The following is a 57154-nucleotide window of genomic DNA, read 5'->3' on the forward strand; positions in this document are numbered from 1 at the left end:
AAGTCAAACGGACAATCGCAGGGGTATCTACGAACGTTGGCCTCTGGCGCGACGTGGACAGCCGAGGATGGCGCCTCGACATCGACCTGCTGGCGGAGCTGGCCGACTCGGACATGCAGGATCTGCTGGCTGCGGTCCGGGCGCAGGTTGAAGCGGCGGGCGTACAGGTCGCCTCGATCGCGAGTCGCCGATAGGCGTCAAAGTCGACGCAGACGATTCGGGTGTGCGCCCGGGATTGGTGACGAATCAGATGGGCCGCAGGCTGACCTACTACGTGGTTTACCGGAATGACGAGAGGATCGGGGGTCCGGCTGGACTCTTCGTAATGGACGTAGGCGCAGGCAACGCCATCCTCTGGGACCACCGCAGCGGACGCTGGGCCTTCGATCCAGATCTGGTCGTGTGCTTTGTCGACGACTATCGAAACGCCGACCGCTTCGAACTGTTGATCGGGCGACGGCCGAGAGGGTGGCTGAGACCGTCAGTGGGGGCACCGGGCTGCCCGATGAGGACGGCATCCGAGCCATGTTCACGCCTGGTGCCAGCGCCGGTGGCCCGCAGCCATCCGGTCGGCAGTGATTGCGCGTGCAAGCGAGAGAGCAGGCGCTCATTCGTGGGATTCGGCAACGGACATTCGTCATGGACGACGTGGCCGGGCTGGCGGTCGACAGCGGCGCGTACGGGGTTGGCCGGTGGGTCGAGGAGGCCCGCGAGGAGTTGAGGTTGGCCTGAGCGTGGAAGCGATCGGTGGGGGTGGAGCCCTGGCTGGGCCGAATAAGATCGACGCATGGCGAAATCCGGTACGCAGAGCGTCAGGTCCACCGTCTGGGCCTGGCCGGTCGGCATCCTGATCGGTCTGGCGGTCGGCATTCCCGTGTTCGGTGCGAAGGGTGGCGTGGCCTTCGGTGTCGCCCTCGGCATTGCCTTCGCGCTCGGCCTGGGTGCGATCAGGGGTCGGGCCGACGGTGACCCCGCTCGGGGTGGCCCGGACGGTAGGGCCGCCGGGGATGGTGCCGACGCCCCGGGCCGAGGGTGATCGACTCGGGTTCATTGAAGTCGGGGCATCCAGGGACGTGGGACAGCCCGACTTCCGTGAAGCCGAGTGGATCATCGCCAGCGCCGGACGCGGCGGCCACGGGGACGACCGGGCCGGGCAGTGTTGCCGAGGCGGTGGCCGTACAGGAGGAGTTGCGGCCGCTGGTGGACCTGGTCGGGCCGGGGCCGAGCGCGCCCGCGACGGTGGCCGGCCTGGACGTCGCGTACGCCGAGGGTGGTGACCTGCTGGCGGCGGCCGTGACGGTCCTGGACGCCCGGACCCTGGCGGTGGTGGACTCCGCTGTCGGTGTGGGGCGACCCGCGTTCGACTATGTGCCGGGGTTGTTCGCCTTCCGTGAGTTGCCCGCGTTGCTCGCCGCGCTCGACCGGCTGACCACCATCCCGGACCTGTTGGTCTGCGACGGGCACGGGCTGGCCCATCCGCGCCGGTTCGGGCTGGCCTGCCACCTGGGGGTGGTCACCGGGTTGCCCGCGATCGGGGTGGCGAAGACGCCACTGGTCGGGGTGTGGGATCCGCCGTCCGCCGAGCGGGGTTCCTGGTCGTCGTTGCGCGACGGTGATGAGGTCGTCGGTCGGGTGCTGCGGACCCGCGACGGGGTGAAGCCGGTCTTCGTCAGCGTCGGCCATCGGGTGAGCCTGGAGAACGCGACCGCGCAGGTGCTCGCGTTGACTCCGCGCTACCGGCTGCCGGAGACCACCCGCACCGCCGACCGGCTGTGCCGTGACGCCCTCGCGGAGGCGGAGCAGGCCCGCTGATTGGCTGGTCAGCCCGCCATCAGGAGGTCGGCCGGAGGAGCCGTAAACCGTAACGCCGCACACATGCGGGGCGCTCTATGACCGGTGGTACAGGTGGGCCGGTAGTAGCCTGACCAGCGGACCCCACCCGGGGAGAACGGCGAGGTAATCATGACAGTGCGTCGACGCGTGGCACGGCTCGCGGCGGTCTGCGGTCTTGCGGGCGGCCTGGTGATGCTCGGTGCGTCACCGGCGCTGGCCGATCAGGACTCGGTCCGGGTGGGCGCGGCCAGCAGCTTCGCCGCCGGTGGTTCCGCGCAGGGGGTGAACGTCGCGGTGCGCAAGCGCACCGACGGGTGCGTCCTGCTGCGTACCGCGCTGGGCTTCAGCCTGTCGGGTCTCCAGCCGAACCAGGTGGCGGTCGAGGTCAACGCGGGCGGGCGCTGGTTCCCGGTGGCCGTCAGCGGTGGCGCCGGCACCGTGTCGACCGCGCAGACGTCACCGTCGAAGCCGACGCTGTGCAAGGGCAAGGGCATCACGGTGCGCTACCGGGTGGCGTTCGCGGCGGGTGCGCCGGGCGGCCGTCTCGTGGTCACGGGCGCGGGCATCAGCGCGGCCGGCCAGACGCTGGGTCACGCCACCGACGCGGCGCGGCTGACCGGAGGGCGGGTCACTCCGTCGCCGACTCCGTCGCGGTCGAAGACGCCGTCGCCGACTCCGAGCCCGACCGAGGTCGCGACCGTCGACGAGGCGGTGAACCCGGCGGCGCAGGGCGGCGTCTCCGCGGCGCCGAACACCACAGCGACCGCTGCCGAGTCGTCCGGAGGATCACCGGTGATGTACTTCGGCATTGTGCTGGTGGCGGTCGGACTGCTGCTCATCGTGCTGCTGTTCCGTCGCTCGCGGCAGGACCGGAAGCCGTCCGACGACGCTCCCGGCACCCTGCCGGGCAACCCCGGCGGCACCACCTACCGCGCCGGGGGTGGGTTGCCGGCCGCGCCCGGTCGCCCCGGTCAGGTGTACGGCCAGCAGCCGCCGGCCGCCGCCTGGGGTGGTGCGGTGCCGTCACCGCGTCCCGCCGCCGGCGGGGTTTACGGTGCCCGGCCGGACGCCCCGGCGCCGGAGGCCACCCAGCCGATGCCGGGCCGGCCCGACGGTCGCCCGAAGCCCGGTGACCCGCCCACCGACGGCGGCGGCCACACCGTGTTCATTCCCCGCCTCCCCGGCTGAGCGGAGTACGGCCCGGCCCTCCGTTAGGCTCAGGATCGGTGTCTAACCCGCGGCCAAGGAGTGGAACACGTGTCTGATCTGTCCCAGATTGTGAAGGCGTACGACGTCCGCGGGACGGTGCCGGACCAGTGGGACGAACGGGTCGCCGAGGCACTGGGCGCCGCCTTCACCCAACTGCTCAACTCCACCGACGAGCCGGGCGACGCCGTCGTCGTCGGGTACGACATGCGCGCCACCTCGCCCGGCCTGGCCGCCGCGTTCGCCGCCGGCGTACGCGCCGAGGGCCGCTCGGTGATCGAGATCGGCCTCGCCTCCACCGACCTGCTCTACTACGCGTCCGGCTCGCTCGACCTGCCCGGCGCGATGTTCACCGCCAGCCACAACCCCGCGCAGTACAACGGCATCAAGATGTGCCGCTCCGGTGCGCGCCCGATCGGCCAGGAGAGCGGCCTGGCCGAGATCCGGGAGCGGGCCCAGGCCCTCCTGGACTCGGGCGACGCTCGTCCCGCCGGTGCGCCGACCCGGCCCGCCGAGCGGCGCGATCTGCTCCCCGACTACGCCGGCTACCTGCGCAAGCTGGTCGACCTCTCGGGCATCCGGCCGTTGAAGGTGGTCGTCGACGCCGGCAACGGCATGGGTGGCTTCACCGTTCCGACGGTGCTGGGCGACGCGGCCCTGTCGCCGCTGCCGCTGGAGATCGTGCCGCTCTACTTCGAGTTGGACGGCAGCTTCCCCAACCACGAGGCCAACCCGCTCGACCCGGCGAACCTGGTCGACCTTCAGCGCGCGGTGGTCGAGCACGGGGCCGACATCGGGTTGGCCTTCGACGGTGACGCCGACCGGTGCTTCGTGGTGGACGAGCGCGGTGAGCCGGTCTCACCGTCGGCGATCACCGCACTCGTGGCCGCCCGTGAGTTGGCCAAGCACCCGGGTTCCACGGTGATCCACGGCCTGATCACCTCCAGCGCCGTCGCGGAGATCATCCGGGAGCACGGTGGGCAGCCGGTCGTCGCCCGGGTCGGGCACTCCTTCATCAAGGCGGAGATGGCGCGCACCAACGCCGTCTTCGGCGGCGAGCACTCCGCGCACTACTACTTCCGGGACTTCTGGTTCGCCGACACCGGGATGCTCGCGGCGATGCACACGTTGGCCGCGCTGGGCGAGCAGTCGCTGCCGCTGTCCGTGTTGGCTGGTGAGTACGAGCGCTACATCGCCTCCGGCGAGATCAACTCAACGGTGACCGACCAGGCGGCAGCGGTGGCCGAGGTGCGCGCCGCGTACCCCGACGCGGTGGCCGACGAGATGGACGGTCTCACCCTGCGTTTCCCCGACGGCGCCTGGTTCAACCTGCGCGCCTCCAACACCGAGCCGCTGCTGCGACTCAACGTCGAGGCGCCCACCCGGGATCGGATGGTCTCGCTCCGGGACGACGTGCTCGACCGCGTTCGCCGATAAGATCGCCTGCGCCGGTCGGCACCGCCGTCGGTCAAGCCGTACACGTGGAAGGAGCCGCGCCATGGCCCTGGATCCGCAGTTGCTCGAGATCCTTGCCTGTCCGGACACGCACCACGCCCCGCTCACCTATGACGCCGAGGCGCAGACGTTGACCTGTACGGAGTGCGGCCGGATCTTCGAGGTCCGCGACGACGTGCCGGTGCTGCTGCTCGACGAGGCGCGCGGCGGCCCCGGGCAGTCCTCATGATCGACGGTACGGCCGGGGTCAGCGGGCGCCGTGACGCCGACGAGGCCCTGCTCGACAACCCGCAGGCGTTGGCCGAGGCCGACCCGGGCGGCATGCTCCGGCACACGGCGTCAGCCGGTGCGCAGGTTCGCGAGAGCGCCGCGCTGGCAGCCGAGGCGAACCTCGCGGTGCTCGCCGACGACGGGCGGCCCCGAGCCGTCGTGATCGCCGGCATCGGCACCGCCGGGCGTACCGGGGACGTGCTGGCCACTGTCGCCGGGCCACGCTGCCCCGTCCCGATCATCGGGCACCGCTCCGCTGGCGTACCCGGTTGGGTGGGCGCGGCCGACGTGGTGATCGCGGTGAGCGCGTCCGGACGTAGCCCGGAGGCGCTCGGCGCCGCCGAGGCGGCCCACCGCCGTGGTGCCCGACTCGTCGCCGTGGGTGCCCCGGACTCGCAGTTGCAGTCGATTGCCGAGCAGGCCCGGGCGCCGTTCATCCCGGTTCCCCGGCGTGCCCCGGCCCGGGCCAGCCTCTGGGCGCTCACCGTGCCGGTCCTGCTCGCCGCCCGTTCCCTCGGGCTCGTGAAGGTCAACGAGGCGGACCTGGCGGAGACCGCGGCCCGGCTCGACGCGGACGCCGACCGCTGCCGGTCCGCCGCCGAGTCCTTCGTCAACCCGGCGAAGTCACTGGCGTTGGGCCTGGCCGGCTCGATCCCGATCGTCTGGGGTTCGTCCCCGCTCGCGACGGTGGCGGCCCGCCGGTTCGGCGACACCCTGTCGGCCAACGCCCGCTACCCGGTGGTCACCGGCGCGCTGGGTGAGGCCGGGCGGGGTCGGGTCGGGCTGCTCGACGGCGTCTTCGGCGGCCTGGCCGAGGGGGAGCGGGACATCTTCGCCGACCCGGCCGAGGACGACGGCGAGGGCACCCGGCTGCGGCTGGTGCTGCTGCGCGACGGCGGGCTCAACGCCGAGGACGACACCGACGAGCCGCTCGCCGTCGAGGAGCGCCGTGCTGACGCGGTGCAGACCCTCGCGGAGCGCCGTGGCGTGCGGTGCGACGTGGTGACCGCCGAGGGCGGCTCCGCCCTGGAGCGGCTGGCGTCGCTGATCGCCGTTCCGGATTTCGCCTCGATCTACCTTGCTCTGGCACACGGGCTGGACCCGATGGCCGTTCCGGCCATCACCGAGATGAAGGAGCTGTCGAACCAGTGAACGAACGTAGGGGGCGGCGCGTCATGCGCGGACCGGGCGGCTTCGTGCGGCGAAGCGGAGCGGTGGCATGAGCGCCAACGGCGGGACGAAGGCGATTGTCGCCGCCCTGCTGGCCAACATCGGCATCGCCGTCACCAAGTTCATCGCGTTCCTGCTCTCCGGCTCGTCGTCGATGCTGGCCGAGGCGGTCCACTCGGTCGCCGACTCCGGTAACCAGGGCCTGCTGCTGCTCGGTGGCAAGCGGGCGAAGCGCGCGGCCACCCCGGAACACCCGTTCGGGTACGGCCGGGAGCGCTACATCTACGCGTTCATCGTGTCCATCGTGCTGTTCAGCATCGGTGGTCTGTTCGCGCTCTACGAGGCGTACCACAAGTGGCATCACAAGGGCGGCATCGAGTCCTGGCACTGGCTGCCGGTGGTCGTGCTGGTGTCAGCGATCATCATGGAGTCGTTCTCCTTCCGGACCGCCATCAAGGAGTCCAACCACGTCCGGGGCAACCAGTCGTGGGTGCGTTTCATCCGGCGGGCCAAGGCGCCAGAGCTGCCGGTGGTCCTCCTGGAGGACTTCGGCGCGCTGGTCGGTCTGGTGTTCGCCCTGTTCGGCGTCACCATGACGCTGATCACCGGCAACGGCGAATGGGACGCCGCCGGCACCGCAATGATCGGCATCCTGCTGGTCGTCATCGCCGTCGTGCTGGCCATCGAGACGAAGAGCCTGCTGCTCGGTGAGGGCGCCGAGGCCTCCGAGCTGGCTGCCATCGAGCGGGCCGTCACCGACGGCCCCGAGGTGGAGCGGATCATCCACATGAAGACGCTCTACCTGGGCCCGGAAGAGCTGATGGTGGCCGCCAAGATCGCCGTTCCGGCGTGGGAGAGCGCCCAGGACCTGGCCCGTGGCATCAACGCCGTCGAGGCGCGGATCCGCGCCGCGGTGCCGATCGCCCGGGTGATCTATCTGGAGCCGGACGTCTACAGCGCCGCTGCCGCCGAGGCCGGCACCGGTGCCGCGGCCGACACCGCCGTGCCGCAGCCGCAGGACACGTCGGGCGAGCCGGCCGGGCGGCCCGGGGGCTGACGGGTGGAGCCACTGTACGGGCCGATCCGGGACTACGCCTGGGGCTCGCGCTCGGCCATCGCCCTTCTCCAGGGGCGATCGGTGCCGAGCGCGGGTCCGGAGGCGGAGCTGTGGTTGGGGGCCCACCCGGGCGCCCCGGCCCACGTGGATCGCGCCGGTCTGCGGGTGAGCCTCTGCGACCTGGTACGGGACGAACCAGGGCAGTGGCTCGGCCAGCGGGTGTCCGAGCGGTTCGGCAGTCGACTGCCGTTCCTGCTCAAGGTGCTCGCGGCCGACGCTCCGCTGAGCCTGCAGGCCCACCCGGACGCCGAGCAGGCGCAGGCCGGCTACGCGGCGGAGGCGGGGCGCCCCGAGGGGCAGCGCAACTACTCCGACCCGCACCACAAGCCGGAATTGCTGGTCGCGCTCACCCCGTTCGAGGCGCTGTGCGGTTTCCGGGATCCGGCGGAGTCGGCCGAGGCGCTCGCCGCGTTCGGCGTACCGGCGTTGGCACCGGTGGTCGCCGCGTTGCGGGCCGGGCCGGCGGGGTTGCGGACGGCGGTGCGGACGCTGCTCGGCTGGCCGGTCGCGAGGCGTCACGACCTGCTGGCCGCTGTGGTGGCAGCGCCGGCCGACGGCCCGGACGCGGAGCTGACCCGCCGGCTGGCCAAGGCGTACCCGGGGGATCCGGGTGCGCTGGTCGCGCTGCTGTTGCACCACCTGCGGCTGGAGGCGGGGGAGGCGATCTGGATGCCTGCCGGCAACCTGCACGCCTACCTGAGCGGCTGCGGCGTGGAGATCATGGCGGCCAGCGACAACGTGCTACGCGGCGGCCTGACCCCGAAGCGGGTGGACGTCGACGAGTTGTTGCGGGTGCTGCGCTTCGAGGTGCTGCACGATCCGGTGCGGGCCGCGCAGCCGGTCGGCCCGGGCGTGGACTGGTGGCCCGTGCCGGTGGACGATTTCGCGCTGCACCGGGTGCGGGTCGACGCGGCGGTGCCCTCGGTGACGCTGCCGCTGCCCGGGCCCCGGGTGGTGCTCTGCGCTGGCGGTTCGATCACCGTGGACGACGGTGCCGGCGCGTTGACGCTGGTCTCGGGCGAGGCGGCGATCGGTACGGCGTTGGGAGCGCCGCTGCGGATCGACGGTGCCGGTGTGGCGTACGTGGCGACGTCCGGGCTGCGCTGACCTCGACTCGGGCCAACGACACAAGTCCGACTTTCCCGGAATAGCTTGACGTCACCTTGCCTGAGTGTGACTCTATGAGTACGCAGCGTTATCGCGACGACGGTCCGAGAACGTGCGGGGGAACCAAACCGGGGGGATGCACGGGGCGGGCGGGACGTGGGCGGGAAGGTCCGTCCATCACCGACCGCCCCGTGCGCTGTCCGCCGACCGTGCCTGATGCCCGTCGCCGACGCGCGTAAGGTGGAGGGTCGGCGCAGACATCGTTCGACAGGAGCTTTCATGACCAGCACCCTCCCGGCGTCCGCCAGCGGCACGCCGTCCGAGGCCCGGCCGAGCACGCTCGCCGACGGCGACTTCAAGGTGGCGGATCTGTCGCTCGCCGAGTTCGGGCGTAAAGAGATCCAGCTCGCCGAGCACGAGATGCCCGGCCTGATGGCGATCCGGCGTGAGTTCGCCGAGGCGCAGCCGCTCGCCGGCGCGCGGATCACCGGCTCCCTGCACATGACCATCCAGACCGCCGTCCTGATCGAGACGTTGGTCGCGCTCGGCGCGCAGGTCCGCTGGGCGTCCTGCAACATCTTCTCCACCCAGGACCACGCCGCCGCGGCGATCGTCGTCGGCCCGGACGGCACCCCCGAGGCTCCGGCCGGGGTTCCGGTGTACGCCTGGAAGGGCGAGACCCTTCCGGAGTACTGGTGGTGCACCGAGCAGGTGCTCGCCTGGCCCGACGGCCAGGGCCCCAACATGATCCTCGACGACGGCGGCGACGCCACCCTGCTCGTGCACAAGGGTGCCGAGTTCGAGCGGGCCGGGGCGGTCCCGCCGGTCGAGTCCGCCGACTCCGAGGAGTACGCGGTCATCCTCGAGTTGCTGCACCGCTCGCTCGGCGAGGACGGCCAGCGTTGGACCCGGATCTCCGCCGGCATCAAGGGCGTGACCGAGGAGACCACCACCGGCGTGCACCGGCTCTACGAGATGCACCGGGCTGGCACGCTGCTCTTCCCGGCCATCAACGTCAACGACTCGGTGACCAAGAGCAAGTTCGACAACAAGTACGGCTGCCGGCACTCGCTCATCGACGGCATCAACCGCGCCACCGACGTGCTGATCGGCGGCAAGATGGCGGTCGTCATGGGCTACGGCGACGTGGGCAAGGGCTGCGCCGAGTCGCTGCGCGGTCAGGGCGCCCGGGTCGTGGTGACCGAGGTGGACCCGATCTGCGCGTTGCAGGCCGCGATGGACGGCTACCAGGTCGCCACCCTGGACGACGTTGTCGAGCAGGCCGACATCTTCATCACCGCCACCGGCTGCTTCGACGTCATCACCAACGAGCACATGGCCCGGATGAAGCACCAGGCCATCGTCGGCAACATCGGCCACTTCGACAACGAGATCGACATGGCCGGGCTGGCCAAGCGGTCCGACGTCGAGCGGATCAACATCAAGCCGCAGGTCGACCTGTGGCGCTTCGCCGACGGGCACGCCATCATCGTGCTCTCCGAGGGCCGCCTGCTGAACCTGGGCAACGCGACCGGGCACCCGAGCTTCGTCATGTCGAACTCGTTCGCCAACCAGACGATCGCCCAGATCGAGCTCTTCACCAAGACCGAGGAGTACCCGATCGGCGTCTACGTGCTGCCCAAGCACCTGGACGAGAAGGTGGCCCGGCTGCACCTCGGCGCTCTCGGCGCCAAGTTGAGCACGCTCACCAAGGAGCAGGCCGCGTACCTCGGCGTCTCCACCGAGGGTCCGTTCAAGCCGGACCACTACCGCTACTGATCGACATCTCCGGACCGGGTCGGCTGTTCGCAGCCGGCCCGGTTCGTCGTCTCCGCCGCCGGCTCGGCGGGCTCAGCGTCTCCGGCTCAGCCCGAACGGGGGCCGCGTCGGGTGGGTCGGAACCACGTCCAGACGCACCAGATCAGCCAGCCGACCGACACGACGGTGGCCAGCGCCCGCAGGCGTAGCGCGCTGAGCAGCAGCACCACGGCCAGCACCGTCAACCACGGCAGGAATCCCCTCACGGCGGGGATCCTTCCACAGCCGACCGGCGACAGGCCGGCTGCCGGCGGCCGTCGGTCTTCGTCACCGGCCCAGTGAGCTTGTCGTGAACGACTTGACGAGCGCCCTGAGCAGGGAGGAAGGTATGCCTGCCCTAAGTCAGCCAAGGCGTGCCTAACCTACTCGGAGCCCGGATGTTCGCCACCTACCTGATCGGTCTGCGGGAAGGGCTGGAAGCGACCCTGGTGGTCAGCATCCTGGTCGCCTTCCTGGTGAAGTCGCAGCGCCGGGACCGGCTGCCGCAGGTCTGGGCCGGCGTCGGCCTGGCCGTGGCGCTCTCGGTGCTCTTCGGCTGGCTGATCGAGTACACGTCAACCTCGCTGCTGTCCCGTTCCGAGGATCGTGAGTTGTTCGAGGCGATCACCTCTGTCGCCGCCGTGGTCTTCGTGACCTGGATGATCTTCTGGATGCGCCGGGCCGCCCGGACCATCGCCGGTGAACTGCGGGGCAAGCTCACCGAGGCGCTGGCCGTCGGGTCCCTCGCCGTCGCCGGTATGGCCTTCCTCGCGGTGATCCGCGAGGGCCTGGAGACCGCGCTGATCTTCTACTCGGCCGCCCAGGGCGCGGCCGGCGACAGCGGCCCGCTGCTCGCGTTGATCGGCGGCATCGTCACCGCAGTGGCCCTCGGCGTGCTGCTCTACGCCAGCGCCCTGCGGATCAACCTCAGCAAGTTCTTCACCTGGACCGGCGCGCTGCTGATCCTGGTCGCCGCCGGCATCCTCAAGTACGGCGTGCACGACTTCCAGGAGGCCGGCGTCCTGCCCGGCCTGAACGACCTGGCCTTCGACATCACCGGCGCGCTCGACCCGAGCACCTGGTACGCGGCCCTGCTCGCCGGCATGTTCAACGTGACTCCCGCGCCCACCGTGCTGGAGACGATCGCCTGGGTCGCGTACGCCGTACCGGTGCTCCTGCTCTTCCTGCGACCGGCCCGGCGCAAGCCGGCACCCACCCCGACCACCACCACCGTCACCGAGCGCGGGGCCGACACCGGCGCCGAGGCCGAGGCCGAGGCGGCGTCCACGCCGCAGCGTGCCTGACCCACGAGGAGAGACAGCCCAGATGCGTACCACCCAGTTCTTCGCGCTGGCCGCCGCCGGCGTGCTGGCGACGGCCGGTCTGGCCGCCTGCTCCGACTCCGACAAGGGTGACTCGGCCGCGTCCGGCGGACCGATCGTGGTCAAGGCCAGCGACACCGCCTGTGAGGTCGGCTCGACCGACCTGGGCGCCGGCACCGCCACCTTCAAGATCACCAATTCGGGTGCCAAGGTGACCGAGTTCTACGTGTACGCCGACGGCGACCGCGTGATGGGCGAGGTGGAGAACATCGCCCCCGGGTTGAGCCGCGAACTGCACGTGGAGTTGCCGGCCGGCACGTACCAGACGGCCTGCAAGCCAGGGATGAGTGGCAAGGGCATCCGGGGTGCGCTCAAGGTCAGCGGGTCGGCCCAGCCGCTCACCGCGGACGCCGCGCTGGGTGACGCCACCGACAACTATCAGCGCTACGTCAAAAGCCAGACCGCCGCGCTGCTGGTCAAGACCGAGGAGTTCGTCGGCGCGGTCAAGGCCGGCGACGTGGCGAAGTCCAAGGCGCTCTACCCGGTCGCCCGCACCTACTGGGAGCGGATCGAGCCGGTTGCCGAGATCTTCGGTGACCTCGACCCCAAGATCGACGGCCGCGAGGAGGTCATCGAGGAGGGGATGGAGTTCACCGGCTTCCACCGGATCGAGAAGGACCTCTGGCAGTCCGGTGACATCAGCAAGGACGGCCCGATCGCCGACCGGCTGCTCGTCGACGTCAAGGAGATCGTGGCCAGGGCGAACGCCGAGAAGCTCTCCCCGCTCCAGCTCGCCAACGGTGCCAAGGAACTGCTCGACGAGGTGGCCAGCGGCAAGATCACCGGCGAGGAGGACCGCTACTCGCACACCGACCTGTGGGACTTCGCCGCCAACCTCGAAGGTTCCAAGGCCGCCGTGTCCGCCCTGCGGCCCGCGTTGCAGCAGCGCTCGCCGGAGCTGGTCACGCAGTTGGACACCGAGTTCACCAACGTCGAGGGACTGCTCGGCAAGCACCGCGACGGCGACGGGTGGAAGCTGCACACCGCGCTGAGCAAGGCCGAGCTCAAGGAGCTCTCCGACGGGATCAACGCGCTCGCCGAGCCGATCAGCAAGGTCGCCGCGGCCGTCGCGAAGTGACCACCTGGCAGAAAGAGTCGAGTCGATGAGCGGGAGCAGGTTCACCCGGCGCCGGGCCATCACCCTGGCCGGGGCCGGGGTGGCCGGGGTCGCCGGGGTGGCGGCCGGCGCGGGAGCACTGCTGAACGGCTCCCATGGCCCGGCCGCGGCGAACGACCACCCGGCCGGGGCCGTGCCGTTCCACGGTGAGCACCAGGCCGGCATCGTCACCCCGGCGCAGGACCGGCTGCACTTCGTGGCCTTCGACGTGATCACCAAGGACCGGGCCCGACTCGTCGAACTGCTGGAGGAGTGGACGGCCGCCGCCGCCCGGATGACCGCGGGGCGCGACGCCGGGATCCTGGGTGCGGTCGGCGGGATGCCGGAGGCCCCACCGGACGACACCGGTGAAGCACTCGGCCTGCCTCCCTCGCAGCTCACCCTCACCATCGGCTTCGGGCCGACGCTGTTCCGCGACGCCGACGGGCGGGACCGCTTCGGCATCGCCGACCGGAGGCCCGCCGCCCTCGCCGAGCTGCCGAAGTTCCCGGGTGACGCGTTGCAGCCGCAGCTCTCCGGCGGTGACCTCTGCGTGCAGGCGTGCGCCAACGACCCGCAGGTGGCGGTGCACGCGATCCGCAACCTGGCCCGGCTCGGCATGGGCGTGGTGAGCGTCCGCTGGTCGCAGTTGGGCTTCGGCCGCACCTCGTCGACCTCGCGGGAGCAGGCCACCGCGCGCAACCTCTTCGGGTTCAAGGACGGCACGGCCAACCTCAAGGCCGAGGACACCGACCTGCTGCGCGACCAGTTGTGGGTGCAGCCGGGCGACGGACCGGACTGGATGGCCGGGGGCTCGTACCTGGTCACCCGCAAGATCCGGATGCTCGTGGAGACCTGGGACCGGACCTCCCTCGCTGAGCAGGAGGAGATCGTCGGCCGGACCAAGGGCAGCGGCGCGCCACTGGGTCGCACCGACGAGTTCGATGAGCCCGACTTCGCCGCCCGTGGCGCGGACGGGAAGCCGGTGATCGCCGAGCACGCTCATGTCACGCTGGCCCACCCGAGTCGGAACGGCGGCGCTCAGCTGCTGCGCCGGGGCTACAACTTCGTCGACGGCTCGGACGGCCTCGGCCGACTCGACGCGGGCCTCTTCTTCATCGCCTACCAGCGCGATCCACGCCGTCAGTTCGTGCCGATCCAGACGCAGTTGGCCCGACACGACGTGATGAACGAGTACCTGCGACACGTCTCCAGCGGGGTGTTCGCCTGTCCTCCCGGGGTACGCGACGGCGGGGATCACTGGGGGCGTGGGCTGTTCGGCTGACTGTCGTCCGGATGGCGACAACGGGTTCGGCCCAGCCTGCTGTGGCGCCAGGCGGCGCCGAAGGGGGATCATGGAAGCGTTACCGGCGGACGCCGGTCCCACCGAACTGAATGAGGATGCAATATTAATCCCATGAGAGCCCGCGTACTGGTGGTCGACGATGACCCCGCGCTCGCCGAGATGCTCGGCATCGTGCTGCGCAGTGAGGGTTTCCTGCCCTCGTTTGTGGCGGACGGCGAGCGGGCGTTGGCCGCCTTTCGCGACAGTCGTCCCGATATCGTGCTGCTTGACCTGATGCTTCCCGGTATGAGCGGTATCGACGTGGCCCGGTCGATCCGGGCGGAGTCCGGCGTGCCCATCGTCATGTTGACCGCAAAGAGCGACACCGTGGACGTCGTGCTCGGCCTGGAGTCCGGCGCCGACGACTACGTGGTCAAGCCGTTCAAGCCCAAGGAGCTGGTGGCCCGGATGCGGGCCCGACTGCGCCGAGGCGAGGACGTGGCCCCGGAAATGCTCACCATCGGGCCGCCGGACAACCAGATCACCATCGACGTTCCCGCGCACACAGTGAGTCGGAACGACGAGGAGGTGAAGCTGACGCCGCTGGAGTTCGACCTGCTGGTCGCGCTCGCCCGCAAGCCACGTCAGGTCTTCACCCGCGAGGTGCTGCTCGAACAGGTCTGGGGCTACCGGCACGCCGCCGACACCCGTCTGGTCAACGTGCACGTCCAGCGGTTGCGGGCCAAGATCGAGCCAGACCCGGAGCGACCGGAAATCATCCTCACCGTGCGGGGCGTGGGCTACAAGGCAGGGACCGGATAGCCTGGTCGCACTGTGTCGACCTCGCCGCCCCCACCCTCCCCGAGTACGGCTGCCCGCCGGCCCAGCGCCGGCGGGGAGCTCTGGCGTGCGGTGAGCGGTCGGGTCGCTCGTGCGGTGGGTCGGGCACACCAGACCTGGCGCCGTTCGCTCCAGGTCCGGGTCGTGACCATCACGCTGGTCGCGTCCAGCCTGCTGGTCGGCGGGTTCGCGTTCCTGATCGCTGACAAGATCACCACCATCCTGCTCGACAGCGCTCGCAGCGACGTCCGGCAGCGGGTGACCAGCGGTGCCAGCTACGCGGCCAAGCAGGTCTCCTTCTACGGGCAGCCGCAGGAGGCGCAGCTCCAGGAGACCATCGACGGCACTGTCAACTACCTGGCCGGCGGCGACCCCCAGCAGACCAGCGGGGTGGTGGTGGCGATCACCGCCGACGACTATCCCAACGACATCCAGACGCGCACCTCCCCGTCCGCGAACGTGCAGTCGCTGATCAGCCCCGAGCTGCGGGCCGCGATCGCCGACGGCAAGGTGGCCAGTCAGATCCGCACCGGGCGACTCACCGGCGAGAGCACCAAATACCTGGTCTACGGGTCACCGGTGCCCACCCGCTTCGGCCAGATCGAGCTCTACTATCTGGTCCCGCTGGGCCGGCAGGACGTCACCGCCGCCGACGCCCGCGCCACAGTGGTGGCCACCGGGGTCGCGCTGGTGATCCTGCTCGGGTTGCTCGCGGCGCTGGTCACCCGGCTGGTGGTCAACCCGGTCCGGGTTGCCGCACGAACCGCCCAGCGGCTCTCCGCGGGCCTGCTCGACCAGCGGATGGTGGTCAACGGCGAGGACGACCTGGCCCTGCTCGCCGCGTCGTTCAACCAGATGGCCACCAACCTGCAACGGCAGATCCTGCGCCTGGAAGAGATGTCCCGGTTGCAGCGCCGCTTCACGTCAGACGTCTCCCACGAGCTGCGTACCCCGCTGACCACGGTCCGGATGGCCGCCGACCTGATCTTCGCTGAGCGCGACGAGTTCGACCCGGCGGTCGCCCGCAGCGCCGAGCTGCTCCAGGCCGAGTTGGATCGATTCGAGGAGCTGCTCACCGACCTGCTGGAGATCAGTCGGTTCGACGCGGGCTTCGCCATGCTGGATTCCGAGCCGACCGACCTGGTGCCGGTGGTGCACCGGGTGGTCGACCGGCTGGCTGGCCTGGCCGAGCGGGTGGGCGTACCGATCGAACTCGACCTGCCGGGCACGCCCGTGATCGCCGAGGTCGACCCGCGCCGGGTCGAGCGGGTGTTGCGCAACCTGGTCGGCAACGCCGTCGAGCACGGTGAGGCCCGCCCGGTGCTGATCACCCTCGGCATCGACGAGACCGCCGTGGCGATCACCGTCCGCGACCACGGTGTGGGGCTGAAAGTGGGCGAGGAGAAGCTGGTGTTCAACCGGTTCTGGCGGGCGGACCCGTCCCGGGCCCGGCAGACCGGGGGCACCGGGCTGGGCCTGTCGATCAGCCTGGAGGACGCGCGGCTGCACGGCGGCTGGTTGGAGGCGTGGGGTGCTCCCGGGCAGGGCGCGCAGTTCCGGCTCACCCTGCCGGCTCGTGCGGGCGATCGGCTGACCACCTCACCGCTGCGGCTGGTGCCGGCCGACGCCACACTGCCGTTCGGCGGCCCGCGCGACGGCGGGCCACTGGCAATCGGTCCCGGCGCGGGCGGGGCGCTGGCGATCGGCCCGGCTCCAGCCGGAGACGGACAGCGGACGGAGGTGCGCTCGTGAGACGGCCGACTCTGCTCGGGACCCTCGGCGTGATGGTGCTGCTGGGCGCCGGCTGTGGCATCCCGGCGGCATCCGACGTGCGGGTGGACGGCAAGGGCGGCGCCGCGACCGAGGCCGGTGTGATCAGTCGGGGCAGTGAGCCACCGACGCGGACGGCCAGCGGCAGCGTCAACGAGACGTTCGTCCGCAACTTCCTGTCCGCCGCCGCCGGCGAGCCGGATCGGGCGTACGAGCGGGTCAAGGCGTTCATCGCCCCGGAGGACAAGACCCGCCTACAGGACAAGAAGGGCAGCGAGGTCGCGCTGAACGTGGTCCGGCTGCGCGAGTCGGTCTACACCCTCAACAGCGACTCGACCACGACCGTGAAGATCGCCGTGCAGCAGATCGGGGTGCTGCGGACCAACGGCACCCTGGCTCCACCGGTGGCGACCGAGACGGAGTACGAGTTCGGCCTGCGCAGCGCGTCCTTCAACGGCGGCGTCAACGATGACCGGGCCGGCCTCTACATCATCAACCCGCCCAACGTGCTGCTGCTCAGCGACACCGCCCTTCGCGAGTATTACCAGGACGAGACGATCTACTTCTGGAGTTCGGACCGCAGCCGCCTGGTGCCCGACCAGCGCTACCGGCCGCAGGCGGTGCCGGTCGAGCGGCAGGTGAACGAGGTGGTGAAGTGGCTGGTCGGCGGCCCCTCCGACTGGTTGCGCCCGGGAGTCGTCGGGCTGCCCGACCGCACTGAGCTGATCAACAACGCCACCGGCGGCAACGGTCGGTGGGAGGTCAACCTGGACATGTCCGGTGACGACCAGAGCGGGATCGACCAGTTGATCACGCAGATCGCCTGGTCATTGGGCGACCTCACCGGTCAGCTGGAGTTGAAGATCCGCAACAACGCGCAGCCCGTGGTGGACCTGGGCGAGCGACGAGACTCCCGGGTGCTCTATCCGTATGCCGCCAGCCCGCAGAGGTTCGGCGTGTACGACGGCGCGATCCACCCACTCGACTTCGACGGCGAGCCCAGCGGCACGGTGCCGTTGACACCCGAGGCCAACCGCAACGTCGTTTCCGCCAGCCTCGGGCTGGCCAAGGACCGCCGGATCCTCGCCGCGATGGTGGTCACCGGCAGCGGCAAGAACCGGTACCGACTCGCCGTGGGCACGGGCGTCGACCCGGTCTCCGTCATCAGCCGCAGCGGCACCGAATACTCCTCGATCGGCCGACCGGTGTGGCTGCGTACTGTCGACAACCGCCCCAGCCGCGGCCTGGTGGTGGCCGACGGGCAGCTCTACCGGTTCGACGAGGCGGCCCGGATGTATCCGGTGCCGCTCAACCTGCCCTCCGCCGCGGTCACCGCGGTGGCCGCCGCGTTGGACGGCCAGCGGGTGGCGCTGATCGCCGGGAGCCGTCTCTACGTCGCCGCGGTCAACCTCGACGGCGGCGGGGCGTCCATCGGCCCGCCCCGAGAGTTGGTCACCTCGCTCACCAACCCGACGGCGGTCGACTGGGGCAGGGAGGACCAGCTCGTGGTGGCGGGGTCGGTCGGCCAGCCGGCGATCTACGAGATCAGTGTCGACGGCGCCCTGGAGACGCCGCTGCGTACCGACCTCGGCGCCAAGGTCACCCACCTGACCGCGTACCCGACAAATCGCAGTGTGCGGGCGCCCAGCGGGGCGTACATGTACGAGGCGAACGGGGTGGCCTACCGCAGCAGCCCGTTCGAACGGATCGAGCCCGGGCGGGTACGCGACATCGCCCCGGTGCCGACCGGTGTCCGGCCGAGCAACCCGTCGGCGCCGTTCTTCCTCTACTGACACGGTGAGCGGGCTCTGGGCGGACCTCGCCGACCTGGTGCTGCCCGCCGACTGCGCCGGTTGTCGGGAGCGCCGACCCGGCCTGCGGCACGGGGTCTGCCCCGCCTGCGTCGCGGCACTGGGTGCATTGCGGCCACGGGCGGTCCGCCCCACCCCCGCCCCGCCGGGCCTGCCGTCCTGCGTCGCCCTCGGCCCGTACGCGGGTCCGCTGCGCGAGACCCTGCTGGCGTACAAGGAACACGGCCGACACGGGCTGGCTCGCCCGCTCGGCGCCCTGCTCGCCGAGGTCGTCGCGGCGGCCGTCGGTGGGGCCCGCCCGGTGGCGTTGGTTCCGGTCCCGGACACCGCGGCGGCGGCCCGGTCCCGTTACGGGGACCACCTCGACCGGCTGGCCCGGCACTGCGCGGCCCGGCTCAACCGGAGCGGTTGGGCGGTGCGCGTGCACCGTCCGCTGCGGGCGTCGCCCCGACCCGACTCGGTCACCCTGGACAGCGCCGGACGCGCGGCGGCGGCAGAGGCAGCCTTCCAGCCCCGCTCGACCGGGCCGGTCCGGGGTCGTACCAAGGGCGCGGCGTCGGTCGTGGTGCTGCTCGACGACATCGTCACCACCGGCGTGACCCTCGCCGCCGCGAGCCGGGTGCTGACCGCGACAGGGTGGGCACCGAGTGTCGCGGCGGTGCTCGCGGCGACCGAGAAAAGACACCAGTCGTAACCGGTAGTGTTTCCGTTTCACCCGTTGGTGTATGAGGTGCGAAAAATCCTGGGTCGTCTCGGCAACATGGGGTGACTGCCGGGCAAACAGGAGTTAGCGTTTCGCTGTCGGGGGTAGGAGGTCTTCCCACCACCCTCGGCGGTGAGAGGAGGCGTAGCCGTACCAACCGGTCGACGCCAGCGGGTCTCCCCACGGCGCGCGGCCGGGTAACCGGATCGAAGACCGTCCGAACAAGGGAGGTCACGTGGACATCGTGGTCAAGGGCCGAAACGTCGAAGTGCCGGACCATTACCGGGTACACGTAGCCGAGAAACTCGCGAAGATCGAACGCTACGACCACAAACTTATTCGCGTTGATGTCGAGCTGTTTCACGAGCGCAATCCGCGCCAGGCCGACCACTGCCAGCGGGTGGAGATCACCTGCGTTTCCCGGGGCCCGGTGATTCGGGCCGAAGCCTGCACGAACGACTTCTACAGCGCGCTCGACGCGGCCATCGCGAAGCTCGACACCCGGCTGCGCCGCGCGGCCGACCGCCGCCGCGTACACCGGGGCCGGCACGCGCCGATCTCCGTCGCCGAGGCCACAGCGGGCCTTCCGGTCGCGGACCTGGTGCCCAACGCGCTGAGCGCGCCGAGCGACGGCGCCCGCGCCGGCACCGCGGTCGCGGAGCGCGTCGAAGAGGAGCACGACGACCAGCCCTGGCACATCGCCCGGGAGAAGGTCCACCCGGCCGAGCCGATGACCATCGACGACGCGCTGTTCGAGATGGAACTGGTCGGCCACGACTTCTACCTTTTCCAGGACAAGGAGTCCGGCCGCCCCAGCGTCGTCTACCGGCGCCACGCGTACGACTACGGCATCATCTCCCTCGCCACCTGACCGGTAGCCGATCCGCGTCGATCATGGGGTTGTGGTGGGAAACGTCCACCACAACCCCATGATCCGTCAGCGGAGGTCGGCGGGGAGCAGCGCAAAGGTCAGGTCGTCCAGGCGGGTGCCGTTCAGCCCGGGCAGCCGGCCGCGCTGAACGGACTCGCGCCGAAAACCGACCCGCTCCAGCACCCGGTGCGACGCGGTGTTGTCCGGCACAGTGCCGGCCGACAGCCGGGCGATACCGGCCGAGCCGAACGCCCAGCCCGCGAGCAACCGGACCGCCCGCGTCGCGTACCCCCGGCCGCGCCAGTCCGGCAGCAACGCGTAGCCGACCGACGCCTCGCCGGCGGCCACGTCGGTGTACGACAAGCCGCAACTGCCCACGGGCTCGCCGCTGGCCACGTCCGTGATCATCAGCCGGGCGATCTCGCCGGTCAGCCAGCCGCTCTGCGCGAGACGACAACGCCGCTCCATCGCCTCGCGCGTCGGCGGCACCGGCGGCGCCTGGTTCGCCACCACCTCGGGTCGGCTGTGCAGCCGGTACATCAGCGCCGCGTCGTCCGGTGCGAGTGGGCGCAGCGCCACCACCTCGTCGGTGAGCACCCCGCCGGGCAGGTCGGGCAGCAGCCGGGCGGCCGGGCCGGGCGGATCACCGGCGACGCGTACCCAGGCCAGCAGGTCGTGCCGGCCGGCGTCGCGGGACGCACCCGCCGAACGGCGCAGACCCTCGTAGCGGAAGCCGGCGGCCAGCGCGACCCGCTGGCTCGGACCGTTCTCCGGTTCGGTGAGCAGTTCCAGTCGGGCCGCCCCGGCGGCGAACGCGTGCTCGCTCAGCGCGCTGGTCGCCGCGGTGGCCAGCCCGCGACCGCGCGCCGCCGGTCGCATCCAGTAGCCGATCTCCAGCTGACCCCGGGCGGGCACCGGGTTGTTCAGCCCCACCGCGCCGAGCAGACGATCGGTAGCGGGGTCCGCGACGGCGTACGCCGTGCCGCCGCCGGTCCAGGCCGCCGGGGCGCCGACGTCGATCCACCAGCGGGCGTCGGTAGCGGTGTACGGCGTTGGCAGGTTCGACACGAACCCTTGAGTCAGCGGGTCCGCGCAGCCGTCCACCACGTCGACGCTGTCCTGCGCGCGAAACGGGCGCAGCCGCACCCCGTGCGCCTCGACGACCGGCCGCAGATTCATCCCAGATCCTTCGCGAGAAGCGCCCCGACCCACACGTCCACCCGCTCGCCCCGGTGCTGCACGCCGCCCCGGGCGATCCCCTCGACCAGGAAGCCCGCCTTCTCCGCCGCCCGGCGGGAGGCGGTGTTGCCCACATTCGCCTTCCACTCGATCCGCGCCAGGCCCAACGTGCTGAAGCCCCAGGCGCTGAGAGCGACCAGCGCGGCGGGCAGGTAGCCCCGACCCCGGGCCGCTGGCGCGGTCATGAAGCCGACGTCGGCCACCAGCGGGTCGGCGGGTGAGAGCCGCAGGTCGAGCGTGCCCGCGTACCGGTCGTCGGAGTCAGCGATCACGAAGCAGGCGGCGTCCCCCCGAGCCCAGGCGTCCCGGCCGTAAGCCTGGTAGCCCTGCGCGTCGGCGCGCTCGTACGGGTCCGGCACGGTCGTCCAGCGGATGCTCTCCGGGTCCCGGCAGGTCTGCACCACGGCGTCCAGGTCCTTCTCCTCCATGGGCCGCAGCCGCAGCTCGCCGGCCCCGGTCTCGGCGAACAGAACGGGCTGCGGGCGGCCGAAGACGGCGGCCCGCCGGGCGGCGAGGGTGCCCGGACCGGCCGGGCCGGTCGACCCGGCGGCCGGTACCTCGCCGGGCAGCAGTGAGCCGATCCAGCCGTCCGCGCTGCCGGGCAGCGCCGGGTTGGCCAGCCGCAACCTGCCGTCGATCCGGAAACCGGCCCGGAGGGCCACCAGCCGGGAGGCGTGGTTGCCCACCTCGGCCTGCCAGATGAGCCGGCGAAGCCCGAGGGTGTCGAAGGACCAGCGGGCCACCGCCCGGGTGGCCCGGACCATCACGCCCAGGCCACGCGCCCAGGGTGCCGTCCAGTAGCCGATCTCACCGGTGCCGTCCTCGTCGATCGAGATCAGCCCGCTGGAACCCAGCAGTTCCCCGGTGTCCGGGTCGCAGACCGCGAACGGTGCCCCGGTGCCCTCGGCCCAGGCCTTCCGGCTCATCTCGGTGACAAATCCGTGGGCGTGTTCCGGCCGGTACGGGCGCGGTACGGTGGTCCAACGCTGAATGTCCGGGTCCTGGCAGGCTCGGTGCACGGCCTCGGCATCCGTTTCTCGCCAGGGCCGCAGCAGCACGCCATCCTCGATGATCTCCACGGGCTCCACTCGTGCATCCTGCCGTAGCGTTCGCCGACGGCGTAACCGGATAACGTTTGGGGCGTGTGCAGGACGCGAGTTATGTCGGGTTCGGCGGGGTCGAGCACCGCCACCAGTGACCATCGCGCCGATGGAGCGCCTACGATGGTTCGAGACTGTCTAGGGGAGCGTTGATCCGTGTCGATTCTGGAAAAGGTCCTTAACGCGGGCGAGGGCCGCATGGTGCGCCGGCTCAAGGCCATCGCCGCCGCCGTCACCTCGATCGAGGACGACTACGTCAACCTCACCGACGAGGAACTGGCCGGCATGACCGAACAGTTCCGGGAGCGGCTCGACGAGGGGGAGACCCTCGACGACCTGCTGCCGGAGGCGTTCGCGGTGGCCCGCGAGGCGGCCGCCAGGGTGCTCGGCCAGCGCCCGTACGACGTCCAGGTGATGGGCGGCGCGGCACTGCACTTCGGCAACATCGCCGAGATGAAGACCGGTGAGGGCAAGACGCTGACCTCGGTCATGGCCGTCTACCTCAACGCGCTCTCCGGCAAGGGCGTCCACGTGATCACGGTCAACGACTACCTCGCCCAGCGTGACGCGGCGTGGATGGGTCGGGTGCACGAGTTCCTCGGGCTGACCGTCGGCGTGGTGCTGCCCAACCGGCCGGCCAGTGAGCACAAGGCCGCCTACGAGTGCGACATCACCTACGGCACCAACAACGAGTTCGGCTTCGACTACCTGCGCGACAACATGGCCTGGTCGAAGGACGAGCTGGTGCAGCGCGGGCACAACTTCGCGGTGGTCGACGAGGTCGACTCCATCCTGATCGACGAGGCCCGCACCCCGCTGATCATCTCCGGCCCCGCCGAGCACTCCGCCCGCTGGTACGGCGAGTTCGCCGGCGTGGTGGCCCGGCTCCAGCCCGGCACCGACGGCGAGGGCGACTACGAGGTCGACCACTCCAAGCGCACCATCGCGGTGACCGAGCGGGGCGTTGCCAAGGTCGAGGACCGGCTCGGCATCGACAACCTGTACGAGTCGGTGAACACCCCGCTGGTCGGTTACCTCAACAACGCAATCAAGGCCAAGGAGCTCTACAAGCGCGACAAGGACTACATCGTCAGCGACGGTGAGGTCCTGATCGTCGACGAGTTCACCGGTCGCATCCTGCACGGCCGTCGCTACAACGAGGGCATGCACCAGGCGATCGAGGCCAAGGAGGGGGTGGAGATCAAGCAGGAGAACCAGACCCTGGCCACCATCACCCTCCAGAACTACTTCCGCCTCTACGAGAAGCTGTCCGGGATGACCGGTACGGCGCAGACCGAGGCGAGCGAGTTCAACAAGGTCTACAAGGTCGGCGTCGTGACCATCCCGACCCACCGCCCGATGGTTCGCGAGGACCGGCCGGACGTCATCTACAAGACGGAAAAGGCCAAGTTCAACGCCGTCATCGAGGACATCGCCGAGCGGCACCAGATGGGTCAGCCGGTGCTGGTGGGCACCGTCTCGGTGGAAAACTCCGAGATCCTCTCCCAGCTGCTGCGCCGCCGTGGCATCCCGCACAACGTGCTGAACGCCAAGTTCCACGCCCGGGAGGCCGAGATCGTCGCCCAGGCCGGGCGTAAGGGCGCGGTCACCGTGGCCACCAACATGGCCGGCCGCGGCACCGACATCCTGCTCGGGGGCAACCCGGAGTTCCTCGCCGCGAACGAGCTGCGCCAGCGCGGCCTCGACCCGCTGGAGAACGAGGAAGAGTACGCCAAGGCGATGGAGGAGGTCCTTCCCACCTGGAAGCAGGCCTGCGACGCCGAGGCGGAAGAGGTCTCGGCCGCTGGCGGCCTCTACGTGCTGGGCACCGAGCGGCACGAGTCCCGGCGGATCGACAACCAGCTGCGCGGTCGCGCCGGCCGGCAGGGCGACCCGGGCGAGTCCCGTTTCTACCTGTCCCTTCAGGACGAGCTGATGCGGCGCTTCCGGGCCGGAGCGGTCGAGGCGGTGATGGAGCGCTTCAACATCCCGGAGGACGTGCCCATCGAGTCGAAGATGGTCACCCGGCAGATCAAGAGCGCCCAGGCCCAGATCGAGGGCCAGAACGCCGAGATCCGCAAGAACGTGCTCAAGTACGACGAGGTGCTCAACAAGCAGCGCCAGGTCGTCTACGCCGAGCGGCTCCGGGTGCTCAACGGTGAAGACCTCTCCGACCAGGTCCGCAACATGATCGACGACACCGTCGAGGCGTACGTGCGGGGCGCCACCTCCGACGGCTACGGCGAAGACTGGGACCTTGAGCAGCTCTGGTCCAGCCTCAAGCAGCTCTACCCGGTCGGCGTGACGATCGAGGAGTTGGAAGAGGAGGCCGGCGGTTCCCGGGCCGGCATGGACGCCGACTTCCTGGTCGCCCGCCTCAAGGAGGACGCCAACGCCGCGTACGACCGGCGTGAGGAGCAGCTCGGCACCGAGGGGGTGCGCCAGCTCGAGCGGATGGTGCTGCTCCAGGTCATCGACCGCAAGTGGCGCGAGCACCTCTACGAGATGGACTACCTCCAGGAGGGCATCAACCTCCGGGCGTACGCCCAGCGCGACCCGGTGGTGGAATACCAGCGCGAGGGCTTCGACATGTTCGCCACCATGATGGACGGCATCAAGGAGGAGACCGTCGGTTTCCTCTACAACGTCGACGTCCAGGTGACCGAACCGGAGCCGGAGGAGGGGGCCGACGAGGTCACCCTGCTCGACAAGCCGGTGGAGATCCGGGCCAAGGGCCTCAACCAGGCGCCGCGGCGGCAGGGCCTGCAATATTCCGCCCCCACCATCGACGGTGAGGCCAGCCCGGGCGCGGTCGCCGTGGAGCAGGCCCAGCAGCAGGCTCCGGCGCTCGGTGTGGGCCGACCGGCTCCGGGTGCTCCGGCGGCACCGGGGCAGAGCGCGCCGTCCGCGCCGCAGCGGCCGGCATCCGGGCTGCGTGGCCCGGCAGTTCCGTCGGCTGCCGCCCGTCGGCCGGCACCGAACCAGGCGGAGGCGAGCAACGGCCCGTCCCGCAACGCGCCGTGCCCGTGTGGCTCGGGCCGCAAGTACAAGCGCTGCCACGGCGCCCCCAACGGCGGCAACTGACCAACAGCAGCTGCACTGACAGCGTCTGACCGACGGGTCCCGGCCGACCAGGCCGGGGCCCGTCGGTGTCTTTGAGCCTCGCCGACGACGGGGCCGGTGCGGTCAGAGCACGTGGAGGGCAACGCAGAGCCAGCGGCCCCGGCGATGTTCGAGGCGCAGCGCCATCGCCCAACTTCGGCCGCCCGCGCCGGTGAGGACGGCTGCCGCCTCCACAGCGGCCTCCCGGGGCTCGCAGACTCGCAGGCGTAGCAGCCGAACCAGTGGTCGGCCGCTACGGCGGCGGGATGCCCCGGCCCGGCCGGATGCGCGGGCGAGTTCGGTCAGCAGGTCGCCCGCTCGGGCCGGGTCGAGCAGCGCTCGTACCTGGGCCGGCGAACGGTAGCCGTTGACCACCTCCAGGCAGGTGCCGACGAAGCGGTGCGCGGCTCGGGTGGTTTCCGGTGCGGTCGACGTCGGCAACGACGCGACCGGGTGGGTGGTGGTGGACCTGCTGGGCACCGGGCGCACTGCTGCTCGCCGCTCCGCCGGCCGGACCGGGCTGGGCCGGGTGGAGGCGAACAGGTCGAGGGCTAGTTGACCGTCGGTCATCGGCGGCCAGCACGACCCGTCGGCCTCGTCAACGTACGGCGGGTCGAAGGGCGGGACGGGGCGCAGTCGCACGGGCGGTCGGGAAGGACCGGGTCGCGCTCCGCTCATCATTACCCCCTGGATCTTGCGTTTGCCTTCGTTTGCCTCCGACAGGTCGATTCTGAGCGACAAAATCGCCTCGGTCAATGGCTTCGTGGCGGCTCCGCCCGACAACGCCCATGATCCACTCGGGTTCCTTGAAATCGCGTGGTCCCAGCGGCCCAGACACCCCGACTTCCGTAAAAGCGAGTGGATCATGCCCGGGGCGGACGGGCGGACGGGCGGACGGGCGGACGGGCGGACGGGCGGACGGGCGGACGGGCGGACGGGCGGACGGGCGGGCGGGCGGACGGCGGACGGGCCGGACGGGCCGGGCAGGCGGGCGGACGGGCCGGGCAGGTGGGCCGGACTGAGCGGCGCAGGCTGAGCGGCGCAGGCTGAGCGGCGCAGGCTGAGCGGCGCAGGCTGAGCGGCGCAGGCGGGTCAGGCTGGAGAACGGGTCGGGCTTCTACTACTCGGGGTCGCGGTCGATCAGCGGGTTGCTCTGCACCCAGTCTGCCGTCTCGTCGTATTTGCGCGCTATGTACTCCTCCAGTCGAGCGCGCTCGACGCGCCACTGGCCGCGTCCGCCGATCTTGATCGCCGGCAGTTCGCCGCTGCGCACCATGTGGTAGACCTGCGAGTCCGACACGTTGAGCTCGGCGGCCACGTCGGAGAGCAGCAGGAACCTCGGCTCCACAGAAACTCCCGGGGTTGATGTCGTTTGGCTCAGTTTGCCACCGACAGCCCCCGCCGCCCAGCACCGGACCAGGTCGGTGGCGAACCAACCACGCGGGACACACCGGCTGGGAACTTCCTCCGGCCGGAGGCGGGGTGTATGACGGTCACGGCGTGCGGCATGATCTGCGCCCGTGCCGGCGGCCGCCGGTGGAGGACGACGCGGGGAGACGACCGGTGACCGACGAGCTTGTCCGGGTGTACGTGCCGGCGACCGTACCGATGCTGGCCCGGCTGCGTGCGGAGGGGCTGGACGTCGACCAGGCGCACGCCGTCACTCCGGCGCTGCGCGAGTGGTACGCCGAGGGTGACGAGGAGGAGTTGGAGTACGTCGCCTTCACCCGGGCTGCCCAGGACGCCCTGCACCTGCTCCGGGCCGATCCGACCGCTCCCCGCCGTCGCGTCGTCATCTCGGTCGACCTGCCGTCGGCAGTGATCGGGCGTGGCGACGGTGAGCTGGGCTCCAGCACTGTGACGTTGACCGACGCCGTGCCGGTGGGAGCCGTCGCAGCCATCCACGTGGACGGGACGGACGCGGCCGAGGAGGTCGGCGCGGCGGCCGACGTGGTGGCAGAGGCGGCGGCTGGTGACCCGGACGCCCAGTTCACCGTCGACGGCGCCGAGGATCACGAGCTGGAGTGGTACGACGTGACGGAGATGGACCAGCTGCTGAGCGCGACCGACTGAGCCGGGCAGCGCCCCGACACCAGCCGGACACCGGGTTCGCCCGCCTGCGCCGAACGCGGCCCCGGCCGCCGCACCGGGCACGCCCGCCTGCGCCGGCCACCTGCGCCGAACGCCGGCCCCGGTGAGGCGTCAGCGAGCGGGGTCCGCCTTCGCCGGGTCCGTTTCGGACGTCTCAGCTGCGTCGAACGTCTCGGCCGGGTCCGCGTCGAACGCCTTGGCGTAGCCCGGCTTGTCGTCCGCCGGGTCGACCTGGTCCGCGACGGGGTTCGGGCCGTGGGCCGGTTCGTCGTCGTCGCTGGGGGCCGGGCTGAGCGTGCGGCCGAACGCGATGAGCGCGGTCAGCGCCCCCACGAAGAGCACCCAGATGCCGTTGTCCACCCGGGAGGTGCCCAGCGAGGTCTGCGCCACCGCGTCCGCCTCACTGAGCGCGCTGGCAAGGTCGAGCAGCGACCGGCCGCCAACCCTGATGATCACCTCGGCGAGCAGCAGGAGGAGCCCCGGCCCGGCGCCGGCGAGCAGGTACGCCGGCCAGCGCAGCGCCGGGGCCTCAGGATCGCGGCGGACGGCTCGACGCCGTGCCCAGGTCAGGTAGCCGAAGGCCAGAAGCCCGGCGAGCAGCCCGGCGACGAGCGATTCGGTACGGGACACCCACTTGGCTGCGTTGATCAACGATTCCTGGCTGTCGCCGGAGCCGAAGAGGTCGAACAGCGGGTCCCGGGCGCGGCTGAATGCAACAACGAAGATCAGCGTGCCCAGCGCGGCGGTGACCACGGCACCGACCGCAGGGGCGGTCCGCGCGCCGGCCAGCGCGCCCCCGATGATCGCCGCGGCCGCCGTGGTGCCGGCGATCACGTTGGTGGTGGACGTGTCGAAGTAGGTGAGGTTGATGGCCACGGCGGCAGCGAGCCCGACCAGCATTCCGCCGCCGATCGCCCCGGCGAAGCGCAGGGTGGCCCAGTCGCCGTACCGGCGGGCCAGCAGGTTGCCACCGGCCAGCGCGACGGCCGCCCCGGCCACCAGCGCGGCCGAGATCACGCCGGGCAGGGCGAACGCGGAGAGGCTGATCGCGGTGACCCCGGCCGCGGCCGAGGTGATGGCCTCCCGGGTGGACCAGAGCATGGCGGCCAGCCAACCGAGCGCCAGTAGCGCGAGCACTGCGGCGCCGGGCGCGGGCAGCGGACGACTGCCGGCGCTGGCCGCGTCGACCGCCGGCTCGTCCGACTCAGCGGCCGGGACGCGGCCGGGCTGCTTGGTCATCGTCTCCCCTTCGAGGCGGCAGGTCACCGACCATTCAGGGTACGCGGGCCCGCTGGGCTGCCTGTCGCCCCGGGACAGCGGGACGGATCGAGACCGGTCGGTAAGGGGAGGAAGGGTAGGCCGGTCCTTGGCGCGGGGCGGTGGCGGAGGTGGGTCGCGGGGCCCGTCGTGGGAGAATCAGGGGAGGTCCCGCCGCTGCCCGGCCTCCCGTGCGGCGTCCGGTGTCCGGCCATCCGGTCGGTGCCTGCGGGTCCGGTTTCGCCACTGCTGTCGAGATCGCCAGGAGCCTTGATGGATGCCGTGTTCTCCGTTCCCGAGCCGCGCAACGAGCCGGTTCGCAACTACGAGCCGGGCAGCCCCGACCGGGACCGGCTCCAGCGGCGGCTGACCGAGCTCGCCGCCGAGCGCATCGACCTGCCGATGACCATCGGCGGTGAGCAGCGGATGGCCGGCGGTGACCCGATCAACGTGGTGCAGCCGCACAAGCACGCCCACGTGCTGGGGGTGACCGCGCACGCCACCCACGACGACGCGCGCGCCGCGACCAAGGCGGCCAAGGACGCCGCGCCGATGTGGCGGGCGCTGCCCTTCGAGGAGCGCGCCGCGATCTTCCTGCGCGCCGCCGAACTGCTCGCCGGTCCCTGGCGGGACACGCTCAACGCCGCCACCATGCTCGGTCAGTCGAAGACCGCGATCCAGGCGGAGATCGACGCGGCGTGCGAGTTCATCGACTTCCTGCGGTTCAACGTGCACTTCGCGCGTCGCCTGCTCGAGGAGCAGCCGGCGTCCTCGCCCGGCGTCTGGAACCGCTTCGACCACCGCCCGCTGGAGGGCTTCGTCTACGCGGTCACCCCGTTCAACTTCACCGCCATCGCCGGCAACCTGCCGTCGGCGCCGGCCCTGCTGGGCAACACGGTGGTCTGGAAGCCGGGCCCGACCCAGCAGTTCGCCGCGCACTTCACCATGCGGCTGTTCGAGGCCGCCGGCCTGCCGCCCGGCGTGATCAACATGGTCACCGGCCGGGGCGAGGAGGTCTCCGACGTCGTGCTCGCCGACCCGGATCTGGCCGGCATCCACTTCACCGGTTCGACGAAGGTCTTCCAGCAGTTGTGGCGGACCGTGGGCGACAACATCTCCCGTTACCGGGGCTACCCGCGCCTGGTCGGCGAGACCGGCGGCAAGGACTTCGTCGTCGCGCACACCAGCGCCGACGTGGACGCGCTGCACACCGCGTTGATCCGTGGCGCGTACGAGTACCAGGGCCAGAAGTGCTCGGCGGCCTCGCGGGCGTACGTGCCGCGCTCGATCTGGGAGGGTGGGCTGCGGGACCGGCTGGCCGCCACCACCGACTCGCTGACCTACGGTGACGTGGCCGACTTCGGCAACTTCGGCGGTGCGGTGATCGACGACAAGGCGTTCTCCCGGCACACCGCTGCCCTGGAGCTGATCGCCGGTGACGACAGCTGCCGGGTGCTGGCCGGTGGCACCGCCGATGACTCGGTCGGCTACTTCGTGCGACCGACGCTCTTCGAGTGCGGCGACGCCGCTCACGAGACCTTCACCACCGAGTACTTCGGGCCGATCCTGGGCGTGCACGTGTTCGACGACGCCCGGTTCGACGAGGTGGTCGCGCAGGCGGAGTCGATCGCCCCGTACGCGCTGACCGGCTCGGTGTTCGCCACCGACCGTCGGGTCGTCGACTCCGTCGGCGAGCGCATGCGGTACGCGGCCGGCAACTTCTACATCAACGACAAGCCGACCGGCGCGGTGGTCGGGCAGCAGCCCTTCGGTGGCGCCCGCGCCAGCGGCACCAACGACAAGGCCGGCTCCTGGCTGAACCTGGTCCGTTGGATCTCCCCGCGGACGATCAAGGAGACCTTCGTGCCGCCGACCGACCACACGTACCCCCACATGGGCTGACCGGCGACGACCCGCCGGCGGCGCGCGCGCGACGCCGCCGGCGGACGCCCGGAATGTGGCAATCCATCGATAGTCCTCAACGGACAGTCTGCCGCCGACAGTGCACTTAGGAAGTCCTGTTGGGTGGCAAACCGGCAAATCCTGGACGCCGGGTGCGCAAAGTGGCAGCGTAGTGGGCATGGCGGATTCCGGAGTCAACCCTACGGCGGCGGCCCTGCTCGGCCTCCTCCACGAGGGCCCGATGACAGGCGGTCAGTTGATGGCCGCCGCTGAGCGCCGTCTGGCGCCGTACTGGTCGATGACCCGCAGTCAGGTGTACCGCGAGTTGCCGGTGCTGGCTGAGCGGGGTTTCGTGCGGCTCGGCAAGCCGGGCCCGCGGATGAGCCAGCCCTACGCACTCACCGCCAGCGGAAAACGGACGTTTTCCCGCTGGCTCGCGGAGAACCCGGGGCGGGACACCATCCGCAACCCGATAGCTCTCCGGATGGCTTTCGGCAACCTGCACTCCGCCAGCCAGCTGAAGGGCCTGTACGCCTCGGCCAACGAATACCACACCGAGGCCCTCGCCCAGGTCCGGGAGCAGGTGAAGAACGCCAAACGGGACGGCGAGACGTACGACGCCAGCGCGCTGGAGTTCGCCGTCGCCTACCACCGGGCGGCCCTGTCGTGGTTGAAGTCCGCCCCCGTCGGGTGACGGTCAGCGGGTTCGCGCATAGGGAACGAGCTGCTCCGCTCCCGGCACAGTACGCTTGTCTGTCGTGACCGCTGCCGATTACGCCGAACAGCTCAAGGAACTCGACGCGACCCTGCGAAACATCGAGGCCGTCCTCAACCTCGACCGGCTCCACGAGGACAAGGCCCGCCTGGAGCAGGAGGCCTCCGCCCCCGACCTGTGGGACGACCAGGCCAAGGCCCAGCAGGTGACCTCGCAGCTGTCGTACGTCAACGGCGAGATCAGCAAGCTGGGCAGCCTGCGTTCCGGGCTCGACGACGCCCAGGTGCTGCTGGAGCTGGCCGAGGCCGAGGCCGACCCGGGTGTGCTGACCGAGGTCGAGTCGGAGATCACCGGGCTGACCAAGGCCATCCAGGAGATGGAGGTCCGCACCCTGCTCTCCGGCGAGTACGACTCCCGGGAGGCGCTGGTCGCCATCCGGGCCGGCGCGGGTGGCGTGGACGCCGCGGACTTCGCCGAGATGCTGCTGCGGATGTACCTGCGCTGGGCGGAGCGGCACGGCTACCCGACCGAGGTCTACGAGACCTCGTACGCCGAGGAGGCGGGCCTGAAGTCGGCCACCTTCGCGGTCAAGGTGCCGTACGCGTACGGCACGCTCAGCGTCGAGTCGGGCACGCACCGGTTGGTCCGGATCAGCCCGTTCGACAACCAGGGTCGTCGGCAGACCAGCTTCGCGGGTGTGGAGGTTCTGCCGGTCACCGAGCAGACCGACCACATCGACATCCCGGAGAACGAGGTTCGGGTCGACGTCTACCGCTCCTCGGGGCCGGGTGGGCAGAGCGTCAACACCACAGACTCGGCGGTGCGCCTGACGCACATCCCGACCGGCATCGTGGTGACCTGCCAGAACGAGAAGTCCCAGTTGCAGAACAAGGCCTCCGCGCTGCGGGTGCTCCAGGCCCGGCTCCTGGAGCGCAAGCGCCAGGAGGAGGAAGAGAAGATGGCCGGCCTCAAGAGCGGCGGCACGAGCTCGTGGGGCGACCAGATGCGCTCCTACGTCCTGCACCCGTATCAGATGGTGAAGGATCTCCGAACCGAGCAGGAGACCGGCAATCCGAGCGGGGTCTTCGACGGCGACCTCGACGATTTCATCGAGGCCGGCATCCGTTGGCGCAAGCAGCGTCAGCTCGCTGGCGACGGTGCGTGACGGCGCGCGGGCGGAGCGCGTCATCGATCTCCAGGTAGAAGCCTGATTCGACGACTCGTGCCGGATCGGCGGGGCGTGGGGCTTGGCTCAGTTGTTACACCGCGTAGACTCACCACCCGTGATTCAGCTTGAGCAAGTGACGAAGACGTACCCGAAGGCGTCCCGGCCTTCGCTCGACAACGTGTCCGTCTCGATCGAGAAGGGCGAGTTCGTCTTCTTCATCGGTCCATCCGGCTCCGGCAAGTCCACGATCATCAAAATGCTGCTGCACGAGGTGGCCCCCAACAAGGGGCGCGTCGTCGTCAACGGCAAGGACGTCACGTCGATGCGTTCCTGGAAGCGACCCCACTTCCGGCGCTCGATCGGCTGCGTCTTCCAGGACTTCCGGCTGCTGCCCAACCGCACCGCCTACGAGAACGTGGCGTTCGCCCTCGAGGTGATCGGCAAGACGAAGGCGGTTGCCCGCCGGGTCGTGCCGGAGGTGCTGGAGCTGGTCGGGCTCGGTGGCAAGGAGCACCGCTACCCGCACGAGCTCTCCGGTGGTGAGCAGCAGCGGGTCGCCGTCGCCCGGGCGTTCGTGAACCGTCCGCTGATCCTGCTGGCGGACGAGCCCACCGGAAACCTGGACCCGGACACCTCGATTGAGATCATGCGCCTGCTGGACCGGATCAATCGCACCGGCACGACCGTCGTGATGGTCACCCACGACTCCAACATCGTGAACCAGATGCGCCGCCGCGTCGTTGAGATTGAGAGCGGTCGCATCGTGCGTGACCAGGCCCGCGGCGTCTACGGGTGAGCCGGCGCTCCACCCCTGCGCAGCCTGACGACGAACACCTCATGCCGGAGACCCGGAGGAAATCCCGATGCGCGTGAAATACGTCCTGTCCGAGGTACTGGTCGGACTGTGGCGCAACGTGACCATGTCCATCGCGATGATCATCACGATGGCGGTCTCGCTGACCATGCTCGGCGCCAGCGGTCTCATGTACCGCCAGGTCGACGACATGAAGGACCTCTACTACAAGAACATCCAGGTCTCGATCTTCATGGAGCAGGAGGTTAGCGAGCAGCAGCGCACCGACCTGCAGACCAAGCTCGACGGCGACCCCCTGGTCAAGGAGGTCATCTACGTCGACAAGGCCCAGGCGTACGAGCGCTTCAAGTCGATGTACCAGGACGCGCCGGACCTGGTGAACGCGGTCAAGCCGGACCAGCTGCCCGAGTCGTTCCGGCTCACACTGAACAACCCGGAGCAGTACAAGAACGTCTACGACCAGTACAAGGACACTGAGGGTGTCGAGGAGATCGTCGACCAGAGTCGACTGCTCGACAAGATCTTCAACATCCTCACCGCGATCCAGAACATCGCTCTGGCCGCCGCCATCGTGATGGCGGTCGCCGCCCTGCTGCTGGTCGCGAACACCATTCAGGTGGCCGCGTACAGCAAGCGGCGTGAGGTTGCGGTCATGAAGCTGGTCGGCGCGTCCAACTGGTTCATCCAGGCGCCGTTCGTGCTGGAGGCCGTGGTGGCCGGCCTGATCGGTTCACTGCTCGGTCTGGTGGCCCTGGTAGCGGCGAAGTATCTGCTCTTCGACGGGTCGTTGAGCGCGTTGCAGGGTCTGCTCTCGCCGATCACCTGGGGCGACATCCTGTTCATCTTCCCGCTGATGGCCGGCGTCGGTGGTCTGGTCAGCGCGGGCACCGCCTGGATCACCCTGCGCTTCTACCTGCGGGTCTAGGCACCGTACGGGTCGTCCCGTCGTCTCCCGAGGACCCTCCCGCAGCCGGAAATAAACGGCGCGGGAGGGTCCTTGTGATTCGGGTAGCATGATCGGTTGTCCGGCCGGGGTGAGCCCGGCCGCGGACGCCAGGAGAGGGGGTGGCACCGATGCCACGGGAAAAGGGGCGCAAGGTGGTCGCCTCCAACAAGAAGGCGCGCCACGACTATGCCGTCCTCGACACGTACGAGGCGGGCATGGCGTTGACCGGCACCGAGGTGAAGTCGCTGCGGGCCGGGCGAGCGTCGCTTGTCGACGCGTTCGCGCAGGAACGCGACGGCGAGCTCTATCTGCACTCGATGCACATCCCGGAGTACACCCAGGGCACCTGGACCAACCATGAGCCCCGGCGTACCCGCAAGCTGCTGCTCAACCGGGCCGAGATCGACAAGCTCCTCGGCAAGACCCGCGAGGGCGGTTACACCATCGTCCCGTTGCAGGTCTACTTCTCGGACGGCTGGGCCAAGGTCGAGATCGCCCTGGCCAAGGGCAAGAAGTCGTACGACAAGCGTCAGGACCTCGCCAAGCGGGACGCGGACCGGGAGATCGCCCGGGTGTCCGGTCGGCGCGGCAAGGGAATGGACGACTAGTTCATCCTGTTTGTCCGGGTCGGCGTGCCGGCCCGGGGCTCGGGATGAAACCGGTTGCGGCAGGCGTTAGTCTTGTCAGTGCCGCCACATCGGCGGCCTGTCGAGGGGGTGACTGGTTTCGACTTCGTACGCAGCGACAGGGGAAGCGAGCCGAGGAAGCCGACGTCGTCTCGAGAATCGGTCGTCGGAAACTTATAAGCGCCAAGCAAAATCGCGCTGACTTCGCTCTCGCCGCCTGAGGCGAGTAGCTAAGTCTGTCGGCCTGGGAACGCCTTCGTCCCAGTAGCCGGCATCAGCTAGGAGGCTGGCCAATCGGACCCGGTCGCGGGGTCCGTGCGGCGAGATTAATCAGCGACTGGGCCCGTCACACCAACTTGCTCGCGTGAGCGGTGGGGCCGAGTAGAGGCACAGCGAGCTGCGCTCGGAGAAGCCCTGACAAACCGGCGAAGGACCCGGGTTCGATTCCCGGCACCTCCACCACCTCGAACGAAGCGCCCCGGCCCACCAGCCGGGGCGCTTCGTTGTTCGCGGGGTCTTACGCTGCCCCCTGTGACCAACCAGGAGCTGCGCCTGTCGGTCGGCGCGTCACCCGGCCAGCGCGTCGTGGCGTTGGTGTTCGGCGTCCTGCTCACGGCCGTGGGCGCGGCGTTCGTGGCACTGCCCCTCGTCGCCGACGGGCTGTTCCGCCGGCTGACCGGCCCGGGTGACGCGTTCGCCTCCTATGAGGAGGCTCGGGACCTGCCACCGGGGCTGCTGCCGCCCGGCCTATGCGACTCCGCCGACCCGAACCAGTCCGGTCCCAGCCCGTTCGTCGGGCTGTGTGGCCTGCCCTTCGTCCTGCTCGGCCTCTACCTGGTGCTGCGGGTGCTCCGCACGGCTGCCTGGCTGGACGGCAGCCGGGCGCGGGTACGCGGTGCGCTGCGCACGCGCACCGTCGACCTCGCCACCGCCCGGATCGAGTCCGGCGCCGTCTCCCACCGCGAGGCGGTCGACGACGGTCCGGCTGGCGAACCGCAGGTACGGGCCATCCTCGCGACCGATCCGGGGAGCGCCCGGGGGGTCACCATCCCACTGCGCGGCATGGGGCTGCCCGTCCTGCCGCCGTCCGAGCTGCGGGCGCTGGCCGAGGCGATCACGACGGGCCGACCGGGCGACGAGCGGGCCGGCGACGCGCGCGCTGTGGCCGACCACCTGCGCCGGCTGGCAGAGCCTCCGTCGACCGACTGAGGCGGTCGTACGTCCCCAGGAGGCCTGTGCGGCGCTCCAGGGCCACCAACGTGGCTGGTGGGGCCAATGGGTCCAATGGGGCAGATGAGACGGCTCAGGGCCCTGGACAGGGCGGGCCGGGCGGCCTCACCATCGCGGTATGGGGTAGCAGAGCCGCCGCGCGGGAGGTGCCATGGTCACCGGTCCGGTCCAGCAGCCGTCACTCGTCGCCCGACCGCGCGTCGCGCATCCGGCGGGGCTCCCCGCCGATCCACATTCCAGCGGTCTACCCGGCGCGCCGCGCCCGGCCGGCCTCGCCGGTGACGTGCACGCCCTCGGCCGGGCCGTCGCCGTCGCCAGCACCGAGCCGTGCTGGCGCGAAGAGGTTCTCCTTCGGCTGCGTCCGGTGCGCCAGGGCTTCGCCGAGCACGTCCAGGTCACCGAAGGCCCCGCCGGCCTCTACCGGGAGTTGCTCACCCAGTCACCGCGACTGGACCACGGCGTGCGGCTGCTGACCCGGGAGCACGTGGCGATCGTCGCCGCGATCCTGGCGGTTCAGCAGATCGCTGAGCGGCCCGAGTCGCACCCCGATGAGCTGCGACACCGGGCCGGGCACCTGCTGCGGCGGTTGGCCCGGCATCGCCGGCGCGGCGCCGACCTGCTCTGGGAGGCGTACCAGACGGATCTGGGTGGCGAGACCTGAGCCCAGGTCGGGAACCGGCCGGTCGGCGGAGGCGTCGAACCGTACATGAATCGGCCTGCCCTGCTGCTCGCACTCCCGTTGCTGCTCCTGACGGGCTGTGCCGCGACCGACGCCGGCCCGGCCGACGGCCCGCCCGGCCCGACGCACGGGGCGGAGGCGTTCGACCGGCGGGCCGCTCAGGTCGCCGAGGCGTGGCGGCCCGGCCCCGACTGGCGCACGGGCTACGTGCCGTTGGAGGGGCCGACAGTGCTCACCGGTGACCCGGGCTTCACCCCCGAGACCGAGGCGGCCTTCCGGGCCGGGTGGTACCGCGCGCAGGTCGGGATACCGCCCACCCGGGTCGGCGGCGAGATCCAATTCCCGGACGGGCGGCTGACGCTGCCGTTGGTCAGCGCCGCCGAGGCGTACCGGCAGCTCGACCAGGGTGACCCACTGCCCTGCCCGGGGCGGCCGAAGCGGCCTGGGCGCCCCACCCCCGGCGGCCCCACAGTCGAACCAGGGCCCGACGGGTGGAGCACGAGCAGCACGCAGACCGCCTGTCTTCCGCTCACCGTCACCGCTGTCACGTTCGGCGCCGTGCCGGTGCACACGAGCCGGGGCGTGGCACAGGTCCCGGCCTGGCTGTTCACCATCAAGGAGCTGGCCACCCCGGTGGTCCGGCTCGCCGTCGCGCCGACGGCGGTCACCCCCGTCCCCGAGCCGACCACGCCGGCTCGGCCACTGCCGGACGGGTTGGTGGCGGCCCAGAACCTGGCCGCCGTCGACGACGCCCGGCTGACCGTGCGGCTCGGCGTCGGCGCGTGCGACACCGGGATCACGCCGTTGGTGTGGGAACGTCCGGACGTCGTGGTGGTCGGTGGCGGTGTCACCCGGGCCACCGGCGAATGTATCGCCCTGCTGAAACTGGAGCCGGTCACCGTGACCCTCGCGGCGCCGCTGGGCAGCCGGCCGGTGCTGGACGTCTTCACCGGTGCCCCGCTGGCGATCGCACCGCGCTGACTCGGCTCAGAGGATGCTGGGCACGTCGGTGCTGATCGGCACCGGCAACACAGTGGGCCGGTCGGCGCGCAGCCCGGCGGAGAGCGCCGCGCCGAGCTGATCGGGGGCCTCCACCACCTGCGTGGCACAGCCGTAGCCGGCCGCGATCGCGATGACGTCCAACCCCGGCAGGTCCAGGCCGGGCACACCGGGAGTGTGCTTCAGCTCGGCGAACGCCTTGAGGATCGCGTACTGCTGGTTGACCGGGACGACGACCACCACCGGTAGTGCCAGGCGTGCGGCCGTCCAGAGCGCCTGCACCGAGTAGTGGAAGGAGCCGTCGCCGATCACCGCCACCACCGGGCGACCGCGCCCGGTGTCCCGCTCGGCCAGTGCGATGCCGATCGCCGCCGGCAGGCCGTAGCCGAGGCCGCCGCTGGCCATCGTGAAGTACGACGCCGGGCGGGTGATCCGCAGCTGACGACGCAGCGCGGACAGGTTGGATGGTGACTCCTGGACCAGCACGCCGTCGGTCGGCCAGTGTGCGGCCAGCGCGGCGAACATGGCGTCGGCGCTCAGTGGGGTGCCGACCTCCGGCGGTGGCGGTGCGTCCCGTCGCGTGGGTGCGGGCCGGTCGCTCGGCGGCACCCGTTCGACCAGCGCGGCCAGGGCCAGCCCCGGGTCGCTGAGCAGACTGTCACCGACCGGGGCTCGCGCTGCCTCGTCGGGGTCGTCCGTGATGTGCAGCAGTCGAGCGCCGTCGGGCAGGTGTCCGCCCGGCACGTACGGGTAGTAGCGGAACACCGGGGCGCCGACGACCAGCACCGTGTCGTGCCCGCGCAGCGCCTCGGCGAGCGGACCGATCGCGTACGGCAGCACGCCGCGAAAGTGCGGGTGGTCCTCGGGGAACACCGCCCGCTCGGGGGCGGGAGCCGACCAGACCGGCGCGGCGAGCCGCTCCGCCAGCGCGACAGCGGTCGACCAGCTCGCGGAGCGGTCCACACCCGGCCCGTACACGAGCGCGGGGTTGCGGCTGCCGGCCAGCACCCGGACGAACTCCTCCAACCGCTCGGGGTCCGGCGCGAACCGGGTGGCCACCGTTCGCTGCGCGGGCGGCGGGTCGGCTGGCTGGGCCCAGTCGTCCATCGGCAGGGAGAGGAAGACCGGCCCGGCCGGTGGCTGCACCGCCGTCGCGTACGCCCGCAGCATCGCCGCGGGGATGTCCTGCGGCCGGGCCGGCTCGTAGGCCCACTTCACGTACGGCTGCGGAAGCTCAGTGGGTCGGCGGCTGGCCAGCCGGGGTTCCAGGAGCAGCATCTCCCGGGTCTGCTGGCCGGCGGTGACGATCAGCGGGGTCTTGTTGTGCCAGGCGGTGACCAGGTTGCCCATGCCGTTGCCGGTGCCCGGTGCGGTGTGCAGGTTGACATGGGCGGGCACCCCGCTGGCCTGTGCGTAGCCGTCGGCCATCGCGACGGCCGTCGCCTCCTGCAGCGCGTGGACGTAGTGGAAGTCGGCGGGGAAGTCCTGGAGGAACGGCTCCTCGGTGGAGCCGGGGTTGCCGAAGACAGTGGTCATGCCGAGGGTGCGGAGCACGTCGTACGTCGCGTCCCGGACAGTTGCCATCGCCACCCGCCTCCGTGTCGCGGGCAGGGGCAACCGCGGTCGCCCTCCCGATCAGCCGAATCTATCGGGATGTGACGGACGTTTCGGGCGTTTCTCTGCCGTCGGTGGCCCCGATCGGTCGATCACCGGGAGGTCCACCGTCGGGTGCGTCGGCCCTTCGTCTTAACTGTCCGATCACCCGCCGGTCAGACCTTAGCCAGCACCCAGCACGCAGGCTATGGTGCCAGGCATGGCGTTGACAGGGCGGCTGAACCCGATGCGGCGGGCGGATCCGGTCGATGACCGGCCCCCGGCGCGGGCTCACGGTTGACGGGTGTGTGGCATGCAGGGAGAGGGCCAGGCGATCGGCGGACGAGCGATGGAGTCGATGACCGGGCGGCTGCTGGTCGCGACTCCGGCGCTCAAGGACCCGAACTTCGACCGTACGGTCGTGCTGCTGGTCGCCCACGAGCCGGGCGGCGCGCTCGGCGTGGTGCTGAACCGGGCCACCGAGGTGCCGGTGGCCGAGGTGCTCGGCGACTGGAGCGACCTGGCCCGCCACCCGGCGGTGCTCTTCGAGGGTGGCCCGGTGCAGCCCGACTCGGCCATCTGCCTCGCCCGGATGCGGCACCCGATGCGCCGGGTGAAGGGCTTTCACCAGGTTTCCGGGGCGGTCGGCACGATCGACCTCTCGGTCGACCCGGAGCGGCTGCGGGAGAGCATCGGCGGCATCCGGGTCTTCGCCGGCTACTCCGGCTGGGGCAGCGGCCAGTTGGAGCAGGAGATCGCCGACGGATCCTGGTTCGTGCTGGACGGGCTGCCCGGGGATGCCTTCGTCGACCGGCCCGACGACCTGTGGCCGATGGTGCTGCGCCGGCAGGGCGGGATGATGGCCGCAGTCGCGCACTTCCCGCCGGACGTGGCGCTCAACTGACCCGGCCCGGCGGGGGACCCCGCGAGATGACCATGCGGGCCGGTCTGTGTATAGTTTCCCAGTGCCCGGGCGACCGGGACGACAGCAAGGGGCCGTGGCGCAGCTGGTAGCGCACCACACTGGCAGTGTGGGGGTCAGGGGTTCGAGTCCCCTCGGCTCCACCCTTGAGAAACGCCCTGGTCGGGATAATCCGACCAGGGCGTTTTGATGCGTCAGGAGGTGGCCTTTGCTGGCTGGAGCGTTCATCTCGGTGGTCTACGCATTCCTCGGATGGCTCGTCGCATTCACCGCCAGAGCGTCAGTGCGGCCGTCGGTCGACATGTACCGCAGCCCTGGGGTGCGGACCACCGCGACCATGAGATCGACCGAGCACTGGTACGCGGCACACCGCCGGGTCGAGCGCCCCTTCCGCCGGACCGGGATGCTGCTGGCGGTCGTGTCCCCGCTGCCGGTCATCCTCGGCGCCGCCTTCGGTGATCCGCCGGTGATCGCGGCGGTCCTGGTGCTCGCCGTGCTGGTCGTGCCCTACCTGCTCTACCTGGGCCATGTCGGCAACCGTGCTGCGCTCGCGGTGGACGACGAGTCGTGAGTCGGCCGGCCACCCGGACAGTGGCAGCCAGGACATTGTCGAAGCCCTGGCTAACGAACGATCGGTGACCACTCCCGCTGGCTGGCGATCGTCACCCCGGGGGTTCGGTAATAGGGGTCCTCGGCGACGATCGTGGCGAACGCTTCGGCGTCGGGGACGTCGAAGATCAGCAGTGCTCCGGAGTCGTCGGCGAACGGCCCGGCCATGACCAGCCGGCCCTCCTGGTGCAGAGCCTGGAGGCGCTCCCGGTGCGCCGGCCGGGCGGCGAGCCGGTCGGGTTCGTCGCCGAAGGACAGCTCCAAGATGAACACCGGTTCCTCCTCATCGGGTCGACCTTTCGAAGCACCCTAGTCGATCCATCCGCCGAACCGCCTCAGCACGCAAAACGCCCCGACCGGATGACCCGGTCAGGGCGTTGGCGACTAGATGTCCGGTAAGGGCTAAATCAGCCCTGACGGCTCTTCCACTGCGGGTTGGCGCGGTTCACCACGACCACCCGGCCGCGACGGCGGACCACCACCGAACCCGGCTTCTGCTTCAGTGCACGCAACGAGCTACGTACCTTCATCTCTGCCTCCTCGGTGCAAGCGGTTCCGAGTATCGAAACGCCACACCCACCCGCAGGATTCCCGGCCGGTCAGCGTCGAACCTTTGCCGTCTCCCGGCCGTACCAGTGGCTGGAGGTCATCCTCATGCCCGTACGCCGGCTCCTCGCCACGGTGCTGGTCGCTGCCGCGACCGTGCCCGTGGGCGCCACGCCCGCCGCCGCCCACGGCGCCCCGACCGACCCGATCAGTCGCGCGGCGGCCTGCGGCCCCGAGGGTCGGTACGCGGCCACCAGCGCCTGCCGGGCGGCGATCCAGGCCGGCGCGGCGGTACGCGAATGGGACAACGTGCGCGTTTCCACGATCAATGGGCGAGATCGGGAAAGGATCCCGGACGGTGAGCTGTGCAGCGGCGGGCTGTCCGCGTACCGGGGATTGGACCTGCCTCGCACCGACTGGCCCAGCACCACGCTGACCGCCGGCGCGAAGTTCACCTTCCGGTACCGGACCACCATCGAGCACCGGGGCACCTTCCGGCTCTACGTCACCACGCCCGACTACGACCCCCGCAAGAAGCTGACCTGGGGGGATCTGGAATCGCGCCCGTTTCTGACGCTGACCGACCCGCCGGTGCGGGCCGGGGCGTACCAGTTGGCGGGCAGGCTGCCTGCGGGCCGCAGCGGCCGACACCTGATCTACACGATCTGGCAGAACTCCAACACCCCGGACACCTACTACTCCTGCTCCGACGTGGTGTTCCGTGGTGCCAAGGCCGCCGGTGCCACGGCCACCGCCACCCCGGCGAAAGCTGGCGCGACGAAGAGCGCGCCGGCTGCGCCGCGTACCGCTGCGAGTGAGCCGGTCGCCACCGAGCCGGCGGTGGCGGCGGCGGCCGACCCGGGCGTGCCGGTGGCGTCGGTGACCAACCTCGGTGGCCGGTGGCCGGTGCTGGCCGGTGCCGCCGCCGTGCTGGTCCTGGCGCTGCTGCTGATCGGTGCCGGACGGCGACGTCGCAGCGCCGCCGCACCGGTGGGCCGGCAGTGCGAGGTGCGCAACCACCGGGCCGGGCGGCGCCGGATCTGGTGATCCGACCCGCCCGGGACCCGACGGCGTTCAGCCCAGGTGGCGCTCGATCTCGGCCAACTCGTCGGCGGTGAAGTCAAGGTTGTCCAGCGCGGCGATGTTCGTCTCCAACTGCTCGACGCTGCTCGCCCCGATGATCAGGCTGGTCATCCGCGGGTCACGCAGCGCCCAGGCCAACGCGAGCTGAGCGAGGGACTGGCCGCGCCGCTCGGCGACCGCGCCGAGCCCACGGATGGTGGCCATCTTCTCCTCGCTGAGGTCGCTCTCGTTGAGGAAGACGCTGGTGCGAACCCGCGAGTCGGCCGGGATGCCGCCCAGGTAACGGTCGGTCAGCAGGCCCTGGGCCAACGGGCTGTACGCGATGCAGCCGGCACCGACCTGCTCCAGCGTGTCGAGCAGGCCGTCGGACTCGGTCCAGCGGTTGAGCATCGAGTACGACGGCTGGTTGATCAGCAGCGGCGTACCCAGCTCGCGCAGGATCGCGGCGGCTCGCGTGGTCTGCTCCGAGTTGTAGTTCGAGATGCCGACGTAGAGCGCCTTGCCGGAGCGGACGATGGCGTCGAGCGCCCCCATCGTTTCCTCAAGCGGGGTGTCCGGGTCGAACCGGTGCGAGTAGAAGATGTCGACGTAGTCCAGCCCCATCCGGCCCAGCGACTGGTCCAGCGAGGAGATCAGGTTCTTGCGCGAGCCCCACTCGCCGTACGGGCCGGGCCACATCAGGTACCCGGCCTTGCTGGAGATGACCAGCTCATCCCGGTACGGCTTCAGGTCGGTGGCGAGCATCCGGCCGAAGTTCTCCTCCGCCGAACCGGGCGGCGGGCCGTAGTTGTTGGCCAGGTCGAAGTGGGTGACACCCAGGTCGAAGGCGCGGCGCACGATGTCGCGCTGCCGTTCGAACGGGCGGTCCGGACCGAAGTTGTGCCACAGCCCGAGCGAGACGGCGGGCAGCCGCAGGCCACTGCGTCCGCTGCGCCGGTAGGTCATGGTGTCGTAGCGGTCATCCGCGGCGAGATAAGTCACGATCATGAGCCTAGCTCCGGCCCACTGTGGTGCGGATCGGGCGTGGAAACCGGGACATCGGGGTAGTTTCGACGCCATGCGTTTCATTGCGCTCGACACCCCCAAACCGTTGTCCAAGATCGGTTTGGGCACCTGGCAGTTCGGCTCCCGGGAATGGGGGTACGGCCCGGACTTCGAGCGGCAGGCGGCGCAGATCGTCCGGCGGGCCGTGGAGTTGGGCGTGACGGTCTTCGACAGCGCGGAGATCTACGGCTTCGGGCGCAGCGAACGCATCCTCGGCGCGGCCCTCGGCGACGACCGGCCGAAGGTCGTGGTCGCCAGCAAGATCCTGCCGGTGCTGCCGGTGGCAGCTGTGGTGCAGCAACGGGCGGTCGCCTCGGCGGCCCGGCTCGGCGTCACCAGCATCGACCTCTACCAGGTGCACCAGCCCAACCCGCTGGTCGCCGACCACACCACAATGCGCGGCATGCGGACCCTGCAGGACGTCGGGCTCGTCGGCGAGGTCGGCGTGAGCAACTACGGGCTGCGCCGCTGGCAGGTCGCCGAAGCGGCGCTCGGCCGGCGGGTGCTCAGCAACCAGGTCCGCTACAGCATGCTGGACCGCGCACCCGAGCAGGACCTGCTGCCGTACGCACGGCAGGCCGGGCGGGTGGTCATCGCGTACAGCCCGCTGGCGCAGGGCTTCCTCTCCGGCCGCTACGACGCCAGGAACCCGCCGACCGGTGCCGTCCGGCGCGCCAACCCGTACTTCCTTCCGGAGAACCTGGAGCGCGGCGCGGCCCTGATCGACACAGTGCGCCAGGTCGCCGACGCCCACGACGCCACCCCCAGCCAGATCGCGCTGGCCTACCTGCTGCGCCACCCGAACGTGCTCGCCATCCCCGGGGCGTCCGGGGTCGAGCAGATGGAACGCAACGCCGCCGCCGCCGACATCGACCTCGCTGACGACGAGTACACGGCGCTGGCCGAGGCCGCGAAACGCTTCCGCCCGATCACCGGACTCGCCGCGATGCCGGCGATGCTGCGTGCCCGGATCGGCAAACCAACCGGAAAGTGAGCACAGTGGACGACATCACCGCGCTGATCCTGGACGATCACGCCGCCTTCCGGCGTGGCTTCGCCCGCCTCGACGACGCCCGCGACGAGCAGGAGATGCTCGCCATCTGGGACGCCCTCGCCCTGCACCTGGACATCCACGCCGAGGCGGAAGAGGCGATCCTCTACCCGCACCTGGTCAAGCACGGCGACGACGGCGAGGACGAGACCGCCGACGCGATCGGCGACCACAACAAGATCCGCGACGCCATCGCCGAGGCGAAACTGCACCCGGTCGGCTCGGATCAGTGGTGGGAGGCGGTCGGCACAGCCCGCCGGGAGAACAGCGAACACCTCGCCGAAGAGGAGGACGAGGCGCTGCCCGACTTCCGCCGGCACGCCAGCACCGAACTCCGCGCCGAGCTGGGCCAACGCTGGCTGACCTTCTACGGCGAGCACAAGAACGGTCGCAACCTTCCGTTCCGCGACAAGGACCCGCAGCAGTACGTCGCCGACCACCGCTGAGATCTCCCCGGCACGGGGGAGTTGCCGGCACCGTCCGGGCAGCAGAATGACGAGGTGACCCTCCGAGCGGCGCTGGCCCCGCTGGTCGCCGGCACCACCTGGCGACGCGGCGTGTTCCTGCTGCTCGGCGGCGTGCTGGCGCTGCCGTACGGGCTGCTCGCGGTGACCTTCGCCCAACTGCTCGCCGACTCGGCGATCCCGCGCCCACTGGTTTACGTCCTACTGGTCATCGCCGTGCTGATCGCCGTCGTCCCGTTGCTGGTGGACGGCAGCCGGGCCTTGGAGATCGCCGCCGTCCGGGCGCTGCTCGGCGTCGACCTGCCCGAACCCGCGCCCGGGCATCACGGCGACCGGGAGACCCGGCTGCGTAGCGCGCTCTGGATCGCCACCCATCTCATCGTCGGCGCCCTGGTGATGATCGCGCTGTTCAGCGCCCTGCCGATGGCGCTGGCGTTCATCGCCCAACAGTTCGGCATTGGCACCGAGCTGACCAGCCGGGAACAGTTCGGGCCACTGGACGGGCAGGACAGCGGCTGGCTGACACTGACCGGGGTGCTCCTGCTGGTCGGCCTCGGCTACGCCGTCGCCGGGCTCGGCGCGCTCGCCGGATCCATGGCGCCGGTCCTGCTCGGGCCGGCTCAGGCGGAGCGGATCGCCGCCCTCGAAGCACGGGCCGCCCGGCTCGCCGAACGCAACCGGCTGGCCCGGGAGCTGCACGACTCGGTCGGTCACGCGCTGACCGTGGCCACCCTCCAGGCCGGGGCCGCCCGCGAGGTCCTCGACACCGACCCGGAGTTCGTCCGGCGGGCGCTCACCGCCATCGAGGACGTCGGGCGGACCGCGATGGACGACCTCGACCACGTGCTCGGGCTGCTCCGGGAGAACGGACGCGACCGGCCCGTGGTGGCGCCGCAGCGTACCCTCGCCGACCTGGACCGGTTGGTCACCGACGCCCGCGCGGCCGGCCTGGCCGTGCACGCGCAACGCGCCGGCGACCCGACCCGGGTGCCCGCTGTGGTTTCCCGGGAGGGCTACCGGATCGTCCAGGAAGGACTGACCAACGCCGCCCGGCACGGCCACGGGCCGGTGACGGTACGCCTGGACCTGCACAGCGACGCGCTGGAGCTGGAGCTGGTCAACGCGGTGCGCCACCCCGACCGAGGCCAGCGGGGGCGCGGCGGTCGAGGCCTGGACGGCATGCGGGAGCGGGTGCTGCTGCTCGGCGGCCAGCTCACAGTGGGCCCGGACGGCGACCGGTGGCTGATCCGGGCCCGCCTGCCGTACGAGGAGACGACATGACCACAGGAGTGCTGATCGTCGACGACGACGAGCTGATCCGGGTGGGGCTGCGGGCCATCATCGACGCCCAACCCGACCTGCACGTGCTCGCCGAGGCCGCGGACGGCGCCGAGGTGCCGCCGCTGGTCGCCCGGCACCGGCCCGACGTGGTGCTGATGGACGTGCGGATGCCCGGCATCGACGGCATCCAGGCCACCCGGCACCTGCTGGCCACCTCCGCCGACCCGCCCCGGGTGCTGGTGGTCACCACCTTCGCCAACGACGAGTACGTCTACGAGGCGCTGCGCGCCGGCGCCTCGGGGTTCCTGCTCAAACGGGCCCGGCCCGCCGAGGTGGTGGAGGCGGTCCGGGTGGTCGCGGCCGGCGAGTCACTGCTCTTCCCGGCCGCGATCCGCCAACTGGTCGGCGCGTACGGGCCGACGGGCGGCGACCGGTTGAGCGCCGCCCGGCTCACCGAACGCGAGGCCGAGGTGCTGCGGTTGATGACCACCGGCCGGTCCAACCCGGAGATCGCCGCGCACCTGGTGGTCGGGGTGGAGACGGTCAAGACGCACGTCGGCAACGTGCTGGCCAAGCTGGGCGTCCGCGACCGTACGCAGGCGGTCATCGCCGCCTACGAGTCCGGCTTCGTCACCCCGTCCGGCTGATCGGTCCCTCCGCCGGGGGAGCGGGTTCACCGCCGGCCGGGAGGGAACCCGGCGGCTGTCCGCCGAGGCTGAGAGCATGACAACGATCACTGCCTCCCCGTCCTGTACCGACTCCCGCTGGCCGGACCGGCTCGCCCCACTGGCCGCCGGTTGGCTCGGCCTGTGGGGCGTGCTCGCTCTGATCGGCACGCTCACCGGCGCCGGCTACCCGTTCGGCCCGAACGACCCCCACGGCGGCGACGTCAGCCTGCTCCGCCTGGTGCCGGTGGAGGTGGCCACCCCGCTCTTCGCCGGCGTGCTGCTCACCGCCGCGGTGGCCGCCCTGGCGATGAGCCGCCCGGCGGCGCGGCCACCCGGCCCGCTGCGGGCTCTGCTCGCCGGCTACGGCTGGGCGGTCGCGTTCGTGCTCGTCCTGGTCGTGCCGGATGTCCGAGTGCTGATCGTTCTCGGCTACCTGCCGATAATGATCGGCGGGGCGCCGTTCGGCTGGCCACCGATTGACTACTCCGACGTCTTCAACTGGGCGCTGTTCGGCAGGTTCGCGGCGCTGGCCGGCGGGCTGCTGCTGGTCGGGGCGGTGCTCACCTGGCAGCGACGTACCGCCGGGGCCTGCGTCGGCTGCGGCCGCGCCGAGACCGGCCAGCGGTGGACCACCCCGGCCGGCGCCAGCCGCTGGGGCCGGTGGGCCGCCGGCATCGCCGCGGCCATCCCATTCACGTACGCGTTGACCCGGTTCGCCTGGGCGGCCGGCATCCCGCTGGGCATCTCCCGCGAGTTCCTGACCGAGATGCAGGACAGCGGGCTGGTCTGGGCCGGGTTCGGGCTGGCCGCGTTCGCCACCGTCGGCGCGATCCTCACTCTCGGCCTGGTGCAACGCTGGGGCGAGAGGTTCCCGCGCTGGATGTTCGGGCTCGCCGGCCTGCGGGTACCGGTGAAGCTGGCCGTGGTGCCGGCCACCCTGGTCGCCATCTCCGTGACCGCGGCCTCGCTGGGGCTGCTCAGCAACCCGAAGTTCTGGGAACTCACCGGCGGGCTCAGCATTACCGGGGCGCCGATGCTGCTCTGGCCGGTGTGGGGCGTGGCGCTCGGCGCGGCCACCTACGCGTACCACCTGCGCCGCCGCGGCACCTGCCAGCGGTGCGACCGGGGCTGAGCGGGAGCGGGGGTGCCCCTGATGCCCGGGGCACCCCTGCGAAGGTGAGCTAGCGTGGGTCGGGTGACTGCGCCTACCCCGGTAATCCCGGTTCCACCGGCCGACCTGCCCGGCACGCTCGGCGCGCTACGGGCGGCCGGTCACCAGTACCGCACCGTCAAGCAGGAACTCCGCGACAACCTCCTCGCCCGGATGCGCTCCGGCGAGACCCGTTTCCCCGGCATCGTCGGCTACGACGACACAGTGCTGCCCGAGGTCGAGCGGGCAGTGCTCGCCGGGCACGACATGGTGCTGCTCGGCGAGCGCGGCCAGGGCAAGACCCGGCTGATCCGCTCGCTGGGCGCGTTGCTCGACGAGTGGACCCCCGTTCTGCCCGGCTCGGTGCTCAACGAGCACCCGATGCACCCGCTCACCCCGGCGTCCCGCGCCCAGGTCGCCGAGGCCGGCGACGAGCTGCCGATCGGCTGGCTGCACCGGTCGATGCGGTACGGCGAGAAGTTGGCCACCCCGGACACCAGCGTCGGCGACCTGATCGGTGACGTTGACCCGATCCGGATCGCCCAGGGTCGTACCCTCGGTGACCCGGAGACCATCCACTTCGGGTTGGTGCCGCGCACCAACCGGGGCATCTTCGCCGTGAACGAGCTTCCCGACCTGGCCGAGCGCATCCAGGTGGCGCTGCTCAACGTGCTGGAGGAGCGGGACATCCAGGTCCGCGGCTACCAGCTGCGCCTGCCACTGGACCTGCTCCTGGTGGCCAGCGCCAACCCGGAGGACTACACCAACCGGGGCCGGATCATCACCCCACTCAAGGACCGGTTCGGCGCGGAGATCCGCACCCACTACCCGGTCGACCTGGAGTTGGAGCTGGCGCTGATCCGCCAGGAGGCCGACCTGGTCGCCGAGGTGCCGGAGCACGTGCTGGAGGTGCTGGCCCGCTTCGCCCGCGCCGTCCGGGAGTCGCCGTCGGTGGACCCGCGCTCCGGTGTCTCCGCCCGATTCGCCATCGCCGCCGCCGAGACGGTGGCCGGTGCCGCGTTGCGCCGCGCCGGTCTGCTCGCCGCCTCCGACATGCCGGACGGACGTTCCGAGGCGGCCGTTGCCCGCGTCGGTGACGCGGTGTCGGTGACCAGCACGCTGCGCGGCAAGGTCGAGTTCGAGAGCGGCGAGGAGGGCCGGGAGACCGAGATCCTCGCGCACCTGCTGCGTACCGCGACCGCCGAGACGTTCCGGGCCCACCTGGCCGGGCTGGACCTGTCCGGGTTCACCGCCCTGGTCGAGGACGGCGCCGCGATCGAGACCGGCGAGTTGGTCAGCGCCGCCGAGCTGCTGCGCCAGGTCGGCACCGTACCCGGGTTGGCGAAGGTTCTGGACCGGCTCGACCTGGGCGACGCGCCCACCTCGGAGGAGGCTGCCGCCGCCATCGAGTTCGTGCTGGAAGGGCTGCACCTCACCCGCCGGCTCGGCAAGGACGTCACCGACTCGGGGCGCACCGTCTACGGCGGCCGGGGCTGACCATGGCCGGCAACCGGTTCCGTTACGGGCAGTGGAACGGCGGGCCCGATCCGCTCGCACCCCCGTACGACGTGCGTGAGGCGGTGGACGCGGTCGGTGCCGAGGTGCTGGCCGGCGGCAGCCTGCGGGAGGCGCTGCGTGACCTGCTGCGCCGTGGCCCGCAGGGACGGGGTGGTCTGGACGACCTGGCGGCCCGGGCTCGGCGGCTGCGCCGGGAGGCGCTGCGCAGGGGCGACCTGGACGGGGCGGTGACCCGGGCCCAGGCCCTGCTCGACCAGGCCCTCGCCGCCGAGCGGGACGAGCTGCGGGGTCGCGACGACGACGCCGCGCGGTTCGCCGAGGCGGTGCTGGACAATCTGCCGCGCTCGACGGCGCGGGCGGTGGAGGAGCTGTCCGGCTACCAGTGGGCCAGCGACGACGCCCGCCGCTCGTACCAGCAGATCCTCGATCAACTCCGCGACGACGTGCTCGGTCAGCGCTTCGCCGGGCTGCGCGACGCGGTGCGCGCCTCCGCCGATCCGGCCGCCCAGCAGCGGCTCGCCGAGATGATGGGCGACCTGAACGACCTGCTCGCCCGGCACGGCCGCGCGGAGGACACCACCGACGCGTTCGCCGAGTTCATGCGCCGACATGGCGACTTCTTCCCGGAGAAGCCGGAGAACGTCGACGAGTTGATCGACGTGCTGGCCCGCCGGGCGGCGGCCGGTGAGCGGCTGATGAACTCGCTCTCCGAGCGGCAGCGCGCCGAGCTGGCCGGCCTTATGCAGCAGTCGCTCGGCGACCGCCTCGCGGGGGAGTTGTCAGCGCTCGACGCGAACCTGCGCGCGCTGCGACCCGATCTGCGCTGGGGGCGGGGTGAGCGGGTCCGCGGCGACCAGCCGCTGGACTACGCCGACGCGGCCGGCGCGCTGGGTGAGATCGGCGACCTGGACGACCTGCTGGACCAGCTCGACCAGGAACACCCGGGGGCGACCCTCGACGACGTGGACGTCGACGCGGTGGCGCGCACGCTGGGCCGGGACGCGGCCGACGACGTTCGCCGGCTGCGCGATCTGGAGCGGGAGCTGCGCCGCCAGGGTTGGGTCAGCCGGGACGCGGAGGGGCTCACACTGAGCCCGAAGGCGCTGCGCCGGCTCGGCGGGACCGCGCTGCGGCAGGTCTTCGCGGAGCTGACCGCCGGGCCACGCGGCCAGCACGACCTGCGCTCGGCCGGTGCGGCGGGCGAGGTCAGCGGCGCGTCCAGGCCCTGGCAGTACGGCGATGAGCAACCGTTGGACGTGGTCCGCACGTTGACCCGGGCGGTCAGTCGGGCCGGGCCGACGGTCCCGGTGCAGCTCGTGGTGGACGACTTCGAGGTGGTGGAGACCGAGAGGCGGGCTTCGGCCGCTGTGGTGCTCTGCGTCGACCTGTCGTACTCGATGATCTCTCAGGGTCGTTGGGGGCCGATGAAGCAGACGGCGCTGGCGCTGGCACACCTGATGGAGACGCGCTTTCCACAAGACGTCCTGCAGATCGTGGGCTTCGGCCGGGAGGCGATGACGCTCACCCAGCAGGAGTTGGCGGCCGTGGAGCCGGACATGGAGCAGGGCACCAACCTCCAGCACGCGCTGCGGTTGGCGGGCCGGCACCTGCGGCGGCATCCGGACGCCGAGCCGATCGTGCTGGTGGTCACCGACGGCGAGCCGACCGCCCACCTGGACCCGGACGACGGGGAGGCGCTGTTCCACTGGCCGCCGCTGCCGGAGACGATCGAGGCGACGGTCCGCGAGGTGGACCGGCTGAGCCGTTACGGTGCCACGCTCAACCTGTTCATGCTCGGCGACGACCCGGGCCTGCGGCGCTTCGTCGACGCGGTGGCCCGCCGCAGCCGGGGCCGCATGTTCACCCCGGACACCGACGACCTGGGCGAGTACGTGGTCAGCGACTACCTCCGCTCCCGCCAATCCCGCCGCTAACTCCCGCTGCGGCGGGTTGACTGGGGGGATGGAGAGCGGGGGATTGCGGCGGGCTTACGGTGCCCTGTTCGCGGAGGTCGACGCTGGCGGGTTCGGTCCGGCTCCGGAGGGGCAGCTCAGTGCCGAGCAGATCGTCGCGCATCTGGTCGCCAACGACGAGCTGATGATTCAGGCCACCGAGGCGTTGCTGGCCGGGTCGCCGTTCGCCTACTACGAGTTGGCGGAGGACATGCACCGCCCGCAGCTCGACGCGCTCGCCGCCGAGCAGGGTGGTCTGCGTGGCCTGACCGCGCTGCTGCACGGCACCAGCGACCGGCTGTGCGGGCTGGTCGACGAGCTCGGCCTGGCGGCGGAGACCCCGGTCGAGACGCACCTACGCGAGGGCTTCGACCTCATCGTCGACGAGCCACTGCCCTGGTCCCGAACCCTGGACCTGCACACCCGGGTGCACCTGCCCAAGCACCAGTCCCAACTGCACCTGCTCCGCTCGTGAGCCGCGCCGTTCGCTGAGCAGCCTTGGTTCGCCAAGCCTGCTTCGGTCCGGCCCGCTGTCGGCGTGCCGGGTCTCCGGCATGTAGCTCATCGCAGTGATGCCTCCGGCAGGACCATCGGGTCACGTGCCAGTGCCTTGCCGGTGTGGGAGGCGGGAGGGAGCCGGCAGCATCGAATGCCCGGCCTGGACGGCTGGCCCTGCGAGTGGCTGGCCCTGCGAGCGGCGGGTGGCGGGTGGCGGATGGCGGATCAGCTTTCGACCAGCTCGGGGCGGGGGTGGAAGGTGCGGCGGTAGGTGGACGGGGCCACGCCGATGCGTTGGTGGAGTTGCTGGCGCAGGGCGGCGGTGGTGCCGAAACCACAGCGGTGGGCGATCTGGTCGACGGTGAGGTCGGTCGTCTCCAGCAGCAGTCTCGCGTGGTCGGTGCGCTGTTGCAGCAGCCACTGGGCCGGGCTCAGGCCGGTCTCTGACCGGAAGCGTCGGGTGAAGGTACGCACGCTCATCCGCGCCTGCTCGGCCAGGTCGCGCAGCGCGATCGGTTCGTGCAGCCGCTGCCGCGCCCACTCCCGGGCTCCCGCCGTGCTGGTGTCGGTCGCCTTCGGCACCGGCTGCTCGATGTACTGCGCCTGACCGCCGTCGCGCCACGGTGGCATCACGCAGCGGCGGGCCGCCCGGTTGGCCACCTCGCTGCCATGGTCGAGGCGGATGACGTGCAGGCAGAGGTCGATGCCGGCGGCGACTCCGGCCGAGGTGAGCACCCGGTCGTCGGCGATGAAGAGCACACCCGGATCGAGGTCCACCCGGTCGTGCAGGCGGCGGAACCGCTCGGCGTACGCCCAGTGGGTGGTCGCCCGCCGTCCGTCGAGGAGCCCGGCGGCGGCGAGCACGAACGCTCCGGTGCAGATGGACATGATCCGTGCGCCCCGCTCGTACGCCGCGCGCAGCGCCTCGGTCACCTCCGGCTCGACGGTGCCCGCTGTCAACGCGGTGCCGTCGTGGATGCCCGGGACGATCACGGTTTCCGCTGTGTCGAGCAGCTCCAGACCGTGGTCGGGCACCACCTGAAAGCCGGCGGTGCTGCGCACCGGCCGCCCGCCCGGGGTGCACACCCGGACGTCGTAGAAGGGTGTCCCGTCGGCGGCCCGGGCCGTGCTGAAGACCTGGGACGGGGTGCCGAGGTCCAGGCCGACCACCTGGTGCAGGGCGAGTACGGCGATCCGGTGCGGGCCAGTGCTCATGGCCCGATTATTGCGCATGATGGCTTTCCGGCCACTCGTCGAGGTGTGTGGCCCGGCTCAGACTGGTCCCGTGACCAAGAACCGCCGTCTGCATCCCGCCTGGCTGGTCGCCGCCGTCGCCTTCGTGGCGCTGGTCGGCGCGGCCGGCTTCCGCGCCACCCCGTCGGTGCTGCTGCACCCGCTGCACGAGGAGTTCGACTGGCCGCTGGCCACGATCTCCGCGGCCGTCTCGGTCAACCTGCTGCTCTACGGGCTCACCGCGCCGTTCGCGGCCGCCCTGATGGACCGGTTCGGCATCCGCCGGGTGGTCTCGGTGGCGTTGCTGCTGGTCGCCGCAGGCAGCGGGTTGACGGTCTTCATGACCGCCAGCTGGCAGCTCCTGCTCTGCTGGGGTGTGCTGGTGGGGCTGGGTACCGGCTCGATGGCGCTGGCGTTCGTGGCCACCGTCACCGGCCGTTGGTTCGTCCACCGACGGGGCCTGGTAACCGGAGTGCTGACCGCCGGCGGGGCGGCCGGGCAACTGGTGTTCCTGCCACTGGTCGCCATCCTGGTACGCGACCATGGCTGGCGTAGCGCCGCACTCGTGGTGGCCGTGGCGGCGCTGGCCGTCGTACCCCTGGTGGTGTGGCTGCTACGCGAGCACCCGGCGGATCTCGGCCTGCCCGCCTACGGGGCGACCGAGGTCGTCGCGGCGCCGCCGGCGACCGGCGGCGCAGCGACCCGGGCGCTCGGCGCGCTGGCCACCGCGGCCCGGACCCGACCGTTCTGGCTGCTGGCCGGAGGTTTCGCGATCTGCGGGGCGACCACCAACGGCCTGGTCGGTACGCACTTTGTGCCGGCCGCGCACGACCACGGCATGGCCCAGACCACAGCGGCCGGGTTGCTCGCCCTGGTGGGGCTCTTCGACATCGTCGGCACGATCGCCTCCGGCTGGCTCACCGACCGGGTGGACAGCCGGTTGCTGCTCGGCATGTACTACGCGCTGCGCGGGTTGTCCCTGCTGGTGCTGCCGAGCCTCTTCTCCGGCACCGCCGAGCCGAGCATGCTGGTGTTCATCGTCTTCTACGGCCTGGACTGGGTGGCCACAGTGCCGCCGACGGTGGCTCTGTGCCGGGAGTACTTCGGTGGCGCCGGAGCTGTGGTGTTCGGCTGGGTGTTCGCCGCGCACCAGCTCGGCGCGGCGGTCGCCGCAACCGGCGCGGGGCTGGTCCGGGACCGACTGGGCGACTACGCGATGGCCTGGTACGTGGCGGGCGCGCTGTCGATCGGCGCGGCCGGACTGTCGTTGCTGCTGCGCCGCCGACCGGGCCGAGGCGTGCCGGAGGCCGTGCTGGTCGCCGCGACCGCGCCCAGGGCGTGGAGCTTCCGCGGCTGAACAGCGACGCGTCGGCCGGTCAGCTCACTGTCCACTGCTGGGCCGGCCGGCCGTCGCAGGATCGCTGCCGGATGTCATCGCCGGCCTCGACGGCGTCGTCGTCTGCCTGGGCGCACTTGTTGCTGTGCGCGGCGATGAGCAGCACCGCGCTGGTGCCGGTCCCGCCGAACCGCCACTGCTGGTTGGCCCCACCGTGGCAGGGGAACTGGAGCAACCGCGCGCCGTCGTCCCGACTGCCACCCTCGACGTCGAGGCACTGCCCGTACGCGGCGTTGGTCAACGTCAGCACGCCCGTGCCGGCCGGGCTGACCACCCACTGCTGCTCCGGGGCGCCGGTGCACACGGCCAACTCGGCCTCCGCCTCCTTACCGTCACCGTCGAGCCCCAGGCAGAGGCCCGAGGCGGCGCGCAGCACCCGGGGCCCGGTGGGCGGGGCGGCCGGAGTGCTCGCCGACGGGGTAGGTGACGGCTCGGCCGGTGCGGTAGGGCTCGGCTCGCCGGCCGGTTCGCTGGGCTGCGCCGCGCTGGACGGCGTACCGACCGACGCCGGCACCGACGGCTCGTCGTCACCGTCGAGCAGCCCGGTGGCGAAGACGACCCCCAGGAGTACGCCGACGGCCCCGACCGCCACCGCGACCCGCAGCAACGGATCAGCCAGCGGGCCGGAGCGCGGTGCCCGGTGACCGCCGTAGACGGTGCCGGCGGGGTCGGGACGTTCCTCGGGCGCTGACATACGCGCCATCCTCACCCACGACGTCGCGCCGGAGCCAGCCCGGCGGTGCGGGGGTCGGCGAGGCTCAGCGGGTGGGCTGCGGGTCGGTGACGTCGGCCACTGTGGCGCCGAGAGCGGCGATCGCGGCGTCGGCGTCGATCGCGATGGCGAGACCGCGCTCGCCGGCGCCCAGGGTGATCTCCCGGCCGCGCAGTCGCTCGTCGGCGACCACCGGCCAGGCCGTGCTCGCGCCGAACGGGGTGATGGTTCCGCGTTCGTAACCGGTGGCGGCCAGGGCGCCCGCCGCGTCCGGCATGGAGAGCCGGTGCACCCCGAGCAGGGCGCGCAGCTTGGGCCAGGAGATGACCCGGTCGCCGGGGGTGAGCACGAACAGGTGATCGTCTTCACCACGGCGAACCACGATCGTCTTGACCACGTCGGGAACGGCCACACCGCGGACCGCGGCGGCCTCCGCGAGACTGCCGACCGCACCGTGGCTGACCAGCCGATACGGCAGTTGGGCGGCGTCCAGGGCGGTGATCGCTGGCGATGGCATGCCCGCCACGGTAGCCGTCGGGCCTGCCACCGGACGGGAAACTGCCACGGCCGACATCCCACGGTTTTCAAACGGCGAGCGTAAGGTGATCACATGCGCGCTGAGCGTGTGGATCAACCGATTGACCATGATCAAGCGGTGGACACGCTGCGGCGGTCGTACGCCGCGGTGCCCACGGGCGAGCCTGTCCGGCTGGCCAAACGAACCTCCAACCTGTTCCGTCCCCGGTCCGCTCCCCGGACTCCGGGGCTCGACGTGAGTGGCCTGAACGGTGTGCTGTCGGTCGACCCGGCCGGCCGTACCGCCGACGTGCAGGGCATGTGCACCTACGAGAACCTGGTCGACGCGACGCTGCCGCACGGCCTGATGCCGCTTGTGGTGCCGCAGTTGCGCACCATCACGCTGGGCGGCGCGGTTACCGGCCTCGGGATCGAGTCGACCTCGTTCCGCAACGGTCTGCCGCACGAGTCCGTCCAGGAGTTGGACGTGCTCACCGGCTCCGGCGAGATCATCACCGCCCGACCCGACGGCGAGCACGCCGACCTGTTCACCGCGTTCCCCAACTCGCTGGGCAGCCTCGGGTACGCCACCCGGCTGCGCATCGAGCTGCAACCGGTCGGCCGGTACGTGTCGTTGCGCAACGTCCGGTTCACCCAACTGGAGGCGCTGACCGACGCGATCGCGGAGGTGACCGCCACCCGGTCCTGGGCCGGCGAGCCGGTGGACGCGATGGACGGGGTGATGTTCAGCCCCGGCGAGGCGTACCTGGTCTTCGCCACGTTCACCGACGCGGCCGGCCCGCCCAGCGACTACACCGGTCAGGCGATCTACTACCGGTCGCTGCGCCAGCGCACCCGCGACGTGCTCACCGCGTACGACTATCTGTGGCGCTGGGACACCGACTGGTTCTGGTGCTCGTCGGCGTTCGGCGCGCAGCACCCGGTCGTGCGCAGGCTCTGGCCGGCGCGTTACCGGCGCAGCGACTTCTACCATCGACTGGTCCGGCTGGAGCACCGCCACCAGGTGGCGTCCCGGATCGACCGGCTGCGCGGGCAACCGGCCCGGGAGCGGGTCGTGCAGGACGTGGAGATCCCGCTGGACCGTACGGCCGACTTCCTGCGCTGGTTCGCTGGCGCGGTGGGAATGAACCCGGTGTGGCTGTGTCCGTTGCGACTGCGTGAGCCGGCGGGGCCCGGTTCGGCGCGGTCCTGGCCGCTGTATCCGCTGCGCCCGGGGCAGGACTACGTCAACATCGGGTTCTGGGGGAGCGTGCCGATCGCGCCGGGCGCCGCCGACGGCGACGTCAACCGCACGATCGAACGCAGGGTGTCGGAGT

55 protein-coding genes, 1 tRNA gene and 1 other RNA gene (2 of these 57 only partly in view) are annotated in these 57154 nt (G+C 71.3%); 44 read left to right on the forward strand and 13 right to left on the reverse strand.

Translation table 11 applies throughout. The annotated features are described in order from the left end of the window. The 10 genes from MED15_RS15755 to ahcY form a co-directional block, all read left to right on the forward strand. A protein-coding gene (locus tag MED15_RS15755) for a hypothetical protein (RefSeq protein ID WP_112736007.1) crosses the window boundary here: on the forward strand, nt 1-194 show its 3' portion. The gene continues 58 nt to the left of window position 1, outside the view; the window shows 194 of its 252 coding nt (coding positions 59-252); its start codon lies off the left edge, out of view; it ends in the stop codon at nt 192-194. 593 nt (nt 195-787) lie between these two features. Continuing rightward, nucleotides 788-1036, forward strand: a complete 249-nt coding sequence (locus MED15_RS33475; RefSeq protein ID WP_145787180.1) for a hypothetical protein — start codon at nt 788-790, stop codon at nt 1034-1036. Between the two features lie 134 nt (nt 1037-1170). Then, nucleotides 1171-1812 (forward strand): deoxyribonuclease V, encoded by a 642-nt coding sequence (gene nfi / locus MED15_RS15765; RefSeq protein WP_112601868.1) that lies wholly within the window; start codon nt 1171-1173, stop codon nt 1810-1812. A 150-nt stretch (nt 1813-1962) separates the two neighbouring features. After that, entirely contained in the window at nt 1963-3021 is a 1059-nt protein-coding gene (locus MED15_RS15770) for a hypothetical protein (protein WP_146763023.1), read from the forward strand. A 69-nt stretch (nt 3022-3090) separates the two neighbouring features. Then, nucleotides 3091-4476, forward strand: coding sequence for a phosphomannomutase/phosphoglucomutase (locus MED15_RS15775; RefSeq protein ID WP_112582400.1), 1386 nt, complete (start codon nt 3091-3093; stop codon nt 4474-4476). Between the two features lie 61 nt (nt 4477-4537). Continuing rightward, complete coding sequence (locus tag MED15_RS15780; RefSeq protein WP_091394023.1) at nt 4538-4723, forward strand: Trm112 family protein; 186 nt, start codon at nt 4538-4540, stop codon at nt 4721-4723. Continuing rightward, the gene (locus MED15_RS15785; protein ID WP_091394020.1) at nt 4720-5916 is read left to right on the forward strand and encodes an SIS domain-containing protein; all 1197 of its coding nucleotides are present in this window, start codon (nt 4720-4722) and stop codon (nt 5914-5916) included. Before MED15_RS15780 ends, MED15_RS15785 begins: the two co-directional genes overlap by 4 nt. A gap of 67 nt (nt 5917-5983) precedes the next feature. Beyond that, a complete protein-coding gene (locus tag MED15_RS15790) occupies nt 5984-6991 on the forward strand; it encodes a cation diffusion facilitator family transporter (RefSeq protein ID WP_112582398.1) in 1008 nt (335 codons plus the stop codon). A 3-nt stretch (nt 6992-6994) separates the two neighbouring features. Then, on the forward strand, nt 6995-8158 hold the full coding sequence (gene manA, locus MED15_RS15795) for a mannose-6-phosphate isomerase, class I (RefSeq protein ID WP_112736010.1): 1164 nt from the start codon (nt 6995-6997) through the stop codon (nt 8156-8158). A 279-nt stretch (nt 8159-8437) separates the two neighbouring features. Next, nucleotides 8438-9937, forward strand: a complete 1500-nt coding sequence (gene ahcY / locus MED15_RS15800) for an adenosylhomocysteinase (RefSeq protein ID WP_091394012.1) — start codon at nt 8438-8440, stop codon at nt 9935-9937. A gap of 86 nt (nt 9938-10023) precedes the next feature. Here ahcY and MED15_RS33480 read toward each other — a convergent pair whose 3' ends face one another. Continuing rightward, nucleotides 10024-10182 carry a hypothetical protein gene (locus tag MED15_RS33480; RefSeq protein ID WP_167362326.1) on the reverse strand — a complete coding sequence of 53 codons (159 nt, stop codon included), beginning with the start codon at nt 10180-10182 and terminating at the stop codon, nt 10024-10026. Nucleotides 10183-10353: 171 nt separating this feature from the next. Between MED15_RS33480 and efeU the strand changes: the two genes are divergently transcribed. The 8 genes from efeU to hpf all read left to right on the forward strand — a co-directional run bounded on the left by efeU (nt 10354) and on the right by hpf (nt 19713). Then, nucleotides 10354-11259: an iron uptake transporter permease EfeU gene (gene efeU / locus MED15_RS15805; protein ID WP_112601866.1), complete on the forward strand. Its 906-nt coding sequence runs from the start codon at nt 10354-10356 to the stop codon at nt 11257-11259. 22 nt (nt 11260-11281) lie between these two features. Continuing rightward, nucleotides 11282-12415, forward strand: coding sequence for an iron uptake system protein EfeO (gene efeO / locus MED15_RS15810; RefSeq protein ID WP_112582394.1), 1134 nt, complete (start codon nt 11282-11284; stop codon nt 12413-12415). Nucleotides 12416-12440: 25 nt separating this feature from the next. After that, nucleotides 12441-13718 carry an iron uptake transporter deferrochelatase/peroxidase subunit gene (efeB, locus tag MED15_RS15815; RefSeq protein ID WP_112601865.1) on the forward strand — a complete coding sequence of 426 codons (1278 nt, stop codon included), beginning with the start codon at nt 12441-12443 and terminating at the stop codon, nt 13716-13718. A gap of 132 nt (nt 13719-13850) precedes the next feature. Further along, nucleotides 13851-14540, forward strand: coding sequence for an MtrAB system response regulator MtrA (gene mtrA / locus MED15_RS15820; protein WP_030331519.1), 690 nt, complete (start codon nt 13851-13853; stop codon nt 14538-14540). Between the two features lie 12 nt (nt 14541-14552). Continuing rightward, nucleotides 14553-16310: an MtrAB system histidine kinase MtrB gene (mtrB, locus tag MED15_RS15825; protein ID WP_112582391.1), complete on the forward strand. Its 1758-nt coding sequence runs from the start codon at nt 14553-14555 to the stop codon at nt 16308-16310. A 32-nt stretch (nt 16311-16342) separates the two neighbouring features. Continuing rightward, entirely contained in the window at nt 16343-18121 is a 1779-nt protein-coding gene (locus tag MED15_RS15830; RefSeq protein ID WP_112736284.1) for an LpqB family beta-propeller domain-containing protein, read from the forward strand. 4 nt (nt 18122-18125) lie between these two features. After that, complete coding sequence (locus MED15_RS15835; protein WP_112736012.1) at nt 18126-18833, forward strand: ComF family protein; 708 nt, start codon at nt 18126-18128, stop codon at nt 18831-18833. A 244-nt stretch (nt 18834-19077) separates the two neighbouring features. Continuing rightward, nucleotides 19078-19713 (forward strand): ribosome hibernation-promoting factor, HPF/YfiA family, encoded by a 636-nt coding sequence (hpf, locus tag MED15_RS15840; protein ID WP_091393991.1) that lies wholly within the window; start codon nt 19078-19080, stop codon nt 19711-19713. 66 nt (nt 19714-19779) lie between these two features. On the opposite strand, the gene MED15_RS15845 is transcribed toward hpf, so the two are convergent. Together MED15_RS15845 and MED15_RS15850 are read right to left on the reverse strand one after the other, a co-directional pair. Continuing rightward, on the reverse strand, nt 19780-20892 hold the full coding sequence (locus tag MED15_RS15845) for a GNAT family N-acetyltransferase (RefSeq protein ID WP_112736014.1): 1113 nt from the start codon (nt 20890-20892) through the stop codon (nt 19780-19782). After that, complete coding sequence (locus MED15_RS15850; protein ID WP_112736016.1) at nt 20889-22040, reverse strand: GNAT family N-acetyltransferase; 1152 nt, start codon at nt 22038-22040, stop codon at nt 20889-20891. The genes MED15_RS15845 and MED15_RS15850 overlap by 4 nt, the downstream gene beginning before the upstream one ends. 168 nt (nt 22041-22208) lie before the next feature. Here MED15_RS15850 and secA point away from each other — a divergent pair, with 168 nt between their 5' ends. Then, nucleotides 22209-25136 carry a preprotein translocase subunit SecA gene (secA, locus tag MED15_RS15855; protein ID WP_112582384.1) on the forward strand — a complete coding sequence of 976 codons (2928 nt, stop codon included), beginning with the start codon at nt 22209-22211 and terminating at the stop codon, nt 25134-25136. Between the two features lie 102 nt (nt 25137-25238). On the opposite strand, the gene MED15_RS15860 is transcribed toward secA, so the two are convergent. Continuing rightward, complete coding sequence (locus MED15_RS15860) at nt 25239-25835, reverse strand: Rv3235 family protein (RefSeq protein WP_112582383.1); 597 nt, start codon at nt 25833-25835, stop codon at nt 25239-25241. A gap of 439 nt (nt 25836-26274) precedes the next feature. Beyond that, nucleotides 26275-26502 carry a helix-turn-helix domain-containing protein gene (locus MED15_RS15870; protein ID WP_112582381.1) on the reverse strand — a complete coding sequence of 76 codons (228 nt, stop codon included), beginning with the start codon at nt 26500-26502 and terminating at the stop codon, nt 26275-26277. Nucleotides 26503-26717: 215 nt separating this feature from the next. On the opposite strand from MED15_RS15870, the gene MED15_RS15875 reads away from it, so the two are divergent. Beyond that, nucleotides 26718-27227, forward strand: a complete 510-nt coding sequence (locus MED15_RS15875; protein WP_112736020.1) for a DUF6912 family protein — start codon at nt 26718-26720, stop codon at nt 27225-27227. Between the two features lie 129 nt (nt 27228-27356). Here MED15_RS15875 and MED15_RS15880 read toward each other — a convergent pair whose 3' ends face one another. After that, nucleotides 27357-28484: a hypothetical protein gene (locus tag MED15_RS15880; protein WP_244220470.1), complete on the reverse strand. Its 1128-nt coding sequence runs from the start codon at nt 28482-28484 to the stop codon at nt 27357-27359. A 291-nt stretch (nt 28485-28775) separates the two neighbouring features. Here MED15_RS15880 and pruA point away from each other — a divergent pair, with 291 nt between their 5' ends. From pruA to MED15_RS15930, 10 genes are all read left to right on the forward strand, one after another. Continuing rightward, on the forward strand, nt 28776-30404 hold the full coding sequence (gene pruA / locus MED15_RS15885) for an L-glutamate gamma-semialdehyde dehydrogenase (protein WP_112582378.1): 1629 nt from the start codon (nt 28776-28778) through the stop codon (nt 30402-30404). A gap of 178 nt (nt 30405-30582) precedes the next feature. After that, the gene (locus tag MED15_RS15890) at nt 30583-31098 is read left to right on the forward strand and encodes a PadR family transcriptional regulator (protein WP_091393967.1); all 516 of its coding nucleotides are present in this window, start codon (nt 30583-30585) and stop codon (nt 31096-31098) included. A 64-nt stretch (nt 31099-31162) separates the two neighbouring features. Then, entirely contained in the window at nt 31163-32284 is a 1122-nt protein-coding gene (prfB, locus tag MED15_RS15895) for a peptide chain release factor 2 (RefSeq protein ID WP_091393964.1), read from the forward strand. Nucleotides 32285-32402: 118 nt separating this feature from the next. Further along, nucleotides 32403-33083 carry a cell division ATP-binding protein FtsE gene (gene ftsE, locus MED15_RS15900; protein WP_030331491.1) on the forward strand — a complete coding sequence of 227 codons (681 nt, stop codon included), beginning with the start codon at nt 32403-32405 and terminating at the stop codon, nt 33081-33083. A gap of 67 nt (nt 33084-33150) precedes the next feature. Continuing rightward, nucleotides 33151-34026: a permease-like cell division protein FtsX gene (ftsX, locus tag MED15_RS15905; RefSeq protein WP_112582377.1), complete on the forward strand. Its 876-nt coding sequence runs from the start codon at nt 33151-33153 to the stop codon at nt 34024-34026. A gap of 149 nt (nt 34027-34175) precedes the next feature. Then, nucleotides 34176-34655: an SsrA-binding protein SmpB gene (gene smpB, locus MED15_RS15910; RefSeq protein ID WP_112582503.1), complete on the forward strand. Its 480-nt coding sequence runs from the start codon at nt 34176-34178 to the stop codon at nt 34653-34655. A 104-nt stretch (nt 34656-34759) separates the two neighbouring features. Next, nucleotides 34760-35135, forward strand: a transfer-messenger RNA (tmRNA) gene (gene ssrA, locus MED15_RS15915). A gap of 69 nt (nt 35136-35204) precedes the next feature. Continuing rightward, complete coding sequence (locus MED15_RS15920; RefSeq protein WP_112736022.1) at nt 35205-35882, forward strand: hypothetical protein; 678 nt, start codon at nt 35205-35207, stop codon at nt 35880-35882. Between the two features lie 172 nt (nt 35883-36054). Beyond that, entirely contained in the window at nt 36055-36564 is a 510-nt protein-coding gene (locus MED15_RS15925) for a hypothetical protein (RefSeq protein WP_112736024.1), read from the forward strand. A 45-nt stretch (nt 36565-36609) separates the two neighbouring features. Next, nucleotides 36610-37563: a hypothetical protein gene (locus tag MED15_RS15930; protein ID WP_112736026.1), complete on the forward strand. Its 954-nt coding sequence runs from the start codon at nt 36610-36612 to the stop codon at nt 37561-37563. A 6-nt stretch (nt 37564-37569) separates the two neighbouring features. Here the strand turns inward: MED15_RS15930 and mdlC are convergent, their stop codons facing one another. Continuing rightward, nucleotides 37570-39165 carry a benzoylformate decarboxylase gene (gene mdlC, locus MED15_RS15935; RefSeq protein ID WP_112736286.1) on the reverse strand — a complete coding sequence of 532 codons (1596 nt, stop codon included), beginning with the start codon at nt 39163-39165 and terminating at the stop codon, nt 37570-37572. Between the two features lie 322 nt (nt 39166-39487). Between mdlC and MED15_RS15940 the strand changes: the two genes are divergently transcribed. The 3 genes from MED15_RS15940 to MED15_RS33485 all read left to right on the forward strand — a co-directional run bounded on the left by MED15_RS15940 (nt 39488) and on the right by MED15_RS33485 (nt 40667). Further along, nucleotides 39488-40078, forward strand: a complete 591-nt coding sequence (locus MED15_RS15940) for a YqgE/AlgH family protein (RefSeq protein ID WP_112582369.1) — start codon at nt 39488-39490, stop codon at nt 40076-40078. An 88-nt stretch (nt 40079-40166) separates the two neighbouring features. Then, a tRNA-Ala gene (locus MED15_RS15945) sits at nt 40167-40239 on the forward strand. A gap of 158 nt (nt 40240-40397) precedes the next feature. After that, nucleotides 40398-40667: an SdpI family protein gene (locus tag MED15_RS33485; protein ID WP_279636249.1), complete on the forward strand. Its 270-nt coding sequence runs from the start codon at nt 40398-40400 to the stop codon at nt 40665-40667. Between the two features lie 50 nt (nt 40668-40717). On the opposite strand, the gene MED15_RS15955 is transcribed toward MED15_RS33485, so the two are convergent. Together MED15_RS15955 and MED15_RS15960 are read right to left on the reverse strand one after the other, a co-directional pair. Next, complete coding sequence (locus MED15_RS15955) at nt 40718-40978, reverse strand: YciI family protein (RefSeq protein ID WP_112698679.1); 261 nt, start codon at nt 40976-40978, stop codon at nt 40718-40720. Between the two features lie 134 nt (nt 40979-41112). Further along, complete coding sequence (locus tag MED15_RS15960) at nt 41113-41235, reverse strand: 50S ribosomal protein L36 (RefSeq protein WP_030490864.1); 123 nt, start codon at nt 41233-41235, stop codon at nt 41113-41115. Nucleotides 41236-41359: 124 nt separating this feature from the next. On the opposite strand from MED15_RS15960, the gene MED15_RS15965 reads away from it, so the two are divergent. After that, a complete protein-coding gene (locus tag MED15_RS15965) occupies nt 41360-42298 on the forward strand; it encodes a lytic polysaccharide monooxygenase auxiliary activity family 9 protein (protein ID WP_112736028.1) in 939 nt (312 codons plus the stop codon). Nucleotides 42299-42325: 27 nt separating this feature from the next. Here the strand turns inward: MED15_RS15965 and mgrA are convergent, their stop codons facing one another. After that, nucleotides 42326-43321, reverse strand: a complete 996-nt coding sequence (mgrA, locus tag MED15_RS15970) for an L-glyceraldehyde 3-phosphate reductase (RefSeq protein ID WP_091393918.1) — start codon at nt 43319-43321, stop codon at nt 42326-42328. 70 nt (nt 43322-43391) lie between these two features. Between mgrA and MED15_RS15975 the strand changes: the two genes are divergently transcribed. The 8 genes from MED15_RS15975 (at nt 43392) to MED15_RS16010 (ending at nt 51937) form a co-directional block, all read left to right on the forward strand. After that, a complete protein-coding gene (locus tag MED15_RS15975) occupies nt 43392-44372 on the forward strand; it encodes an aldo/keto reductase (protein WP_112725678.1) in 981 nt (326 codons plus the stop codon). After that, complete coding sequence (locus MED15_RS15980; RefSeq protein WP_112582361.1) at nt 44369-44875, forward strand: hemerythrin domain-containing protein; 507 nt, start codon at nt 44369-44371, stop codon at nt 44873-44875. The genes MED15_RS15975 and MED15_RS15980 overlap by 4 nt, the downstream gene beginning before the upstream one ends. Before the next feature lie 54 nt (nt 44876-44929). After that, nucleotides 44930-46174: a sensor histidine kinase gene (locus MED15_RS15985; protein WP_112601964.1), complete on the forward strand. Its 1245-nt coding sequence runs from the start codon at nt 44930-44932 to the stop codon at nt 46172-46174. Beyond that, the gene (locus MED15_RS15990; RefSeq protein WP_112582359.1) at nt 46171-46821 is read left to right on the forward strand and encodes a response regulator transcription factor; all 651 of its coding nucleotides are present in this window, start codon (nt 46171-46173) and stop codon (nt 46819-46821) included. Before MED15_RS15985 ends, MED15_RS15990 begins: the two co-directional genes overlap by 4 nt. A gap of 76 nt (nt 46822-46897) precedes the next feature. Beyond that, nucleotides 46898-47974: a hypothetical protein gene (locus tag MED15_RS15995; RefSeq protein ID WP_112736029.1), complete on the forward strand. Its 1077-nt coding sequence runs from the start codon at nt 46898-46900 to the stop codon at nt 47972-47974. Nucleotides 47975-48028: 54 nt separating this feature from the next. Then, a complete protein-coding gene (locus MED15_RS16000) occupies nt 48029-49489 on the forward strand; it encodes a magnesium chelatase ATPase subunit I (RefSeq protein ID WP_112736031.1) in 1461 nt (486 codons plus the stop codon). 2 nt (nt 49490-49491) lie between these two features. Beyond that, a complete protein-coding gene (locus tag MED15_RS16005) occupies nt 49492-51444 on the forward strand; it encodes a VWA domain-containing protein (protein WP_112736033.1) in 1953 nt (650 codons plus the stop codon). A 28-nt stretch (nt 51445-51472) separates the two neighbouring features. Further along, nucleotides 51473-51937: a hypothetical protein gene (locus MED15_RS16010; protein WP_112725672.1), complete on the forward strand. Its 465-nt coding sequence runs from the start codon at nt 51473-51475 to the stop codon at nt 51935-51937. A gap of 248 nt (nt 51938-52185) precedes the next feature. On the opposite strand, the gene MED15_RS16015 is transcribed toward MED15_RS16010, so the two are convergent. Then, entirely contained in the window at nt 52186-53175 is a 990-nt protein-coding gene (locus MED15_RS16015) for a GlxA family transcriptional regulator (protein ID WP_373861181.1), read from the reverse strand. Nucleotides 53176-53194: 19 nt separating this feature from the next. Here MED15_RS16015 and MED15_RS16020 point away from each other — a divergent pair, with 19 nt between their 5' ends. Further along, on the forward strand, nt 53195-54550 hold the full coding sequence (locus MED15_RS16020) for an MFS transporter (RefSeq protein WP_373861180.1): 1356 nt from the start codon (nt 53195-53197) through the stop codon (nt 54548-54550). A gap of 19 nt (nt 54551-54569) precedes the next feature. Here MED15_RS16020 and MED15_RS16025 read toward each other — a convergent pair whose 3' ends face one another. Both MED15_RS16025 and MED15_RS16030 read right to left on the reverse strand, forming a co-directional pair. Further along, nucleotides 54570-55283 (reverse strand): RICIN domain-containing protein, encoded by a 714-nt coding sequence (locus tag MED15_RS16025; RefSeq protein ID WP_112725670.1) that lies wholly within the window; start codon nt 55281-55283, stop codon nt 54570-54572. 64 nt (nt 55284-55347) lie between these two features. Continuing rightward, complete coding sequence (locus MED15_RS16030) at nt 55348-55818, reverse strand: aminoacyl-tRNA deacylase (RefSeq protein ID WP_181518480.1); 471 nt, start codon at nt 55816-55818, stop codon at nt 55348-55350. A gap of 93 nt (nt 55819-55911) precedes the next feature. On the opposite strand from MED15_RS16030, the gene MED15_RS16035 reads away from it, so the two are divergent. Continuing rightward, nucleotides 55912-57154, forward strand: partial view of an FAD-binding oxidoreductase gene (locus MED15_RS16035; RefSeq protein ID WP_112582346.1) — the 5' portion only. 155 nt of this gene lie beyond the right edge of the window; only the first 1243 of its 1398 coding nucleotides appear in the window; the start codon lies at nt 55912-55914; its stop codon lies off the right edge, out of view.

The organism is Micromonospora noduli (genome assembly GCF_003264475.1).
GTDB lineage: Bacteria > Actinomycetota > Actinomycetes > Mycobacteriales > Micromonosporaceae > Micromonospora > Micromonospora noduli.

Coding starts and splice junctions, on each gene's coding strand:
- MED15_RS15880 (WP_244220470.1), bottom strand. CDS start 28,484: ATGACCAAGCAGCCCGGCCGCGTCCCGGCCGCTGAGTCGGACGAGCCG.
- mtrA (WP_030331519.1), top strand. CDS start 13,851: ATGAGAGCCCGCGTACTGGTGGTCGACGATGACCCCGCGCTCGCCGAG.
- ahcY (WP_091394012.1), top strand. CDS start 8,438: ATGACCAGCACCCTCCCGGCGTCCGCCAGCGGCACGCCGTCCGAGGCC.
- pruA (WP_112582378.1), top strand. CDS start 28,776: ATGGATGCCGTGTTCTCCGTTCCCGAGCCGCGCAACGAGCCGGTTCGC.
- MED15_RS15930 (WP_112736026.1), top strand. CDS start 36,610: ATGAATCGGCCTGCCCTGCTGCTCGCACTCCCGTTGCTGCTCCTGACG.
- MED15_RS16020 (WP_373861180.1), top strand. CDS start 53,195: ATGGCTTTCCGGCCACTCGTCGAGGTGTGTGGCCCGGCTCAGACTGGT.
- efeO (WP_112582394.1), top strand. CDS start 11,282: ATGCGTACCACCCAGTTCTTCGCGCTGGCCGCCGCCGGCGTGCTGGCG.
- MED15_RS15785 (WP_091394020.1), top strand. CDS start 4,720: ATGATCGACGGTACGGCCGGGGTCAGCGGGCGCCGTGACGCCGACGAG.
- MED15_RS15940 (WP_112582369.1), top strand. CDS start 39,488: ATGCAGGGAGAGGGCCAGGCGATCGGCGGACGAGCGATGGAGTCGATG.
- MED15_RS16010 (WP_112725672.1), top strand. CDS start 51,473: ATGGAGAGCGGGGGATTGCGGCGGGCTTACGGTGCCCTGTTCGCGGAG.
- MED15_RS16025 (WP_112725670.1), bottom strand. CDS start 55,283: ATGTCAGCGCCCGAGGAACGTCCCGACCCCGCCGGCACCGTCTACGGC.
- MED15_RS16005 (WP_112736033.1), top strand. CDS start 49,492: ATGGCCGGCAACCGGTTCCGTTACGGGCAGTGGAACGGCGGGCCCGAT.
- MED15_RS15860 (WP_112582383.1), bottom strand. CDS start 25,835: ATGATGAGCGGAGCGCGACCCGGTCCTTCCCGACCGCCCGTGCGACTG.
- MED15_RS15830 (WP_112736284.1), top strand. CDS start 16,343: ATGGTGCTGCTGGGCGCCGGCTGTGGCATCCCGGCGGCATCCGACGTG.
- ftsX (WP_112582377.1), top strand. CDS start 33,151: ATGCGCGTGAAATACGTCCTGTCCGAGGTACTGGTCGGACTGTGGCGC.
- MED15_RS15790 (WP_112582398.1), top strand. CDS start 5,984: ATGAGCGCCAACGGCGGGACGAAGGCGATTGTCGCCGCCCTGCTGGCC.
- smpB (WP_112582503.1), top strand. CDS start 34,176: ATGCCACGGGAAAAGGGGCGCAAGGTGGTCGCCTCCAACAAGAAGGCG.
- MED15_RS15890 (WP_091393967.1), top strand. CDS start 30,583: ATGGCGGATTCCGGAGTCAACCCTACGGCGGCGGCCCTGCTCGGCCTC.
- efeB (WP_112601865.1), top strand. CDS start 12,441: ATGAGCGGGAGCAGGTTCACCCGGCGCCGGGCCATCACCCTGGCCGGG.
- MED15_RS16015 (WP_373861181.1), bottom strand. CDS start 53,175: ATGAGCACTGGCCCGCACCGGATCGCCGTACTCGCCCTGCACCAGGTG.
- MED15_RS33485 (WP_279636249.1), top strand. CDS start 40,398: ATGTACCGCAGCCCTGGGGTGCGGACCACCGCGACCATGAGATCGACC.
- mdlC (WP_112736286.1), bottom strand. CDS start 39,165: ATGGCAACTGTCCGGGACGCGACGTACGACGTGCTCCGCACCCTCGGC.
- MED15_RS15990 (WP_112582359.1), top strand. CDS start 46,171: ATGACCACAGGAGTGCTGATCGTCGACGACGACGAGCTGATCCGGGTG.
- MED15_RS15975 (WP_112725678.1), top strand. CDS start 43,392: ATGCGTTTCATTGCGCTCGACACCCCCAAACCGTTGTCCAAGATCGGT.
- MED15_RS33475 (WP_145787180.1), top strand. CDS start 788: ATGGCGAAATCCGGTACGCAGAGCGTCAGGTCCACCGTCTGGGCCTGG.
- MED15_RS15770 (WP_146763023.1), top strand. CDS start 1,963: ATGACAGTGCGTCGACGCGTGGCACGGCTCGCGGCGGTCTGCGGTCTT.
- mgrA (WP_091393918.1), bottom strand. CDS start 43,321: ATGATCGTGACTTATCTCGCCGCGGATGACCGCTACGACACCATGACC.
- MED15_RS15960 (WP_030490864.1), bottom strand. CDS start 41,235: ATGAAGGTACGTAGCTCGTTGCGTGCACTGAAGCAGAAGCCGGGTTCG.
- MED15_RS15780 (WP_091394023.1), top strand. CDS start 4,538: ATGGCCCTGGATCCGCAGTTGCTCGAGATCCTTGCCTGTCCGGACACG.
- MED15_RS15845 (WP_112736014.1), bottom strand. CDS start 20,892: ATGAATCTGCGGCCGGTCGTCGAGGCGCACGGGGTGCGGCTGCGCCCG.
- efeU (WP_112601866.1), top strand. CDS start 10,354: ATGTTCGCCACCTACCTGATCGGTCTGCGGGAAGGGCTGGAAGCGACC.
- MED15_RS15925 (WP_112736024.1), top strand. CDS start 36,055: ATGGTCACCGGTCCGGTCCAGCAGCCGTCACTCGTCGCCCGACCGCGC.
- MED15_RS16030 (WP_181518480.1), bottom strand. CDS start 55,818: ATGCCATCGCCAGCGATCACCGCCCTGGACGCCGCCCAACTGCCGTAT.
- MED15_RS15965 (WP_112736028.1), top strand. CDS start 41,360: ATGCCCGTACGCCGGCTCCTCGCCACGGTGCTGGTCGCTGCCGCGACC.
- MED15_RS15995 (WP_112736029.1), top strand. CDS start 46,898: ATGACAACGATCACTGCCTCCCCGTCCTGTACCGACTCCCGCTGGCCG.